Genomic DNA, 54,130 nt, shown 5'->3' on the forward strand with positions numbered 1-54,130 from the left:
ATCTCCTAGATTGATAACATTGATTATGTAAAATCTGGTCGTGGTTTACGCTGTTAATTGGCCTCGCTTGGCTTCGAGCTGGGTCGAGTGAGCCAGCGCGGCGAGAGCTTCATCACTTCGCAAGCATCGGAAATAGTCAATTCTTTTAGGCAGTTCAGTTGTGAGACCTACGGCGCAATCGCGATGCTGGACAGGTCCATCGCAGTATTGATCGGCACCCCGGCTTCCTTTCGCTCTGAATAGCGATCGACCAGTTGCACAGTATGCGCGCGCAGCAGCACCGTGAACCGCACCAGCTCCTCCATCACATCGACGATCCGGTCATAGTAGCTCGATGGCTTCATCCGTCCGTCGTCATCGAACTCATTGAACGCCTTGGCGACGCTCGACTGGTTCGGGATCGTCACCATCCGCATCCAGCGACCCAGCACGCGCAGCGTGTTGACGCTGTTGAACGACTGCGATCCGGCCGACACCTGCATGACCGCGAGCGTCCGCCCCTGCGTCGGGCGCATCCCGCCCATCGACAGCGGCAGATGGTCGATCTGCAATTTCATGATGCCGGTGATCTGCCCGTGACGTTCCGGGCTGCACCACACCTGACCCTCCGACCATAGAGACAGCTCGCGCAGCTCATGGACGGCCGGATGGTCGTCGCCGGCATGTTGGTCGGGCAGCGGCAGGGCCGATGGATCGAAGATGCGCGTCTCGCAGCCGAAGAACCGGAGCAGGCGCGCCGCTTCCTCGACACACAGCCGGGAGAAGGACCGTTCGCGCAGCGAACCATAGAGCAGAAGGATACGCGGCGCGGAATCGAGCGGGCCAAGCCCCAGCGCCGGCCGCTGGATGGCATAGGCGGGATCGAGTGCCGGCAGGGTATCGGGATCGGCAAGCGTGCGGAGCGGCATCAGAGAGCTTTCACGAGATAGGCGGCCGACGCCGGGCATAGCGCGGTAAACTCGCGCGATGCGGCGACGGCCGGGGGAGCAGCGCCGCGATCTGCGTCGGCATAGCCAAGCGCCCGGAAGAATGGCGCGGCCGTCGTCGTCAGCAGATGGAGGCGACGCACCCCGAAGTCGCGCGCCTGTCGTTCGAGGGTGGCGACCAACGCCCGCCCCAGGCCATGCCCGCGGCGATCGGCAAGGATGACGATCGAGCGGAGCAGGCGGTCAGCCCCTTCCCCCTCCAGGCCGCCATAGCCGACGAGGCTATCGGCCTCGAACCGGAAGAACAGGCGGCCAGGGTCGGCGAGGTCGGCGCTCGGTAGGCTCGCAGCGTTGAGGAACCATGCCAACCCGGCCAGCTCGGCGGGTTCGAGTGTCGTGATGGTCAGTCCCATCACGCGAGGCTGATCCGGATCGCGAGCGCCGCGAGCGTGATGAGCAACACCGGCACGGTGAGCGTGACGCCAACACGGAAGTAATAGCCCCATCCGATCCGCACGCCCTTCTGTCCAAGGACGTGGAGCCACAGCAGCGTCGCGAGCGAACCGATCGGCGTCAGCTTGGGGCCGAGATCGCAGCCGATCACGTTGGCGTAGATCATCGCTTCCCTGATCGCGCCCGTGGCGTGGGTGGCGTCGATCGAGAGCGCGCCTACCAGCACGGTCGGCATGTTGTTCATCACCGACGACAGGACGGCCGCGATCACGCCCGTACCCAGCGCCGCGCCCCACACGCCCCCTTGCGCCGTGCGATCGAGCAGCGCCGCCAGATGATCGGTCAGGCCGGCGTTCCGCAGGCCGTAGACGACGAGATACATGCCGAGCGAGAAGATCACGACCTGCCAGGGTGCGCCGCGCAGCACCTTGGCCGTTGAGATCACCTGGCCCCGCCCCGCGATCACCAGCAGCAGGATCGCGCCGGCAGCGGCCACGGCGCTGACCGGCACGCCGAGCGGTTCGAGCAGGAAGAAGCCGGCGAGCAGCAGCGCGAGAACGATCCATCCGGCGCGGAAGGTCGCGGCATCGCGGATCGCGTCGCGCGGCGCGCGCAGCGCTCCCACGTCATAGTCGGTCGGTATGTCGCGCCGGAAGAACAGCAGCAGCGCGCCCAGCGTCGCGGCGATCGACACGAGGTCGACCGGTACCATCACGGCCGCGTATTCGCCGAACCCGATCTTGAAGAAATCGGCCGACACGATGTTGACGAGGTTCGACACGACCAGCGGCAGGCTGGCGGTGTCGGCGATGAACCCGGCGGCCATGACGAACGCCAGCGTCGCCTTGTCCTTGAAGCCGAGCGCCCGCAGCATGGCGATGACGATCGGCGTCAGGATCAGCGCCGCGCCGTCGTTGGCGAACAGCGCGGATACCGCCGCGCCGAGCAGCACGATCAGGACGAACAGCCGACGACCATGCCCCCGGCCCCAGCGGGCGACGTGGAGCGCGGCCCATTCGAAGAACCCGGCTTCATCGAGCAGCAGGCTGATGACGATGATCGCGACGAACGCAGCGGTCGCATTCCAGACGATGCCCCACACCACCGGCACGTCGGACAGCGTGACCACCCCCGCGAGCAGCGCCACGACGGCCCCGCCCATCGCGCTCCACCCGATGCCGAGTCCCTTGGGTTGCCAGATGACGAGCGCGATCGTCGCGACGAAGATCAGGACGGCAAGGAGCATCAGGCGACGCGCTGGCCCGAAGCATCGACCACCTTCTCCCCGTCTTCCTTCGCGAACGCGCCGAGCTGATCGCTTGGCAGCAGATCAAGCACGGCATCGGACGGCCGACAGAGCTTCACGCCGAGCGGCGAGACAACCAGCGGCCGGTTGATGAGGATCGGATGCGCCATCATCGCATCCACCAGCGCGTCGTCGGACAGCGACGTGTCGCCCAGGCCCAAATCGGCATAGGGCGTCCCCTTCTCGCGCAGCAGCTCACGCGGCCTCATGCCGGCGCGGTCGATCAACTCGACTAGCAGCGCGCGTGCGGGTGGGGTTTTCAGATATTCGACCACATGCGGCTCGATGCCGGCATTGCGGATCATCGCCAGCGTGTTGCGCGACGTGCCGCACTCGGGGTTGTGATAGATGACGATATCGACGGCCACGGGATGTCCTTTCAGCAGCAGGGGGCGAGTTCGGCGACGAGCGGCGCGCACAGCTCCGCATTGCCGGCGCAGCAATCCTTGACGAGGAACAGCGTCAGCGCGCGCAGGCCGTCCAGATCGGCACGGTAGATGATCGAGCGGCTATGCCGTTCGGAGCGGACCAGACCCGCACGGGCGAGGATTCCGAGATGCGCCGACATGGTGTTCTGCGGCACGTCGAGCTGGCGGGCGATATCGCCTGCGGCCATGCCGTCCGGTTCGTGCCGCACCAGCAGGCGGAACACGTCGAGGCGGGTGCCCTGTGCGAGTGCGCCCAGCGCAGTGATAGCCGAGTCGTTTTCCATATATCCAGCATAGCGGATATATGGCGTTGGTCTAGTGTGCGTTGCCTCTCAACATTGCGGGAGACCTGCGCTGATGGCCTATAACCGCAGGCCGAGGCGTGGACCAAGGCATACCAGGCCGAGATAGAGCAGGATGGTAAGGAGGCACCCCGCGCCCAGCGCTAGCCAGAATGGTACGTTGCGCCCGAGCAACGCGGGGATCAGCAGGAACATCGGTAACGATGGCAGCACGAACCAGAAAGTCGCCCCGGCGTGAGACGCCATCAGCACCCGATCTTGGGTGTCGCGCCACAGCCAGATCATTCCCAGCACAGAGACTAACGGCAACGATGCGACAAGTGCGCCGACGCCGGGACTGCGCTTGGCGATCTCCGAAACCGCCGCGATAATCGCACCGGAGATCATTGCCTTGATGACGACATAGAGCATACCGGTTGTGACTTTCGATCGCCGAGATGGCTAGCGATGAAGGTGCTGGTCATCCTCACAGGCTTGCGATGGCGCTTCGGTCTGGATCGTCGAATGTTCGATCCCGAACCTCTCGTCGAGTGTTCTGGTCACTGCAACCCTGACGCTATCGGGATCGACGCCCTCGCCGAGCGTCACATGGGCGGTGCAATTGATCTCGTCCGAAGCCATCGACCAGACGTGCAGGTCATGAACGCCGGCGACACCCGGAATGGCGGCGATCGTTGAACGGATCTCCGGCAGCTTCAACCCGCCGGGGACACCTTCCAGCAGCACGTTGATCGTTCCCTTGAGCAGAACCCAGGTGCGCGGCAGCACCCACAGGCCGATGCCGATGGCGATGACTGGATCGACCCACGTCCAGCCCGTGAACCGTATCGCGAGGGCACCAAGGATGACGCCGACCGAGCCGATCATGTCGGCCCATACTTCCAGGTAGGCGCCTTTGACGTTGAAGCTTTCGTCCTTGCCGGCGGTCAGCAGACGCATCGATACGAAGTTCACGACGAGGCCAATGACCGCGACGATCAACATGCCGGTCGACTGAATCGACTGCGGCTCGCGGAAGCGCTGGATCGCCTCGTAAAGGATATACATGGCGACGACGAACAGCAGGATCGCATTGAAGGTCGCGGCGAGGATTTCCAGTCGTTTGTAGCCGAACGTCCGCTTGTCGTCGGCAGCCTTCTTGCCGAGATGGATCGCCATCAACGCGATGACCAGACCGGCGACGTCGGTCATCATATGGGCTGCGTCGGACAGCAGCGCGAGGCTGTTGAACACGAAGGCGCCGACCACCTCTGCCACGAGATAGGTCGCCGTCAGGGCAAGCGCCCATCTGAGCATCTTGGCGTTGGCGCCGGCCGTATGGTCGTGGCTGTGCCCGGCTTCGCCGTGATCGTGTGCCATTATCGCGTCCCCTTCTTTGTGGCTTGCCGTTCGGCGAGCCAGGCCTGCATCTTCACGATTTCGGCCTGTTGGGTCCGGATCACCTCCTCCGCCATCGCGCGCACCTTCGGATCGGTGCCGTTGGCAAGCTCGGCGCGAGCCATATCGACCGCACCTTCATGGTGCGGGATCATGCCCCGAAGGAAGTCGGTATCAGGATCGCCGGTCGACGGCATCGCCATGCCGGCCGTGCCGTGCGCTCGATCCGTGGATGGCATCGGTCGCACCGGACTCGTTCGATCCGAACTGGCCCGCCGGCTTGCCGCCGGAACACGCAGACAGGGCAATCGCAGCGGCCAGAAAGGACCATCGCGCCGTGGTGATCGACATTTTCTTCTCCTTACGGGATGGATCGCGGCGCACATCGACACCGCTCAAGGTCAGGCCGGTCACATCGCGATCTCCTCGATGAGCAGCAGTGCGAGAAAGCCGACGAAGAACATCGCGCTGATGAGCGGAGAGTCCGGTTTCTCGTGCGCCTCGACCAGCAGCTCCTCGGTGACGAGGTAGAGCAGCGCCATCAGGCCGAAACTCAGGAATCCCGTGATCCACACCGGCGACAGCAGCGCCACGGGCTGCACGACGAGTGCGCCGATCGGCACCAGCAGCGCAAGCGCGCAGGTTAGGCCGATCGCCTTCATCTTGCGATACCGGCTCGTCAGATCATTGGTGAGCGTCAGGGCCAGGAACAGCACTTCGAGCGTCAGCGCGACCGCCAGCAACGTGCCCGCCTTCTCGCCGGCGATGAAGGCCAGACCCAGAACCAGGCCGTCAATAGCAAGATCGAGCCCGATCGCGGCGAGCAGCGCCACGGGGCCGTCAAACCGGCCTTCCGCCGCCTTGAGGCCCAGCATTACCGCGACGCCGATCGCACCGCCGATCAGCGTCGCAGCCGGCGATCCCCCGTGCATCACCAGCGGCAGGATTTCGGTCGCCGCCGCGGCAAATACGACGCCGGCTGCAAGGTGCTGCATGGCGGCGACCAGCCTCTCGCCGGGTGTGCGCCACCCGGCGAGAAGCGCGCCGATCATGATCGCGATCATGGGGATCAGTGCGAACTTGAGCGCCGCCATCGTCAGTCCCCCCTGCCAGACGCGATCATGCGGGTTGCGGCAGCGGCGCGCCGTCGTCCGCCCTATCCGCGTCGTCGACCTTGACCGCTTGCTGCCCGAACCGGGCGTAAAGCGTCGGCAGCACGAACAGCGTCAGCAGCGTCGCCGAGATCAGGCCGCCGATGACGACGGTCGCGAGCGGCTTCTGCACTTCCGCGCCGGCTCCGCTGGCGAATGCCATCGGTACGAAGCCGAGACTGGCGACCAGCGCGGTCATGACGACCGGGCGCAATCGCTGGAGCGCGCCCGTCCGCGCCGCTTCGGCCCGGTCCATGCCCGACCGGATCAGCTCCTGCACCGAACTAACCATGACGAGGCCGTTGAGGACCGCGATACCCGACAATGCGATGAATCCCACCGCGGCCGAGATCGAGAAGTCCATGCCGCGAACGAACAGCAGCAGCACGCCTCCCACCAGCGCGAAGGGCACGCCGGTGAAGACGATCGCCGCATCGCGTACCGATCCCAAGGCCCCGTAGAGGAGCAGCAGGATCAGCACGAAGCACGCCGGCACCACGAGTTTGAGCCGCTGGCTGGCGGATTCGAGATTCTCGAACTGGCCGCCCCATTCGAGATAGCTGCCCGCCGGCAGGCGCACGCCGGCGACCGCCGCCTGCGCATCCGCGACCACGCTGCCGACGTCGCGTCCGCGGACGTTCGCCTGGACGACGACGCGGCGCTTGCCGTTCTCGCGGCTGATCTGGTTCGGCCCGTCGACGACGCCGATATCGGCGACGCTGGACAGCGGCACATAGCCACCGCCGGCGACCGGCACCTGCACCTGTTCGAGCAGCCCCAGGTCGGCGCGCTCGGCGTCCGACAGGCGGATGACCACCGGAAAGCGCCGGTCTCCCTCGAAGATCATGCCGGACTCGCGACCGCCGAGCGTGGCGGTGATGGTGTCCTGCACATCCTGCGCGGTGACGCCGACCCGTGCCATCGCGTCGCGGTTGACGCGAATGTCGAGCATGGGAAGTCCCGTCGTCTGTTCGACCTTCACGTCAGCCGCTCCTTGCGTCCGGCGAAGGATGCCGGCGATCTGTTCGGCGGTGCGGTTCATGGAGGCGAAGTCGTCGCCGAACACCTTCACCGCGATGTCGCCGCGCACGCCGGCGATCAGCTCGTTGAACCGCATCTGGATTGGCTGCGTGATCTCATAGGCGTTGCCCGGGAACTGCGCGAGCTTCGTCTCCAGCCGCTCGACCAGCGCGGCCTTCTCCAGTTTGGGGTCGGGCCATTCCGCATGCGGCTTCAGGATGACGAACATGTCGGTCGCGTTGGGCGGCATCGGGTCCGAAGCCAGCTCGGCCGTGCCCGTCTTGGAGAAGACGAACCGCACCTCGGGTTGCTTCGAGACCATGCGCTCGATCGGCACCTGCATCGCCTGGCTCTGCTGCACCGATGTCGCCGGAATGCGCAGCGCCTGGATGAGCAGGTCGCCCTCGTCGAGCTGGGGGAGGAACACCTGTCCCAGCGTCGTGAAGGCAAGCGCCGCGGCGACGAGGCTGACGACGCCGGCGCCGATGGTGATCGACGGTCGCTTCATCGCCTTCTCAAGGCCCGGTTCGTAGCGCTGCTTCAGCCACGAGATGATCCGCCCGTCCTCCTCGTTCACCCTCCGCGACAGCCAGATGGCGATCGCCGCAGGCACGAAGGTCAGCGACAGGACGAACGCGAACAGCAGCGCGATGATGACGGTGAGCGCCATCGGCACGAACGTCTTGCCCTCGACGCCGGTCAGCGTCAGCAAGGGCACATAGACGAGGATGATGATTGCCTGCCCGTACACGGACGGACGGATCATCTCGCGCGCCGCGGTCGCGACCGCCTCCAACCGCTCCTTGACGCTCAGCAGGCGACCTTCGTGATGCTGTTGCTCGGCGAGACGCCGCAACGCATTCTCGACGATGATGACGGCACCATCGACGATCAGCCCGAAGTCCAGCGCGCCGAGCGACATGAGGTTCGCCGAAACCCCCAGCCGTAACATTCCGAACCCGGTCAGCATCATCGTGACCGGGATGACCGCCGCGGCGATCAGCGCGGCGCGGAAGTTGCCGAGCAACAGGAACAGCACGACGATGACGAGCAGTGCGCCTTCGCCGAGATTCTTCGCCACCGTCTTGATGGTGGAATTGACCAGGGCTGTGCGATCGAGGACCGGCTGCACCACTACGTCGGGTGGCAGCGAGGCGTTGATCGACTTCAACCGATCGGCGACCGCGGTCGCGACGTTGCGGCTGTTCTGTCCGATCCGCATCACCGCGGTGCCGACGACGACCTCCGTGCCGTTCTCCGACGCCGATCCCATGCGGATCGCCTGACCCGTCTTAGGGTCAGGACTCATTGGTCATAGCCAGAAGATGACGGTGGCCGCGAGGGCGACGGCAGAGAAGAAGACGGTTGGGCAGCGGTCGTAGCGAGTTGCGACGCGGCGCCAATCCTTCAGACGGCCGAACATGATCTCGATGCGGCTGCGGCGCCGGTAGCGGCGCTTGTCGTATCTGACCGGCTCGTTGCGCGATCTGCGGCCCGGGATGCAGGGCTGGATGCCTTTGGCTTCCAGGGCGTCTCTGAACCAATCGGCATCATAACCACGGTCGCCAAGCAGCCACTGTGCTTTCGGCAGATCGTCGAGCAAGGCTGCCGCGCCGGTGTAGTCGCTGACCTGCCCGGCGGTCATGAAGAAGCTCAAGGGCCGCCCGTCCGCATCGCTGACGGCGTGCAGTTTGGTGTTCATGCCGCCTTTCGTGCGGCCGATCAGACGGCCGAGATCCCCTTTTTTACCCGCAGACTCGATGCCGTGCGGTGTGCCTTCAGGTAGGTCGCGTCGATCATGACGGTCTTCGGCACGGCCTCCGCTGCCGCGAGACCTTCCATCATTCGCAGGAAAATACCCCTCTCGCTCCACCGCTTCCAGCGATTGTAGAGCGTCTTGTGCGGCCCATAGTCCTTCGGTGCATCACACCAGCGTAGCCCGTTGCGATTGACGAAAATGATGCCGCTGAGCACCCGCCGATCATCGACCCGAGGCTTGCCATGGCTCTTGGGAAAGAACGGTTGCAGACGCGCCATCTGCTCATCCGTCAGCCAGTACAGGTCGCTCATCCACTCTCTCCTCACGGAGCCTGAATCAGATCGCGCCTCCCACATCAATGGGTCCTGACCCTAGGGACGATCAAGCAGTAAGCGAGGCCTGCCGCCGGCCCGTGCTCTACTGCGCTGGCGTGTGCCACGCCGCTCCGCGGAACCCCGTCGCCGGGTTTCCGCCCGTGCGGGTGACGATCAGACTAGGCCACAAAGGGCCGCCCTCGCGGGCAGGCGTTGCTCATGCGGGGAACCGCTCCAATGCTTGAGCGCGGTTCTCCCGCCGCCGTCCTGATCGGCCGTTGGGGCATGGCGCTGTCCCTTGTCGTCGGCGCCGTCCTGGCCGGTCGCCTCATCCGTGCTTTCCCCTACCTGCTCCCCAACCGCCTTCCCGGCCTGGTCCTCTACGAGCTGGGGCCAGCGCTGATCCTCGGGGTGGCGATCGGGGCCGCCATCGCCATCACGCACGACTTGCGCCCCGGCATCCGGGCGCGGCTCGCGCTGTTCGCGCTCGCCGCGCTGGTCGCCGGCGCCGTCACGCTGGCCGTCGAGTTTGACGCAGCCTTGCAAGGACGTTGGCTATGAGGAAGCAGCAACGGTTCGTCGCCATCGAAGGGCCGGTCTCGTATATCATCGGTTTTCACGACACGACCGACGTAAGCGTGACCCAACACACGACCCACCGCGCAGACCCCGCCGTGCCCATTTCGCATCCCGGTGATACGATCCACCGGACCGGCCTGACCCGCGCGGAGACGCATACCTTCGTGAATACCTCCCGCGAGTTCGCGATGCTGTTCGAGGTCAACGGCCACACGCTCAAGCTGTGCGCGAGCGACTATATCGCCTTGGCCGTCGGCGACCGCGTTCGTGCCGTATGCGAGCCCATTCCGGACTGCCCCATGCTGGTCCGCGACTGGCATAATCAGACGCGGGGCATCCGCTTGCGCGACCTTCCCACCCCGCTCGCCAGCGTCGCGACGGAGATCTGCTTCAGCCTGATCCTGCTCGTCATCGGCTTGGGAGCGGTCTTCCTGTCGGGCGATGACGGGGACGCGCGCACCTTCACGCTGATCGGATGCGGCCTCGTCGCCTTTGCCGCGCTATGCGCCCTATCGGCCAATCGTGGCGCAGCGCGCACCGCCCGAACCCACGCCGAACTGGATCGCCTTACACGACGATGAGGTGTGCCACGTGGCACACCTATCTGCGCGGTGCGCCGCAACCTACTTCTTGGCAGGCGCCGGAGGCGGCGGCGGCGGTGGTGGGGCGACCGGAGCCCGTGGCGCCGGAACAACGCCCGTTTGAGGCTGCGACACGCCCCCCGGCGGCAACGGCGCGCGTGGCGGCGGCGCTATCCCCCTCGATCCGCCCGATCGGGATGGCGGCGGTGCTGGCGGAGGGGCTGGCTTCTCGCTCATTGATACTGACCACGTTCGCTGTGACAAAAGAGAACAAACATAGAAGAGCGGCGGGAAATGACCATAGCGCGAACCCGTTGAGACGTTCGGACCAAGCCGCTACCGGCGGGATATCGTCGTAGAGGGCAGCTCGCCGCGCATCGACCGCCTTACGCGCCGTCGCGAAGCTCACCGTCAGGGCAAGAAGCCCCAAAACATCGATCGCCCATCCGGCAACCAAGGCATACGGCCACACCGCCTTGGCAAGCGGAACCGCGCTTCCTACAAATGACACAGAAGCGGCAAATAGCGCCGTGTGTGCAAGTGCAACAAAGCTGTCGCGTGCAGCTTCGTTTTGAGCATGGGCGGTATCCAGAGCTTGCAGCTCATGCTTAAAGTCGTCGGGCGTTCGCTGATTCATTATCGAAATAGAACCATAATGGAGGATGTTGGAAATGGCTGATAAGAAAGTGCTCTTCATCGCGTTCGCCATCGAGGATGAACGGCAGCGTGACTTCCTCAAAGGGCAGTCGCTCCATCCGCGGCAGCCATTCGAGTTTATCGATATGTCGGTGAAGGAGCCATACGACAAAGACTGGAAGGATCGTGTCCGCACGCGGATCAAGCGCTCGCATGGTGTGATCGTTCTGGTCAGCAAGAACTCGGCAGCCTCGACGGGCCAGAAGTGGGAAATCCAGTGCGCCCAGGAAGAGGGCAAGCCGATCCAAGGCATCTACGCCTATAAGGATGATCGCGCCTCGATCGCGGGCGTCAGCACCGTTGCCTGGAGCGACGCCAACATCACCAACTTCATCGATTCACTCTGAGCCGGAGGCGACGGTGCGCAAGGCCCTGATCGTCGGTATCGACCATTACGAGAAAATCGGGAACCTCAGCGGGTGCGTGAACGACGCGCACTCGGTGAAGGCCATGCTCGAGCGCCACGCCGACGGCACCGTCAACTTCGCTACACCTAAGCTCCTGACCGGCACCGGTCCCGGCGATCTGGTCGATCGCGAGGAGCTGAAGGCGGCTGTCCGCGAACTCTATGCCGACGACGCGGACATCGCCCTGTTCTACTTCGCCGGGCATGGCTTCATCGAGGACACCGGCGGCTACCTCTGCACCAGCGACAGCCGCAGCGGCGACGATGGCCTGCCGCTTTCAGACATCATGACGCTCGCTGCCAATTCCGGGGCGAAGAACAAGATCATCATCCTCGATAGCTGCCATAGTGGCGCTGCCGGGGAACGTCCCACCCATCCCGCTGCGGAAATCCGCGACGGCATGACCATCCTCACAGCGTCCACCGCCGAGCAATATGCGATGGAGGTCGAAGGGGGCGGTGCCGGCGTGTTCACCAGCCTGTTCGTCGACGCGCTCGGCGGCGCCGCCGCCAACCTGCTGGGCGACGTCACGCCGGGCAGCGTCTATGCTCATATCGACCAGTCGCTTGGGCCGTGGAAGCAGCGCCCGGTGTTCAAGACGAATGTCAAAACCTTCGTGTCGCTGCGCAAGGCGGCACCCCCGATCGCGCTGACCGATCTTCAGGCGCTGGCGAAGCATTTTCCGACCGCCACTTACCAATTCCCTCTCGATCCGGCATTTGAGCCCGAGCGGTCGGAGGAGCAGAAGAACGACCCCTCCATTCCACCGCCGGACCCGGAGAAAACCGCGATATTCGCGGTGCTCCAACGGTATGTGAGGGTCAACCTCGTGCGCCCCGTCGATGCACCGCATATGTGGCACGCAGCGATGGGCAGCAAAGCCTGCGAGCTGACTGTATTGGGCGAGCATTATCGAAGTCTGGTGGAAAGCGGGCTGATCTAACATGGCAAAGCCTCTCGCCGCTGACGCCCGTAAGACCTTGGTCGAACGCCTCGCCGCGATCGAACATGAGCGCTGGTCGCATTGGCAGCGCTACATGCACGGCAAGGCGACCAAACAGGAGGACGGCTCGTTGCTGATCCCCGCCGATCTTGTCGAACGCTGGGAAAAGCAGATTGCGACCGACTATGCCGATCTTCCCGCCGATGAGCAGGAGAGCGACAAGGAGCAGGTGGAGCGATACCTGCCCATCATTGAGGACGCCTTTCGCTCAGGGGAGTAATCAGCGTCCGTTCTTGACAACACCAGGCTCATCGCTCATATCTGTTGACGGACGCGGCTCACGGGCTGCCCCAATTCCGAGGCCCACGCTTAGCGTGGGCTTTCGCGATTCTGGGGACCTGCATGCTGTATTTCGCTTATCTCGACGAGTTTGGCCACATCGGCCCGTATGTCGCGCGCGACGATCCCGCCTACAATGACAGTCCCGTTTTCGGGCTCGGGGGCATGATCCTCCCCTACTCATCCGTGCGGCAATTCTCGACCTGGTTCTACCAGCTCAAATGCAACATGCTGGCTTGGGAGATCGGGCAAAGCGGCCAGCATCCCGCGACATGGGAGAAGAAGGGCTCGGCCCTCTTCACCAGCATGAACGTCGAGAAATACCGGCAGGTTCGCACGGCGGCCAATCGCATCCTCAACAAGATCCGCGCAAGCGGCGGGCATGTCTTCTACGTTGGCCTCGAGAAGAACCGCCCCGTCGCGGAGTTTAAGGCGCAGGCGCTTTACCTCACGGTCCTGGGCGAGGCGATGAAGCGCCTCAACCAATATGCCGATCAGAACGACGCCGATATGGTCATCGTCATGGACGAGCATCAGGATCGCGACGCCATCCTGACTCGCGCGAGCCAAGCCATGTATGGTGGCCCCTCCCCCCGGCGTCGCATCATCGAGCCGCCCTTCCAAGTCGAGAGCGAACGCTACCAGACATGCCAGTGCGCCGACTGGCTATGTGGTCTGGTCGGCCGCGTCGGCGCCTATCAGGCGCGCCCCGACGAATGGGCTGACATGGCTTGGTCGCAGACCTACTTTCAGGACCGGCTCGACGCGGCATCGGTGCGAAGCTCGATCCGCCTGCAAACGGCCGCTACCGAGGTCGAAACGGTGGAAGCCCTACCCGCCGTCGTCGATACAGGTCTCGCACAGCCTGCACCGGGCAACGACGACACGCCGGCCTGACTCCGGCGGGTCAATCCGCCGGCATATCACTCGGCCGGGTCGGACGCATCGTTCCAGCGATGAAGAGGGGTGTGCCACGTGGCACAGCTACGCCAGCAAGGAACTGGTTCCCGAGCTGGGGCCGCGTTCGTCAGCTCGACGATCCAGCCACCCGTGTACGTGGGATCTATACGCCGCTTCGCAAAGCCATTCCCGTAAGGAGGACAAATGCCCGCAGGCCCTGGAACATCTTCCTCACCGCGTGAACTCGTCACCAAGGCGTTTGACTCCGCCTTCGTGATCGCCACCATATTAGCGGCCATCTATTTTGCCGGGTGGACCTACAGACAGGCCTATTTCGGCCGTTTTGCCATCGATCCGACCAATCTTGGCGGTTCGAACATTGCAGTTGCGGTGGAGGGCCTCGGTGCCATTATCACCACAACCGGCGCGTGGCTTACAGCGATCCTGCCGCTGCTGATCGTGACGGCGCTTACTTTGATTGCCGGCAAGCTCTTCGACCGCGCCAGGGCTGCATCGCATAGGCCGCCGTTTTTTGATCCTCTGACATTGTTTATGGCTCGGGTGGGGTGCGGGACCATTGTCATCCTCATTGTGGTCGCCGCTGGCCATGTTGCAGGTACGATCCGAGCGAAAGACCGCATAGGTAACATCACCCGAGGGGAGGTGTGGATTTACCATCTCGAAGGAAAGCAGGTGTCAGGTATCACGCTGGGGCAATCCAACGACATGACATGGGTTCTCACCAAAGAGGGTGTGCGGCCCCTCAAAACGGCAGAGATCCAGCTTATAGATGGCGCTCTATTCAACAGGGTTGCTACAGAACGCTAACGTCTAGGATCAGCGTGAAGCCGGGTGCGACCCTGCAAGCACCGCTCCTTTCGCTCTCTGCGCCGACCAAGCCGCCGTACCGCCGTCTCGGCCCTATTGGGTGACGATCCTCGCGTGAAAGGTGTGCCACGTGGCACACCTGATCGAAGCGCCTAGGGCGCGGCGTAAGCCCGTTCGCGCCGCTGCCCTCCCCCGGAGGCCATCCAGCGCCGGGGAACACCAAGGGCGGCTGCCCTTTCGTTCCCGAACGACAATCGACCGCCCGTGTAATCCGCCAAGCGTGGCACTCGACGCCCTGCAGGGCGTCGGCCACGCTAGGGCGGCTCGCCCGCGCCAGCGGTAGATTCTCGCCCTCCCTCCCCATCCCGTTCCTCGCCGGAAAGGCAGAGCCGGTTGCTGTTGCGACCGGCTTTCAGCCTCAGAGGAAAGGAAGACAATCATGGGACGGATCACCGACAACCGGGCCGACATCTATCAGGAAATCACCGATCAGATGATCGCCATGATCGAGGCGGGCACCCGGCCTTGGTCGAAATCGTGGAACGGCAGCACCGCACCCACCATCCCGCTGCGCTCGACGGGGGTTCCCTATCGCGGCATCAACGTCCTGACCCTTTGGGTTGCCGCCATGACGAAGGGCTATGCTTCCCCGCATTGGCTGACCTTCAAGCAGGCGCTCGCGCTCGGCGGCTGCGTCCGCAAGGGCGAGAAGGGCTCAACCGTCGTCTATGCCAACAAGATCGAGGTGAACGCCGACAGCAAGGCACAGGAGGGCGCAGAGCGAGGCGAGGATGGCAAGCGTCAGGTGGCGTTCCTCAAGCGCTACACCGTCTTCAATGCCGAGCAGATCGACGGCATCGAGGCGAAATATCCTGCCCCCTTGCCCGTCATCACCGCGACCAATCCCGACCAGCGCGACGCCGAACTGGACACGCTCTTTGCCCGCGTGCCCGTCACCCTCAAGCACTTCGGTTCCCAGCCCTATTATCAGCCGAGCGGCGATCATGTCGTCATGCCGCAGTTTGCCGACTTCCACACCAGCGACGACTATTATTCGACCCTAGCGCACGAGCTTTGCCATGCGACGGGGCACGTTGACCGCCTTGCCCGCCCCTCCCTCATTTCCACGAAGCGCGAGGACTATGCTCGCGAGGAACTGGTCGCCGAGCTTGGGGCCGCGTTCGTCAGCGCCACCATCGGCATCAAGCTCCACGATCGCGAGGACCACGCCGCCTATCTGGCGAACTGGCTTCAAGCGCTCCGCAACGACAAGAAGTGCATCTTCACCGCCGCACGGCTCGCGCAGGACGCGTCCGACTGGCTGTTGAGCCGCATGGCGGTCGAGACAGCGCCCGAACTGGAGGCGGCGGCGTGACCGCCGCCGACGATCCCGGCCCCGACGGGGGCCGGGGCGTGGCGGCGCGCATTGTCTTTGACCCGAGCGTCGCCACGGTGAGCGAGGAGGAGTTTAACGAGCTGGTCGCGATCATGCGCGATGGCCCAAATGCGAAGCCGCTGACCCCCGAAGCGCAATGGCGGCGCGACTATCACAAGGCGATGTTCCACCGCCGCCTTGTCGGCGTACAACCCGACCTGTTCGGCGGGAAGCCGGTAACGCATATGTACAAGGCCGCCCCCGGGCCAGTCAGCGACTGGAAACCGGAACCGGTCGAGGAGAAGCTGTCCCGGATCGCGCGCGATCCCCAAGCGACGTTCGGCATCGGCCGACCGGCTCTTTCGCCGGAGGAACTGGCCGTCGTCATCGACGGCGCAGCCAATTGGCTGCGGATCGCGCAGCGGGTCCGGATTGCGGGCGCTTTCGCATCCTATGACGGGCGCGCGGAACGCCGCATCGGTCGGAAAGGCGTGATCTGGCGCTTGTGCAGCCCGGTGTTTGCAGGCCACACCTATGTTTATCTCGATCCGACCGGCGCCGAGCGGGTAGAGAAGATCGTGATGGTGGAGCTGCGCGACGTCGAGCCGATCGATGATGCGCTGTTGGTCCCCGTCCCCTTCCACGCTTGAAGGAGCAGAAGCGAATAGTCATGAGCCCACCCCAACGCCGCCCCGCAATCCGGGCTGTCAGCTTCGAGGACGTTGGCGAGGCCATTGCCCGCCTGATCGTCGTCGCCGGGTCCGATACCGGCCAAGCCTCGCGTGCGGCCGACTTCCTGTTGGCATGGTGGGACGGCAGTGCATGGGGCCATTTTCCGGTCCTTCACCTCTGCAATTGCGATCCCGGCATCTCGGAAGACATGCTCATCGTCATGGCGCATCTGGCGGCCGAGCCGTCCGTCTATCCCGATGCTTGGGGCTACCGCGACGCGATGGCGGCGCTGGTCGAGCAGTGGCGGCCCGCATGACCCCGCTGCGCACCGCCATCGACATCATGACGGGCTTGCCCATCGATCGCGATACACGCCGCGCGCGGCTACTCGCCGCGCGCCGCAAGCCGGTCGGAAGCATCCCCCGGCGCGGCATCCTGTCCGGCCATTGGGATCGTGGCAATGTCGTCGGCGCGTTCCGGGGAGGACGCGGCAGCTTTATCGCGGACTAGCTGCGAAATCGCGCGCCGCTTCCCCGCCAAGCGAGCAAGCGGCGCGCTGGTTTGAGGTCAGGCGGTGAGGTGCTGGTAGAGGATCGTGCCGCCGATGAGGATGAGCGTCAGCCCGCCCAGCATCTCTGCATAGCGGCCGATATACCGTCCCGCGTGCTTGCCGAGCATGACGCCGATCGTGGCGACGACCGTGGTGATCCCGCCAATGATGAGGCACGCGGTCAGGATATTGACCTGCATGACCGCGAGACTGACACCCACCGCCGTTGCATCGATGCTGGTGGCGAGCGCGGTAACGACCAGTCGCCACACGCCGGTCTGAGCGCGCTGACCCGCGTCCACGTCGCTTTTCGTCGCTGCATGGATCATATGCCCGCCGACGCCGAAAAGCAGGAAGAAGGCTATCCAATGATCGACTGCCGCGATCCAAGTGCTCAGCGCCAGGCCGATCGCCCAGCCAATCGCCGGCGTGATCGCCTCGAAGAAGCCGAACACGGCGCCGACACGTAAGGCATCGCGCCAACGATTGCGCTGATTGGTCGCACCCTTCCCCACCGCCGCAGCGAAGGCGTCGACCGACAAGCTGGCGCCAAGAGCGCCGAGCGTTAGCAAACCCGTCATTGATATACGTCCAAGGGCCGTCAACCGAACGACGCAATCCACCTCCGGCCACGAGAGAGGTAGCGCATCGTTGGTCTCGCCGGGCAGATCAAAATCTGCTGCCATCGCCACGAACCGGAAGGTTCAAGGATGTTGACGATGGCCCCGCAACAGCGGGTAGCTACTCCCCAAGAGTGAGACGCCCGTATCCCCTGGGGGGCATATGTACAAGCCGAATCCGATCAACCCTGTCCGATTAGGCGATCACCAGTATTTGGATATCGCCCGGAACTGCTCCACCGCCACCTTTGTCCCCTCGCCCTCTTCGGCGTGAACCAAGCAGTGATCGATATGATCGTTGATGAGCGCGCGCTTGGCGCTGGCGATCGCGTTCTCCACCGCCTGAAGCTGCTGCGCGATATCGACGCACGGCCGTTGCTCTTCGATCATCCCGACGATGCTTTTCAGGTGCCCGGTCGCACGGTTGAGCCGCTTGATGATCGCGGGATGATTGGAATGATCGTAATGGGCCATGTCACCCTATAAGACAAACGGACGAACTTTGTCGAGCAACCCCCCGGGGGGATAGACTCTATCCCCATGGGGGGATATGGACCTGCCCGAACTTCACGTCCGATCGGTCGCGACCGCCGGGCTTGCCGGGACGCACCATGACCTCTTTCGCCGAACTCGTTCAACAGGGCAGCTCCAATCTCTGGCTGTTCATCCCGACCGCGCTGCTGCTCGGTGCGCTGCACGGGCTGGAGCCCGGCCATTCCAAGACCATGATGGCTGCGTTTATTATCGCAGTGCGTGGCACTGTTGGCCAAGCCGTCCTGCTCGGCCTGTGCGCGGCGCTTTCGCACACCGCGATCGTGTGGGGCATCGCGCTTGGCGGGCAATATCTCGGGCGCGGCATCAACACCGAAACGACCGAGCCTTACCTCCTGCTCGGCTCGGCCGTCATCGTTCTTGGCATCGGTCTATGGATGATTTGGCGCACGCGTGCCGATCAGAAGGCCGAAGCCGCGCACGATCACCACCACCATCACGGCGAGGACGAGATCCGCACGATCGACACCGGCCACGGCATGATGCGTCTGGAGATTTTCGAGGATGGCGTGCCGCCGCGCTGGCGGGCGAGCTTTGCCAAGGGTGGCTGGAAAGCGGCGGATGTTATCCTCACAACGGATCGCGGCGAAGGCCGTTCGCAGACATTCCGCTTCGTCGATCGGGGCGATTACATCGAAAGCGTCGAGGAGATCCCGGAACCGCACGCCTTCAACGCGCGCGTCTCGCTGGGCCACGGCGGCCACAGCCATGACTACGACCTCACATTCGCCGAACACGGGCACGATCACGGCCACGGGCATGATGGACTGAAGGTCACGGGCGACGATGCCTACATGAACGCGCATGAGCGCGCCCACGCCGCCGATATCAGCCGCCGGTTCGCCGATCGTCAGGTAACGACCGGCCAGATCGCGCTGTTCGGCCTGACGGGCGGGCTGATCCCCTGCCCCGCAGCCGTCACCGTCCTCCTGCTCTGCCTCCAGCTCAAGCGTCTCGCGCTCGGTGTCGTGCTGGTGAGCGCGTTCAGCGTCGGCCTTGCCGTGACGATGGTCAGCGCCGGCGTCATCGCATCGCTCAGCGTCACGCACATCCGCAAGCGCTGGTCAGGGTTCGGCGACTTCGCGCGCAAGGCGCCTTATGCGTCGGCGGGCCTGATGCTCGTGATCGCGGGCTACATGGCCTATTCCGGCTTGCAAGGCCTCAGTCGGATCGGCGCGATCTGATGCGATCGCCTTGCGTCGATCTATGTGGTTTCGATGCCCGCACCGGATGGTGCCGGGGGTGTGGCCGCACGCGCGACGAGGTCCGGCGTTGGCGTAACCTGCGACCTGGTGATGCACGCCGCGTCATGAGCGACCTGCCACACCGCTTGGCAAAGCTGACCGACCGTTCCGCAAAGGGGGGCACGTCCTGATGTCGTGTCTCGCCGCCAAGGCGCTGGTATAATGTCGAGCAGGCTGAAATAGCGTGAACGCTCGAATTGACCGGCAAGTGATTTCCTTGCCCCGTTTTTTGCGTCGGCTTACGCTGCAAATGATGGCGGTGCAGCGTTCCTCTGTTGCGATCCTAGGAGTCGTGTTGGCGCTGGCCGCTGTCCTCGGGCTTGTCGCAGTATCGGGATGGCATAGCGCCATGGTTCACGATCACGGCCCGGTTCAAGTCGCCATGGTCGATACCCATTCTGATGACGATCACGACCATGCGGTTATGATCGATCATGACGATCAGGCTCCGGCAAAGCAGGCCGACGGCGACGGGCCAGCTCACCTTCTTGCCCACGCCGCAGGCCACTGGGTTGCTTTCGATGGCGCGAGGGCTGCGCCGGTTGCGGCCATCGTCGCCGCTCGCGTGTGGTCGATATTAACTCCATCGCTCCCCAGCGGGATCGACCCATCTAAGCTTCTGCGTCCGCCTCGCGGTTGAGTCTCGCCGACGCCGCGCGCGTCGACTGACTACCCTAGAGGATCATGCACTATGAACGGCAGTTTTCGCCGGTCGCGCACCGTTGCGCTGACCGGCGCCTTTGCGGCGCTATCGCCCGTAGGTGCGGCGTGGTCGCAGACCGCACCCCCCTTTGCACAGCTTCTAAATCAGACGCGTGATGTGCCGCGCGTCCTGGCGCTAGAAGCAGACGTCGCCCGAGCACGCGGCTTGGCATTACAAGCGCGCGCCCGACCGAACCCCTCGATCAATGTCTATGCAGAGAATTTCGTGGGCGACCACGATCGCAATGCGCGCAATCAACAACAGACGACTTTCCAGGTCGATCAGCCTGTCGAACTGGGCGGCAAGCGATCCGCTCGGATCGCCGCCGGTGAAGCCGGGATCGTTGCGGCAAAGGCGCGCGATCGTGACGGCCGTCTCGTCTTTGCGACTGAGCTGGCGCGCGCTTATGCTGGTGCCGAAATCGCCGATCGTCGCATCACCATCGCCGAAGAAGAGGTTAAACAGGCGACCGATGTCTTGAGGGTTGCCCGCGCTTTGGTCGGCGCCGGCAAGGAAGCCCGTCTCCGGCAAGTGCAGGCCGAAACCGAACTGAACACGCTTCAGGCCGACCTCGAAAACGCGCGCGCTTTCAAGACGGTCGCGCTGGCACGTCTTTCGGCGCTCGCCGGTATGACCACCCCCTTCACCGGTCTTTCGGAGTCACTCCTCGATCGGCTCGATGCCAAGCCGGCTTTCGGTCCCATTGACGCGATGCAGGCGACGACGGTGCGGGTCGCGGAAGCCGAACAAGACGCCGCTGCGCGGGCGGTGACGGTGCAACAGCGCCTCGCCATTCCGAACGTCACTGCGCAGCTTGGAGTGCGTCAACTCCGCGTCGCGAGCGGCCCTGCCCTAGTCGCCGGCATATCGGTCCCGCTCCCCTTCTTCGATCGCAACCAGGGCAACATCGCGGCGGCACGCGCTGAGCTGCAAGGAGCAGAAGCGCGCGCCGCCGCGGCCCGGCTCGAAGCCGAGGCCGGGACACGCGCCGGTCTAGCGCTGGTCGAGGCAGCCGACGCTCGTGCCGCTGCCGCGCAGCGGACTTTGACAACCGCCGAAGAAGGCTACCGCCTCGCCCGCATCGCTTACGAGGCAGGTAAAAGCCCGCTGATCGAACTGCTCGCCGCACGTCAAAATCTCGGAGTCGCCCGCGGCCTCATCCTCGATGCCGCCGCAGCGCGCCTCGACGCCCGCGCCAATCTCGCCCGTCTGCAGGGCCTCACCATCACCGGAGAAGCGGTGCAATGACCGATAAAACTCGCCTCTACACCGGCGCCGCCATTGGCCTGGTCGCTGCCGCCGCGCTTGGATTCGGCGCTGCGCGCCTCACCCAATCGCCCGCCCCTGCCCCTGCTCCTACGGAGGCCGCAGCGCCAGCCAAGCCGTCGAACACGGTCGCGATGACGCAGCAGGCACTTTCGGCATCGCAGATCACTGTAGCCCCGGCGGCCTCCGGCGAGCTGGACGCCGCGATCCTTGCCTCCGCTACGGTCGAGGCGACGCCCGACGCCGAGGCGGTGCTGACCGCGCGCGCACCGGGCACGGTCAGCCGTATCATGGTCCGCATCGGCGATCTTGTGCGAGCCGGCCAGACGCTCGCTCTGGTCGAGAGCCGCGATGCTTCGCAGATCGCAGCCGATCGCTCGGCCGCGTCCGCGCGCGTCACTCTCGCCGCTCGCCAGCTCGAACGCGAACGCGGTTTGCTTGCCCAGGGCGTCACCCCCCGCGCTGACTATGAAGCCGCACAAGCCAATCTGGCGGTCGCCCAGGCCGATGCCCGGCGCGCTAGCGCCGCCGCAGGCGCTGCCCGCGTATCAGGTGACGGCCGATCGGTTGCGGTCGTCAGCCCCGTCTCGGGGCGCGTCACCAATGCTGGTGCCAATCTCGGCCAGTTCGTCGCGGCTGAAACCGAGCTGTTCCGCGTCGCCGACCCGCGCCGGCTTCAGATCACGGCTAGCGTTCCCCCCGCCGATGCAGGCCGGGTCCGAGAAGGTGACAGGGTGGAGTTGACCACCACCGATGGCCGCAAGATCGAGGGCCGCGTACGTTCGTCGACCGGCGTCGTCGATCCGCAATCGCGGACCGCGACCGTCGTCATCACGCCGACCTCTGGCGGCAGCACACTCGCCCCGGGCCAGCTTGTGCAGGCTCGTATCCTCGCCAGCGGCGGGGCCGCCAAGAGTGGCGTGATGGTGCCGCAAGACGCGGTGCAGACGCTTGGCAGCGATACCGTAGTGTTCGTCCGCACCGGCCAAGGCTTCCGCGCACAGCCGGTTCAGGTCGGCAGCCGATCAGGCGGGATGGTGGCGATCACCGGCGGCCTCGCCGCCGGCACGCAGATCGCCACCACCAACGCTTTTCTCCTCAAAGCGGAGATCGAGAAGGAGTCGGCGGAATGATCGGCCGCATCCTCTCCCTTTCGGTCCGGATGCGATGGCTTGTCGCCGTCCTGACCCTCGTCGTCATTGGCTTTGGTTTATGGCAGATCACCAAGCTGCCGATTGACGCTGTGCCCGACGTCACCAACCGACAGGTCCAGATCAGCACATTCGCCCCGACGCTTGGGCCGGTCGACATCGAAAAGCAGGTGACGTTCCCGGTGGAAACGGCGCTGGCCGGAATCCCAGGGCTTGAGATGACCCGCTCCATCTCGCGCAACGGCTTCAGCCAGGTAACGGCGGTCTTCACCGACCGCACCGACATTTACTTCGCGCGCCAGCAGGTGACGGAACGGCTCGCACAATCGCGCGACAGCCTGCCTTCCAACGCGCAGCCGATCCTAGCACCGCTCAGCACCGGGCTCGGCGAGATTTTCTTCTATTCGGTCGCCTTCCGTCACCCCGACGGCAAGGGCTTGAAGACGGTCGATGGGAAGCCGGGCTGGCAGTCGGACGGCAGCTATCTCACGCCCGAGGGCGAACGCCTGACCACCGAGCTGGCGAAGGCGGCATATCTCCGCACGGTGCAGGATTGGATCATCCGCCCACAGATGCGCGCCGTGCGCGGCGTCGCCGGGGTTGATTCCAACGGCGGCTATGTGAAGCAATATCTGATCGAGCCAAACCTGAACGCGCTCGTTAGCTATGGGCTGTCGGTGACGGAGTTGGCGGACGCGATGGAGCGGGCCAATCTCTCTGCCGGCTCCAATTACGTCCGCCGTGCCGGCGAGAGCTTCCTTGTCCGCGCCGATGCTCGCCTCAAATCGATCGATGACATTCAGGAAGCCGTCGTGGCAACCCGGAACGGCGTTCCCATCCGCGTCAAGGACGTGGGCCAGGTCGTGATCGGCGGTGCGGTCCGCACCGGATCCGGCAGTCGCATGGGATCGGAAGCGGTCATCTCGACCGTGCTGATGCTGGTGGGCGACAACAGCCGCATCGTCGCGACCGATGCCGCCGAGAAGCTGACGCAGATCAACAAGGCGCTGCCGCCCGACGTGTTCGCCGAGCCGGTCTACAACCGGTCCAAGCTGGTCAACGCGACGATCGCGACGGTCGAAAAGAACCTCACAGAAGGCGCGCTGCTCGTCATCGTCGTGCTGTTCCTGCTGCTCGGCAACATCCGCGCCGCGCTCATCACCGCTGCGGTCATCCCGATCACTATGCTGATGACGGCCGCCGGCATGAACGGGCTGGGCGTATCGGGCAACCTGATGAGCCTTGGAGCGCTCGACTTCGGGCTGATCGTCGACGGCGCCGTCATCATCGTCGAGAATGCGCTTCGCCGCCTCGCCGAGCGCCAGGAGCATGAAGGCCGGCTTCTCACCCGCGACGAGCGGATGGAGGAAACGACACTCGCGGCCAAGGAGATGGTGCGGCCGACCGTTTATGGTCAGCTCATCATCTTCCTCGTCTTCGTGCCGCTGCTCACCTTCCAGGGCGTTGAGGGCAAGACGTTCGCGCCGATGGCGATCACGTTGATGGTGGCGCTCGCCTCCGCTTTCGTCCTGTCGCTGACCTTCGTTCCCGCGATGATCGCGATCGTCGTCAAGGGCCGGGTCAGCGAGACGGAAGTGAAGCCGATCCGCTGGTTCAAGGAACGCTACGCCCCCGTGCTGGGCAGGGGCGTAGCTCGGCCGATGCCCTTCATTCTGGGCGGTGTCGGCGTGTTCGTCGCGGCAGTGCTGAGCTTTGGCTTGCTCGGCGAGGAGTTCATGCCGCAGCTCGACGAGAAGGACATAACCGTCACCAACTTCCGCGTGCCATCGGCGTCGATCGATCAGTCGACACAGATGCAGCTTCAGATCGAGAATGCATTGAAGACGCTGCCGGAGGTGGCGCTGGTCTTCTCTAAGAACGGCAACGCCGATCTCGGCACCGATCCGATGCCGCCCAATGCGTCGGATACCTATGTGATTCCAAAGCCAGAGGACGAGTGGCCGGCGGAGGTTAAGAGCAAGGAGGACATCCTTCGCCGCATCGAGGAGCGGATGAAACCGCTGATCGGCAACCGAACAGAGATTCAGCAACCGATCCAGATGCGCTTCAACGAGCTGATCGCCGGCGTTCGCGCCGACGTCGCGATCAAACTCTACGGCGATGACCTCGACGCGATGAGCGAACAGGCGCGGCGCATCGCTTCCGTCATGCGCACCATCCCGGGCGCTGGTGACGTGAGTGCCGAACAGACGTCCGGCGCGCCGACCTTCGACGTGCAGATCGATCGGCAAGCGGCGGGCCGTTATGGCCTGTCGGTTGAGGAGGTGGCGAACACGGTCTCGGCTGCGCTTGGCGGGCGCGAGGCCGGGTTGTTGTTCGAGGGAGACCGGCGGTTCGACGTCGTGGTCCGCCTCCCCGATGCGCAACGGGATGACCTTGAGACACTGGGGTCGATCCCGGTGATGCTGCCCACTGCCGAGGGTCAGGTGGCGCGCTCGATCCCGCTCAGCCAGGTCGCCCGGTTCAACTACACGCAGGGGTTGAACCAGGTTAGTCGCGAGAATGGCAAGCGGATGGTGGTCGTGCAGATCAACGTCCGCGGGCGCGATCTTGGCGGGTTCGTCGACGAAGCACAGGCGAGGATCGGCCAGATGCAGCTTCCCGCCGGCATGTATACTGAGTGGGGCGGCACCTTCGAGAGCCTGCAATCGGCTCGGTTGCGCCTGCTGATCGTCGTGCCGATCTGCTTTATCGCGATCTATGCCCTGCTCTACATGGCGCTCGGCAGCTTCGTGTCGGCGGCGATCGTGTTCTCGGCGGTGCCGATGGCGCTCGCAGGGGGCGTGTTTGCGCTGCTGCTGCGCGGTATCCCCTTCTCGATCACCGCAGCGGTCGGGTTCATAGCCCTATCGGGCGTTGCCGTCCTCAACGGCCTCGTGATGATGAGTGCGATCGGAAAGTATCGCGAAGACGGTGCGGCCGACGACGATGCGATCGTGGGCGGCGCAATGGAGCGCGTCCGTCCGGTGCTGATGACCGCGCTGGTCGCGTCTCTTGGCTTCGTGCCGATGGCGCTTGCGACCGGCACAGGAGCAGAAGTGCAACGCCCACTCGCAACGGTCGTCATCGGGGGGCTTATAACATCGACAATCCTGACCCTTCTTGTCCTGCCAGCCATCACAGCGTTGTCCATGCGATTGAGAGGCTCAAAGGCACAAGGTTCGACTGTCGGCACCACAAAGGCCCAGATTTGAGTCTACATGCGCACGTTCTGGTATCGTTGACCGGCATCAAGTTCAGTGTCGGTTCAAGTAGAAGCCCTAATATCAAATACGCCGTCGTTCGATCCTATCGTCCGATGGTAGGAGAGTAGACATGCGTAAGACATTTTGGATTGCAGCGGGGCTGCTGGCTTCGTTGGTCCCTGGTACTGCGATGGCGCAGCACCATGGTGGCCGTCATTCCACAGGTCATGGTAGCTACGGCGGACATGGACGTGTGGTCGTGTCAAATCACGGCTATGGCTATGCGCAGCCCTATTATGGTGGCGGCTATTATGCCGACTCTCCGCGATACCAGTCTCGCCACTACGTGCGCGATCGGCACTATGATCGTCATTCCCGTCCGAGGCATTACCGCCGCCATCATTGACGGCGGTAAGGCTTCGGGCCGCTACTTGCGGGTTTCGCGCCGGGCAAGCCACGCCCGCATCTCGGCGATCTCGCGCCGCTGCGTCGCCACTACTTCGGCTGCAAGCCGGCGAACAGCGGGATCGCGCCCGTACCTCAATTCTATCTCGGCCATCGCGATCGCGCCTTCATGATGGGGGATCATCGCGCGCATGAAGTCGGCGTCGGCATCACCAGTGAAGGCCACGTCCATAGCGCCATGCATCTTGGCGTTCGCGGCCCGGTAGGCTCTGGTTGCGGGCGTGTCGGCCCGCTTTCCCGCATCAGCTCCCCGGGTCACGCTCGTACCGTGTTGAGCGTGCTGTGCGCTCGCAGCAGGTGGCGTCAGTCCAGCGGCCGTTGCGACCATCAGCGCGAGCGTGCCGTTAATTCCGATCATCACGTTCCTTCTCCAGTGTAGCATCATGTCCGCGCTGGCGTCCGGCTCTGGCCGGAGGTTGCCGGCGCGCAGCCGCATCGAGCTCGGCCACGGCCTGGGCCGCGGCCTCGCAGTCGCTGCCGGTTTCCTGGCCCCGCTCGCAGCGGGTGACAACCAGCCTCGCCTCTTCCGCGTGGAAACGGAAATAGCCAGCATCCCGTGGTTTAATCAGTCCGCATCCAGTCAGAGCGATGGTCGCGACAGCGGCAATGAGCGCGCGTTCCTTGAGGTTTGTCATTCTGTTCACCCGCTCGTTGTTCATGGAAATCACAAAGCGATGCCAAAGCGCCGGAGTGCGAGAACCATCGCGATATAGAGCAGGACGGTCAGGCAGCATCCGGCGGCCAAGGCTGGCCAAAAGCCAATTCCGTGACGCAAAAGGACTGGTATCAGTAGGAATAGCGGCAGCGAGGGGAGTACGAACCAGAAGGTCGCCTGCGCATGGGCCGCCATGTTCATCGCATCAGGCCGGTCGTGCCACAGCCATATCATGCCAAGGACCGAGACGACCGGTAGCGACGCAATCAGCGCTCCGAACCCGGGATAGCGCTTCGCCACTTCCGACGCTGCCGCGATTAGTATGCCCGAGACGATGGCCTTGACTGCAAGATAGTACATAGGATGCTTCGCTTACCTTGTGGCGGTGGATCTTGATGATGCGGCCCAGCGCCACTTCCCCCCGTTGCGACGCCATGCGCGAAACCCGATGCGGTAAAGCCTCCCGATCCACTTGATGAGAATGAACGTGGTTCCTCGCGGGACCAGGCCAAGGGCACTGGCGTAGCGCGTGACGAAGACCAGCATCGAAGCTGCCGTAAGCCAAAGTCCGGCGGGAAAAACGGGAGACGAGCCATTGACATTCATCAATGGCGATCCCCGGATCGCCCGAAGGTCGCGACCCGCCAGAGATACCAAATGACGGCCAGCAAGAGCACGGCGTTGCTGACCGGTTCGATGACGCTCGCCACCTGATTATAGCGTTCGCCCAGCTCGTAGCCGGCTAGCACGAGGATCACGGTCCATATTGCCGAGCCGGCAAGCGTGGAAAGCAGGAACGGACCGAGGGGCATTCCGCTGACCCCTGCTGGCACCGAAATCAACGTCCGGACTCCCGGGACCATTCGTCCGAACAGAACCGCCCAACGGCCATAGCGGTCGAACCAGCGATCGACATGATCGATCTCGTCCGCCGTCAACGTCAGCCATCGACCGTGGCGAGAAGCAAAGCGCTTCAACCGATCGATGCCGATCCAGCGCCCGACATAGTACCATAGGATCGCTCCTGCGGCCGATCCGAGGGTGCCAGCGATAACGACCACCCACAGCGAGCCGCGCCCCTGCGCGGCCGTGTAGCCCGCAAGGGGCAGGATCACTTCCGATGGAATCGGCGGAAAGACGTTCTCGGCCAGCATCAGCAGGAAGACGCCAAAGCCGCCGAGTGCCGATAGGATCGATGTTATGATGTCGAACACAAGACAGCCTCGTCAGATGATCCAATAGAAGATGGCGCAGAACACGAGGATGAGGGCGAGGACCGATCCTACGATCGCGTTTTCCAGTCGCGGGCACTCGACGTTCCTGATCCGCGCGGCGACCTGCCAAGCGGGGCGGATCGGACACCGCCACGACCCAGCGACAATTCGATCCAATTCCGCGTCCGACAGCCCGAAGAATGCTTTGGCTTCACGGCGCGATCGACCCGCCAGCCCCATCACACGCAGCACCACATCGTCCCATGCGACATCGATCGCGCTCGGCCGATCGATCATCGGGCCGCGCGCGTCACCGCCTGCCCAAGAGGGAGGCAGCAGGCCGATGATCTGGTGAGGATTGCGCTCCAACAGCGTCGCCCAGCGCAGCAAGCGGTGTTGGCGGCCCCGCGCCGGGATAGTCCGCGCCGGCGCCCAACGTCGGGTGAGGGCTTGCACTGGATGTGTCCATCGGCTCGCCTGAGAGGTCGTCATGGACTTGCCGGAGTACAGGCGTCGCCATTGGTAGCGCGCTTGAGCGGACGAGAACAGCGCAGGGTCAGGAAGGTGGTGCAGCTCAGGATGAAGGCGATATCGTATAGGCCGTAGCCGACGGCCGCCCCGAGCGCGCCAGTCGCCCACAGGCTGGCCGCTGTTGCCGTACCCGAGGCTTTGCTACCCTTCTTCAGGATCGCGCCGCCCCCAATGAAACCGACGCCTGAAATCAGACCTTCGAGCAACCTGGCCTGCGCCGGGGACGTGCGGCCGAGGATCGCGATGCCTACCAGCACGAAGCCGCAACTGGCGATGGCAACCAACGGGAATGTGCGGATGCCTGCGCTACGGGCGTCCTTCTCGCGATCCCAGCCAACCGGAAGGGCAAGCGCGTAGGCGACGGCGAGACTGATGATATGGGTGGTTATCTCCCACCATGAGCTTTGAAACATGCCGGCCTGCCTGTTCTACGCGATCGCTCCAAATCGGAGGTTAAAAACGAATGTTGGGCCGAGCGCCTTGAAGGCGCTCGTGATTAAGGCGAGGATCGTGAACATCTGCGAACCTACCGGTGCAGACATGCGATGATGGCGGCCACGACGGCGGCGGTTTCCGCAACGTCGCGCACCCTGACCGTGTCGAGGCCGATCTCGACGGCGGGATAGTCATTTCCACCGGGGAAGATCGCATCGCCGATGAACAACATGCCGTCGAGCGGCACGCCGCTTTCGGCGCTCAGGCGCTTCAGGCCGTAGCCTTTGTCGACCCCTGCCCTCGTCACGTCGATCGATGTCGTACCGCCAAGATTGATCGAGAGGCCCGGCAGCACTGCGCGCAAGGTCGCCTGCAATGCAGTGCGTTTTTTCCGATCCCGGTCCCATCCCTCCTTTTCCTTCAGCGGCGCCGCCTGCCCCAGCCCCGAAAAGGTAATCTGGCTGCCGCGATCCTCGATCCGCTCGCCCCATATGCGTTCATCGGCGAGGCCGGCATCGGCCAGCGCCCGGTCGAAGGCCGCGCGGATCTTCGCCTTCTCCGCATCGTCGAACAGCTCGGCATAGACCACGCACCAAGCCCCATCGATGAAGCGATAGAGCTTGGTGCCGGTGGTCGGCATCAACCAGAGGCGGTCGAGCGCTGCGTCCGCAGGCAAGCGCGACGCGACCTGCTTTTCGAATTGTGGCCAGTCCCCGCCCGAGATCACCGCCACATCGGTAACGGCGAGCAACCGGGCGATGATCGCGGCCATATCCTCCGATAACGGGCGTTTGCTCTCCGCGAGCGTGCCGTCGAGGTCGAAAGCGACCAGCCACTTCATGCCGCGTTCCCCGCCGGGTCGCGGTAGGCGAGCAGCCGGAGCGCGTTGATGACGACGAGCAGTGTCGATCCCTCATGGACCGCCACCGCTGGCCCGATGCCGAGGCCGAGGATGGTGGCAGGCACGAGGAAGGCGACGACGCCCAGGCTGACGAACACGTTCTGACGGATGATGCCGCGCGTATGACGGCTCAGGCCGACCGCGAACGGCAAGTGCGCCAGGTCGTCGGCCATCAGCGCTACGTCGGCCGTCTCGAGCGCTACGTCCGACCCCGCCGCGCCCATTGCGATGCCGACCGTGGCGCTCGCCATCGCGGGCGCGTCGTTCACGCCGTCGCCGACCATCGCGACCTTGTCCTCGCCGGCAAGCTTCTTGATTGCGGCCACCTTGTCTTCGGGCATGAGGTCGCCCCACGCCTCATCGATTCCGACATCGTTGGCGATCGCTTCGGCGACCTTCTGGTGATCGCCGGAGATCATTATCATCCGCGACACACCCATCTCGTGCAGCCGGCGCAGCGCGGTCTTGGCCGCTTCGCGGGGCGTGTCCATCAGGCCGATCGCGCCTAGGTCGCGGTCTCCCTTGCGGACGACCATCGTCGTGCGGCCGTTCTCGCGCAGCTTCGCGATCGCGTCCTGCGCCCCCTGCCCCAGCGCCGGTATGCCCTCGCCCCCAAACATCTCGGCCTTGCCGATCCACACCGTCTCGCCATCCACGCTCGCGGTGACGCCACGACCGGTCAGGCTCTTGAGGTCGCCAGCGGTGGGCAACGGGCGCCCATTCAGGCGTTCGCGGCCGTCGTTGACGATCGCTTGGGCCAGCGGGTGATCGCTCAGCGCCTCGACAGCGACGGCCAGCGACAGCAGCTCGCCTTCGTCGGTGCCGTCGACGGGCACGACATCGGTGATGCGCGGGCGCCCTTCGGTCAGCGTGCCGGTCTTGTCGAAGGCGATCGCCTTCAACGAGCCGAGGTTTTCGAGCGGCGCACCGCCCTTCACCAGCACACCGCCACGTGCCGCGCGCGCGACGCCGGACAGGACCGCGCTCGGCGTCGCGATCGCGAGCGCGCAAGGGCTCGCTGCGACCAGTACCGCCATCGCGCGATAGAAGCTGTCGCGGAACGGCTCGTCGATGACCACCCAGGCGAACAGCAGCAGCACCGACAGGATCAGGACGGCGGGCACGAAGATGCGCTCGAACCGATCGGTGAAGCGCTGCGTCGGCGACTTCTGCGTCTCCGCCTCGCTCACCATCTTCACCACCTTGGCGAGCGCGGACTCGTTGGATCGGCGCGTCACCTCGATCTCGATCGCGCCGCCGCCATTGATCGTGCCGGCAAAGACGCGGCTCTCCGCCTCGACCGCATCGGGCTTGGCGCGGGCGGCTGCCGCGTCCGCGACCGGCACCTTGTCGACCGGGATGCTCTCGCCGGTCACCGGGGCTTGGTTGATCGCGCTCGTGCCCGTGATGACGAAACCATCGGCGGGAAGGCGTTCGTTTGGTCGGACGATAGCAATATCCCCGACAACCATCTCCTCGACCGGGATTTCGCTGGTCTGCCCGTCACGTCGCACGGTCGCGGTTTCGGGCGCGAGCTTCGCCAGCGCCTCGATCGCCTTCTTGGCGCGTCCCATCGCGTAATGCTCAAGCGCATGGCCAAGGCTGAACAGGAACAGCAGCAGCGCGCCTTCGGCCCATGCGCCCAGCGCAGCGGCGCCGGCGGCAGCAACCAACATCAGCGTGTCGATCTCGAACTTCTTCAGCCGAAGATTGTCGATTGCCTCGCGCAGCGTGAAGAACCCGCCGAAGAAATAGGCTGCGATGTAGCAGGCGGTCGGCAGCCAGTCCGGTGCACCGGTGGCCAGCTTCTCGATCGCGTAGCCAATTCCCAGCAGCGCGCCGCAAGCGAGCGCAAAGATCAACTCGGTGTTGGGACCAAGAAAATCGGCATGGCTATGGTCGTGACCGTCGCCAGGACCGTGTTTCTCCTCGCCCGCCCCGTGCCCACCGGGACCATGGTCATGGCCGGCATGGTCGTCGGCGGCGACCCGCTTGCCCACCCGGACCTTCAACTTGCGAAGCGCCGAACGCACCTCCTCTTCGGTGGTCTCGCGGCGGTCATATTCAACCCGGACAGACCCACTGGTACTGGCACTCGCCTGCACCACGCCCGGCAGCGCGCATAGCGCGTCACTGACGGTGCGCGCCCGACGCTCGTGGCTGATCCCCGTCACCTGCCAGATCGCATGGCCGTAGCGTTCGGTGATTTCGGCGCCCGCGGCGCGCACCATCTCGCGCAAGCGCGGCAGCGGCAGCTTGGCAGCGTCGAAATGGATGCACAGGGCCGCCGGCGTGTCGCCGTCGAGGCAGATCACATGCGCCCGCTCGACGCCTTCGCGCTTTGACAGGGTTGATACGAGACGGTCCAGGCAAGCGTCGGCCGCGTCAGGAAGGTCCGGCAACAATACTGGAATATCGAGTTCGAGCTTGTCGTTCATGACGACCTCCTTTCGCTTTTCTTGGTTTCGGCGCGCGCGTCGCGCAGGATTTCGACACCGCCCTTGATGGCGATGATGGCGGTAGCGAAGCCGACCAGAAGGTCCGGCCAGTTGGTGCCCAGCCACAGCACCAGCACGCCCGCGATCAGGATGCCGCCATTGGAAATGAAGTCATTGAAGCTGAAGGTGGTGGCGGCCCGTAGGTTAACGTCCGGATCCTTGAGCCGCTGGAGCAGCCGCAGGCAGAGGTAGTTTACGACGCCGGCGATCGCCGACATGACCATCATGGTCGGTCCGATCGGCTCGCTCCCCTGCACATAGCGTCGCCCGACATCGATCAGGATGCCGCCCGCAAAGATCAGCAGCATTACCCCCGATGCGATCGCGGCGCGCGTCTTCCACGTCTTACCGTGGGTCAGCGCGACGAGGCTGAGAGCGTAAACGGCGGTGTCGGACAGATTGTCGACGCCGTTGGCGATGAGCGCACTTGAATCGGCGAACGCGCCGGATACGAAAAAGCCCGCTGCGATTGCTGCGTTCAGCAGCAGCACGATCCAGAGCGTGCGACGCTCCTGCGTGCCCGCGTTGTCGTTGCTCGCATTCATCCCATGATCTCCTCGAGCGTCAGGAGGGCGAGGAACCCTACGAAGAACATCGAGCTGATGAGCGGGGTGTCAGGCTTCTCGTGCGCCTCAACCAGCAGCTCTTCCGTGACGAGGTAGAGCAGCGCCATCAGCCCAAAGCTCAGGAAGCCAGCGACCATTACCGGCGAGAGCGTGGCGACAGGAACGGCAGCGAGCGCGCCGATCGGCAGCAGCAGCGCCAAGGCCGAGACGATCACGATGATGCGCAGGCGCGAGCGATAGGTTTCCGCCAGCTCGTTGGTCAGTGTCAGACCCAGGAAGAGCACTTCGAGTGTCAGCGCGATCGTCAGCAGAAATCCCGCCTTCTCGCCCGCGACGAACGCAAGGCCGAGCACCAGGCCATCGACCAGGATGTCGATGCCGATCGCGGCGAGCAGCGCCATCGGCCCCTTGAAGCGGGCCTCGAAAGCCTTGAGACCCAGCATCGTTACGACGCCCGCCGCCCCGCCGATCAACGTCGCGCTGGGCGAAGCCTCATGCTTGACCTGCGGCAGGATTTCAGTCGCTGCCGCCGCGAACACGACGCCGGCAGCAAGATGCTGTAGCCCCGCCACGAGGCCAGGATTTAACTTTGTGCGGCTCGCGATGATCGCGCCGATTACGACCGCCAGCACAGGCGCAAGCGTGTAAAGCAGTGCCTGCATATCCTATGATCCCTCCGGGGTTCGGTGACAGACGTGGATTTTCCCGCGCCGCATGAAGGCGATCGCCCCGCCCGCCACGACCGCCCGTGACTGGTTGCCGCGAAATTCATCACCGGTTCGCTGGGCGCGCAGGATCTCGGTCCTGCCCTTCGGCAGCCAGGTGACGGCCATCTTCAGGCCGTCGTCGATGAAGTCGACATCGGCGCGGGTGCCGTCGTCGCAATACATGATGCGCTGCGCGATCAGCCTTGGCGTCACACGCTTGTCATGAGCCGGTTCGACAGGTTCGCTCGGAGCCGGGTTGCACGCCCCTACAATCACGCCGGTGACGAGAACGGCGCCAACGCGCGCGATCGTGAGCCCGGGCAGATGCAGCAAGGCGCGCATGCCCATCACCACAGCACCCCGTGATCAGGTGTCAGCGGCTCGGGGGCCGGAAGTCCCGCGGTTTGGAGAAGGTCGATCTCGATCGTGCGGCACATGGCCGTGAGCGGGACATCGTGGACGCTATTGGCGAACGGATCGGTCAGATCCTCGCCGATGCTCAGCACCGCGAGGAAGACGAGTCCGATCAGCGTCGATCCGATCGGCGTGGCAAGGCCCAGGGATTCGACCAGCGCGATCGGGAGCAGCACGCAGAACACACGCGTGAAGAGGTTCGGGAAGAACCGAAAGCCATTGGGCAGCGGCGTGTTCTTGATCCGCTCCATGCCGCCCTGCGCATTGGCGATGTCGATCAGGACGCGCTCCACAGTTGCCTGCTGGATCTCGGTGATCCGACCTTCCGCGAGCGCGTCAGCGTAAATGCCCGATATGTCCTCCAAGAGCGCATTGGCAGGGTTCAGGCGAGTGACCGCCATATCGGCGACCTCCGTTCCGGCGACCCGGGCAATTTCTTCATAGGGCGACTGTCGGCGAAGCTGGCAGCGCATCGAGTGCGCAAAGGCGATCTGCCTCAGGATGATGTGGTGCCGTATCTCACTGCCCTCGGGTTCCCCCTTGGTCAGGCTGCGCGTGATCCGGGCCAGACTGCGCGAGGAATTGATGAGCGCGCCCCAAAGAGTTCGCGCTTCCCACCAGCGTGCATAAGCGGCGTTGGTCCGAAACCCCATGAAGAGCGCGATGGCAGTGCCGAACAGCGCCGTCGGCAAAGGCGGTTCCTTGATCGGGGTCATCATGTGGAATGCCGTCACCGCCACGTCCCACACGAACAGGATCGTGAGGGGCTTCCAAACCTCGACAATAATCTGCGTAAATCGTGGCCTTGTGCCGACAATCATACCAATACCGCCTTAGTTATCTCCGCGATCGTCATCCGATCGGCATGTTCATGATGTCTCGATATGCAGACAGCAGCTTGTTCCGGACTTGCAGCGTCGCCTCGAACGTAATGGATGCACGGCTCTGGATGAGCGCGACGGTCGCAATGTCGGTGGTTTCGCCCCGTTCATATGCTTCGGTGACGACATCCTCCTGCTCCTGGGTCTCGTTGACCTTCGCCACCACGGCATTGAGGGTGTCGGCAAAGGTTGAGGCTGGAGCGGTCGGCGTCACGCCGGGCGGTGCCGTCGGCTGCGCCTCGCGCAAGGCGCGGCTTCGCGCGATCACTTCGGCGCGAATGGCCATCACATTCGAGATCGACGTGTCAGACATCGTTTCTCTCCCGTTGCAGTGCGACGTGTCGGAAGACAGGACGGTTCATCGGGTGCCCTCCCGTTCGCAGGTCCGCGTGCGGCCTTCGCCTTCCACGATGGTGAGCTGCGACCCCTTGAAGGTCGCGGTGGCTGTCTCGCCGACATATTGGAGGCCCTGCGCTGGCGCGGTCAGCGTCATGGGCACGGCGCTGCTGGAGCGCCGCAAATCGATCTGCAGGCCGTTGTCCTTGTAGTCGACGAACAGCGGTTCCCCGTCGGAACAGCGATAGGGATGGCGCCCCATTTCCCCGGTCGCCACGGCGCTGTCGGACGAATGGATTTGCTGCTCCGTTGGCGGGGCTGGCGGCTTGCTTTCCGTGCAAGCCGCCAGCCCGATAACGAGGATGAGGGCGGGCAGAACCCGCTTCAACGGCGTCATCGCGCCTTCCTCCTGTACCGGGAGGGGACGCGCTGACGATTGATCCCACGGGCAGGCTGACCCACCCGCCAGCGCAGATAGGTTGCGAGGCGATCGTCAGCCTCGATCATCAGGGACCGCAGGCGACGCAACATCATCGCCGCGAACGGCAAAGACAGCGCCCCGCGCAGCGTGCAGCTATGTGTTAGCCTGGTGCCACCGTCGTCCCCTGCCAGCTCGTACCGCTCTTCGAGCGTGAACAGATAAGGGATGCCGCAGGACCAAGCGAAGGCGTGCGGCTTATCGAATCGATCAATCCGTGCTGGCGTCCGAATTGGTCGGGTGATGCCCTGGATCGCGAAGGTACATTCCGTCTCGCCAAGCTGGCACGGGTTGTCGAGGAATACGAGCGGACTCCAAGCCCGACGATGATCCGGATCGGTGATCGCCGACCAGATCCGCAGTGGCCCGCCGTGAAGCATTGAGCTGGTTATGGTGCGAGGCATATCCCCATCTCCCAGAGATGAGCGGGGCGATCGCGGATCGCCCCGCTCACCCTTCAGGCCAAGTCGTTCACGAAGGTCTGACCGTGGTCGTCCCCTTCATGCTCCTCATTGTAGTGCTCGGGCTTCTCGATCACTTTCTGCCCGAACCGGGCGTAGAGCGTCGGCAGCACGAACAGCGTCAGCAGCGTTGCCGAGATCAGGCCGCCGATGACGACGGTCGCCAATGGCTTCTGCACCTCCGCGCCCGCGCCTTCGCCAAGCGCCATCGGCACGAAGCCGAGGCTGGCGACGAGCGCGGTCATGACGACGGGCCGCAGACGCTGCATTGCGCCGACATGGGCCGCCTCTTCGCGCGATAGCCCCGACCGGATCAGGTCCTGGATCGAGCTGACCATCACGAGGCCGTTGAGGACCGCGATGCCCGACAAGGCGATGAAGCCAACCGCCGCCGAGATCGAGAAGTCCATGCCCCGCAGGAACAGCAGCAGAACGCCGCCCACCAGCGCGAAGGGCACGCCGGTGAAGACGATCGCGGCATCGCGGACCGATCCCAATGCCCCGTAGAGGAGCAACAGGATCAGGATGAAGCAGGCCGGAATGACCAGCTTCAGACGTTCGCTTGCCGATTGCAGGTTCTCGAACTGGCCGCCCCATTCGAGATAGGCACCAGCGGGCAGCCGAACCTGGCTACCGATCGCCGCCTGCGCGTCCGCAACGACACTGCCGACGTCGCGACCGCGCACATTGGCTTGCACCACCACGCGACGCTTCCCGTTCTCGCGGCTGATCTGGTTGGGACCATCGACCACCTTGATGTCGGCGACGCTCGAAAGCGGCACATAGCCACCCCCCGCCAACGGCACCTGCACCTGTTCGAGAAGGCCGATGTCCGCCCGTTGCGCTTCAGAGAGCCGTATCACGACCGGAAAGCGCCGATCGCCCTCGAAGATCTGGCCCGAGGTGCGCCCGCCGATTGTCGCGGTGACGATGTCCTGCACATCTTGGGCAGTGACGCCCAGACGCGCCATTGCGTCGCGATTGACGCGAATGTCGAGCATGGGCAGGCCCGTCGTTTGCTCGACCTTCACGTCCGCTGCGCCCTGCGTCTTGCGCAGCACCGCAGCAACCTGCTCGGCCGTCCGGTTCATTTGTGTGAAGTCGTCGCCGAATACCTTCACCGCGATATCGCCGCGAACGCCGGCGATCAGCTCGTTGAAGCGCATCTGGATGGGCTGGGTGATCTCATAGGCATTGCCCGGGAACTTCGCGAGATTACCCTCGATCCGACTTACCAGCTCCTCCTTGGGAAGGTCGGGGTTCGGCCAGTCCTTCCGCGGCTTCAGGATGACGAACATGTCGGTCGCGTTCGGCGGCATCGGGTCGGCCGCCAGCTCGGCGGTGCCCGTCTTTGAATAGACGAACGCCACCTCCGGTTGCTTCGACATCATCCTCTCGATCGGCACCTGCATCGCCTGACTCTGCTGGACCGACGTTGCCGGGATGCGGAGCGACTGGATGAGCAGATCGCCTTCATCGAGCTGCGGCAGGAACACCGAGCCGAGCGTGGTGAAGGCAAGCGCCGCCACCACAAGGCTGCCGACACCCGCCCCGATCGTCAGGGTCGGGCGCTTCATCGCCCGGTCGAGACCGGGTTCGTAGCGCTTCTTCAGCCATGTGATGATGCGGCCGTCCTTCTCCTCCACCTTTTTGGACAGCCAGATCGCGATCATGGCGGGGACGAAGGTGAGCGACAGGATGAAGGCGAAGCCGAGCGCGATGATGACGGTGAGCGCCATCGGCACGAACGTCTTGCCCTCCACGCCGGTCAGCGTGAGTAGCGGCACGTAGACGAGGATGATGATCGCCTGTCCGTAGACCGAGGGCCGGATCATCTCGCGCGCGGCGGCTGCCACGGTCGCGAGCCTTTCCTTGACGCTCAGCAATCGGCCTTCATGATGCTGTTGCTCGGCAAGCCTTCGCAGCGCGTTTTCAACGATGATGACGGCGCCGTCGACGATCAGACCGAAGTCCAAAGCCCCAAGGCTCATCAGATTGGCCGAGACCCCAGCGCGCAGCATACCAAAGCCTGTCAGCATCATGGTGATCGGGATGACCAACGCCGCGATCAGGGCCGCACGGAAGTTGCCGAGCAGCAGGAAGAGCACGACGATGACCAGCACCGCGCCTTCGGACAGGTTTTTCGCGACCGTCTTGATCGTCGAATTGACCAGCTCGGTGCGGTTCAGCACCGGCTGAATTACGACGTCAGGAGGCAGCGAAGCGTTGATCGTCTTCAGTTTCTCAGCGACCGCGGTCGACACGATGCGGCTGTTCTCGCCGATCCGCATGATCGCCGTGCCGACGACGACTTCGGTACCGTTCTCCGATGCCGAACCCATGCGGATCGCCTGACCCGTCTTCACAGTCGCAACTTGTTCTACCGTGATCGGCACGCCGTTACGTGTCGCGATCACGGTCCTGGCCAACTCGCTGGCATTGCGAACGAGCGCATCCGAGCGAACAGCCAGACCTTCGCCATTGCGATTGACGAAGCCACCGCCGACGCTGGTGTTATTGCGCTCCAGCGCATTTCCCAGGTCCGTCAGCGTGATGCCGAGCGAGGCCAGCTTCTGCACGTCGGGCACGACGAGGAACTGCTTGGCGTAACCGCCAATCGAGTCGACACCGGCGAGGCCCGGTGTGGTCTTCAGAAGCGGCGTCACGATCCAGTCCTGCGCGGTGCGCAGGTAGGTCGCCTTGTCCTCTTCGGTCGTCAGTCGCTCGCCCTCTGGCGTGATGTAGCTGCCATCGGGCTGTTGGCCCGGTTCACCGGGCTTGTGCTTGTCGTCCTCGCGATGATCGAGACGAACGGTGTACATGTACACCTCGCCCAGGCCTGTCGCGATCGGACCCATTTCAGGGTTCACGCCGTCGGGCAGATTCTCTTGCACGCCCCGCAGACGCTCGCCCACCTGCTGGCGGGCGAAATAGATGTCCGTCGCGTCCGAAAAGACCGCCGTGATCTGCGCGAAGCCGTTGCGGCTCAACGAGCGCGTATATTCCAGGCCGGGGGTGCCGGCGAGCGCGGTTTCGATTGGAAACGACACCTGCTTCTCGACCAGCTCGGGCGAGAGGGCAGGCGCGCGGACGTTGATCTGGACCTGATTGTTGGTGATGTCCGGCACCGCGTCGATCGGTAGCCGGTAGAGGGAAAAGGCGCCGATGGCGGCGACGATGACGGTGAGGAGCAGGACTAGCCAGCGCTTCTCGACCGCCCAGGTTACGATACGGGCGATCATGGCTTAATCCTCGTGGCTCGCTTCGCCCTTGCCGATCTCGGCCTTGAGCGTGAAACTTCCGGTGGTGGCGATCTGTTCGTTGCCGGTCAGGCCCGACCGGACGATCACCGTGTCGCCCGACGCATCGCCGAGCTGGACCGGGGTCGCCTTGAAGCCGGTGGGCGTGCGCACGAACACGACCGACTTGCCCTCGAAACTCTGGACCGCCGTCGTCGGCACGCGGACCGCCCCGCTCCCGCCGCTGCCCGTGAGCTGCACGGCTGCCGTCACAGGCTCGCCGACCCGCCATTCGCCACCGCGATTGTCGAGGGTGGCGAGCGCAGGCACGAGCCGCGTCTGCGGATCAAGCGCCGGCGACACGAAGGTCACGCGGGCGGTCGCCTGACGGCCTGCCGCCTTCACCAGCACCGTATTGCCGGGACGCACCCGGCCCGCATCCTCGGGCTTGAGATTAAGCGCGATCGACACCTGGCTCAGGTTGGCGATGCGATAGAGTTCGGCATCCGCCGCGACCGTTTGTCCCAGCGTCACGGGGCGCGCAATGATCTGGCCCGAGATCGGCGCGGCAATGCCGAGCCGGTTGAGCCCGCCGCCGCCGACACCCGCCGCCGAAACCATGCTCTGCGCCTGCGTCAGGGCGATCCGCGCCTCCGTCGCCGCTGTGCGGGCGGCGATCAGATCCTGTTCAGGGGAGACTCTCTGCGCGAACAGCCGCTGTTCGCGCGCGAGGTTCGAATTAGCGAGCTGAAGCCGCGCCCGCGCCGCCTCGACCTCGCCCTTGATCTGCGCCGCCTCGCGGCTTTCGATGACCGCAATGGTCTGGCCGCGTCCGACCGATTGGCCGAGGTTACGGGTGAGCGCGACCACGCGTCCCGCAATTGCGGCCGAGACGACCTGCGTTCCCTGTGGGTCGCCCTCGATGATCGCGGGCAGCTCGATCGTCCCGGCCCCGCCGATGATCGGCCGTCCGACCTGGACGCCCGCTGTGGCGATCTGGTCGGCACCCAATGTGACGACGCCTTCACCGGCATGACCGCCTTCAGCACCGCCCTTTTCCGTGCCCGCTGCCGTCTCATTGGCAGCTGCGCCTTCGGCAGTTGCCTCGTTTCCGCCATCCTTGCCGCCGCAGGCAGCCAAGAGCAGGGCGAGCGACGCCGCGCCCGCGAGATAAAAGCTCTTCATCACTGATTCCCCCCATTGGGCGCACGAGCGGTCAGTCGCTCCACTTGCGCGCGGGCATTCTGGTAATTGGCAAGCGCGTCGATCGCGGCGACCCGCGTTTCGGCGAGCGTGCGTTCAGCATCGAGCAATTCGAGCTGGCCGAACTTGCCCTCGCGATAGCCGATCCGCGCGATGCGGGCGGCCTCCTGTGCAGCCGCCAGCGCCGGCCCCGACGCCGCACGAGCCGTCGTTGCGGCATTGGCCGCCTGCGCCTGCGCGTCCGTGATCGCCTGTTCGATGTCGAGCGCGGTCACGCGGCGCTGCGCATCCGCCTGGGTCCGCTGCGCGGTCGCCTGCGCAATCGCGGCGCGACCATTGTTGAACACCGGGATCGGGATCGACACGCTGAACACCGCCGCCATGTCGTTGGTCGCTTCCAGGCGGCGGATCGACGGCCCGACGTTCAGGTCAGGCACGCGATTGGCGCGCGCGAGCCGCACGCCGGCTTCGGCAATGGAGAAATCCGCGTTGGCTGCCGCCAGCGCGAGTGTGCCGGTCGTGTTGACCGGTGCCAACGGCCCATAGACGTTCACATCGGGAAGGCGATCGAGCAGCGTGTCATCGAGCAGGCCGTCGATCGGCCGTCCGATCCGACGCGCCAGATTGGCGCGGGCCGCCTCGGCCAAGCGAAGCTGCCGCTCCACATTGGCGTCGGCATTGATACGCGCGACATCCGCGCGCTGTTGCTCGAGTGGCGATGCCCGCCCTGCCTGCACGCGAACGCTCGCGGCCCGCAGCGCATCGCTGGCGATCCGGGCCTGATCGCGGGCTGTCATTACCCGGCGATCGGCCGCGACCGCTTCGACATAGAGCTGCGTTACCTGAAGCCGGACATCCGCCGCGATGATCGCGGCCTGGATCTCGGCCCGGGACAATTGCGCATTGGCGACCGCGACGCGGGCGCCGCGCTTGCCGCCTAGCTCGATCGGGATCGCAAAGCCGACCGTGGTTTCCGCGCTGCGGACCCCCCGATACGGCCCGGAGCCGATGACATTCTCGACTTGGCCTTGAACCACCGGATTGGGCCGCAAGCCGGCGACTGTGCGACCTGCACGGGCCGCGTCGATTCCAGCTGTCGCCGCTTCCGCAGCAGGGGCCGAACCGCCCGCTGCACTGACCGCTTGGTCAAGCGTGTAGACCGGCGCATCCTGCGCAACAGGCGCGGACGGTCCGACCTGCGCCTGCGCCATCGTGGCGCAAGACGCTGCGGCCAGCATGGCCGCGAGGATACGATTCATGAAAATAGGACTCCTGACGATGATCGACAGGGGCGCGCCAACGCACGCCCAAATCGGACGTCAGGCTTGGGGGGGCCTCAAATGGACCATGCCGGTGCGGCCGTCGAGCGACGCAGAGGCGGAGATTGTCGGCTTGGGCACTGTGAGGACGGGGGTATATTCCATCGTCGTGCGCGCAGGCGCGCCGACGTCGTGTCCGTGACAATAATTGTGATGATGCGGGACATTCTTGTCCGAGTCCGATGGCACCTGATCGATGTCACCGGCGGTATGGACCGTGAACTCAACGCCCGCGATGCTTCCCCCCGCCAGATCGGCGGCATGGGCCATGCCGGAGAAGCTGGTCAGGACCAGCATCAGGCATGTCAGGAAAGGCAAAAAGGCTCGCACTAGCTTGCCTCTATCACGGAAGGGTTTTCATGTCATTGCACTAATTCGAACCAAGGGTCACTGAGCCGGAACCCGAGCGGGATCGGTCGCGCCCGTTCCAGGCGAACCCGACCGCAATGGCGACCGCCATCAGGAGTTGCGCCAGCACCGATTGCCAAGTGGGAAACACGCCGAGCATCGACAGCCGTGGCACGTCCGCGAGCGGTGCGATGTTGATAAGGCCGGCTTCCTGGAGCGCGGCGACGCCTTTACCCGCCAGCACGACGGTCAGGACCGCCATGAGCCAGGAGCTATAGCGGAAGAACTGCGCGATCGGCAGCTTGCGACTGTAGCGAAGCATGGCCCAAGCGATCAGGCTGAGCAGTCCAATCGCCGACCCGGCCCCCGCGAGAAGCATCCCGTTGTCACCTTGCGCCGAAAGCGCGGCATAGAACAGGATCGTCTCGAAGACCTCGCGATAAACTACGACGAACGCCAGCCCGAACAGGAACCAGCCCGACCCGCCCGAGAGCGCCCGCGACATCTTCTCGCGAATATAGCGCTGCCACTGATCGGCCTGCGCCTTGCCGTGCATCCAAATCCCGACCGAGAGCAGCACGACCGCGGCGAACAGCGAGCCAAACCCTTCCGTCAGCTCCCGGCTCGCACCGCTGATCCCGATCGCATAGGTGGCGACCGCCCAGGTGATCCCGCCCGCGATGATCGCGCTGACCCAGCCGCCATGCACGTACCGCAGCGCCTCGCCGCGCTCGGCTTTACGCAGGAACGCGATCATGGCGACAACGATGAGCAGGGCTTCGAGCCCTTCACGCAGCAGGATCGTGAACGCGCCCAGGAACGTGGACGCTTCGGTGGCGGCATCAGGCGCGAGCGCCGCTTCCGCATCGTCGAAAAGGCCGCCCAGTACTGCGACCTTCTCCGCGAGATCATCGGGCGACGCGCCCCGGTCGATCGAGGCGCGGAACTCCCCCATCGCGCCCTCGATTCGACCCATCAGCGTCGCGTCGCGCGCGGTGAGTGTTGGCTCGATCGGCTCGAACCCATCGAGATAGGCCGACAGCGCCAGCTCTTTCGCCATGCGCGCATCGCCGCGCCGCGCAGCCGCCACGCTTTCGGCGAGTTTGGCGCGGGCGACCGCGAGCGAGCCGGGAGCCTGTTGTATCACCTGTTCGGGATGACGACGCAGGAACGCGAGCACGGCGTCAGCCTTGGCGTCGCCGATCGCCGCGCCGAGCGCGGCCGGGGTGAGCGCGACCAGGGTTTTCAGGTCCGGAATGCGCCGGCGAAGGGTCGGGTCGGATTTCCAAAGCCGCTCGCCTTCGCGCGCCTGCGCATCCGTGAAGGCGAAGCTCCCGGCTCGGAATGCTAACGCCCAGCGCTGATCGTTGGGCAGATCGGCGAAGCTCTGCATCGCGGTCCCGTCGATGCCTTGCGTCACCACCTGATAGAGCGCGAACACGCTGCGCTGGCGCGCGCGCTCGGCATCGGTGAAAGCAATCGGGGGCGTAGCGAGCTTGGCGGCGTCAGGGCCACGGCCGTTGCCCGTCATCCCGTGGCAGGACGCGCAGGATTGTCGGAACAGTGCATCGCTGGAGACGAGGTTCGGAGCCTTATCGGGCGCGAGCGGCACCGGGTAGGCGCGCAGCAGATCGGCCGCGAGCCCGTGCGCCAGTGTTGCCACCTGTTCAGTCGATCCCTTTTCCGCGATTACCGCTTGGAGGTTGGCGGCCCGCTGAATGAGGGCTTGGCGCTCCGGCTTCGCCGGCAGGCCTTGAAGCCGTGTCGAGACCGACGCGGCAAACTCATTCATTTCGGCGTATTCCGACGCGCTCTTGATCCGACCGTTCGCGACCGCGCCTCCATAATCGACGGCCATATAGTCGAGCAGCCGCCATGCGGTTTGCACGTCGCCGGGTTCGGCGAATGCCGCAGCAGGGATCAGCAGCGCAGCGAGCGCGGCGAGCAGCCGCAGCGAGAGCATTGCCCGGATCAAGGTGAGCAGACGCACTACCGCTCTCCCAGTTCGCGCCGAGCGCCAGTGACGATTTCATAAGCGGAGTGGAGGAACAGGAGGGCGATGAGGCCGGCGACGGCGAGGTCCGGCCAGGCGCTTCCTGTCCACGCCACCAGACCGGCCGCGGCGATCACCGCGACATTGGCGAGCGCGTCGTTGCGGCTGAACAGCCAGATCGCGCGAACATTGGCGTCCCCTTCCCGGAAACGCGCAAGCACCAAGGCGGACACGACATTGATCGCGAGCGCGACAACGCCGATTGTGCCCATCAGTTCGGCATCCGGCGCGGTTGCGTTCAGGGCGCGCCAAATCGCGAAACCGATTACGCCCACGCCAAGCGCACCGAGAAACAACCCCTGCGTCAGCGCGACCTTTGCCCTCGCCCGTGCGGACCAGGCAAGCGCGAGAAGACCGATAAGGCTGATCGACCCGTCCCCGAGAAAATCGAGGGAATCCGCTTTCAGCGCTTGGCTATCGGCGATGAACCCGCCGAACAGCTCGGCGACTCCGAAGCCGAGGTTGAGCACCACGACGGTCAGCAGCGCACGGCGATAGGCCGGATCGGTTTGCGCGCGCGCGGGCTCCCCGTGGCACCCGCAGCTTTCGGTAGAAGCATTCATGCGGCCTTCCTTACCACCTCCAGTCGCTGTAGAAGCAAGCGAAATGTGCGACACGTTCGCATAAGCAAGGATGGCATGATGAAGCCGGTGATGATTGGGCAGCTCGCCAGCGAGACCTCGACGAAGGTGACGACGATCCGCTTTTATGAGTCGATCGGGTTGCTCCGATCCGCCCCTCGCACGGCGTCGGGTCGCAGAACCTACGATGCCAGTGACATTGAGCGTTTGCACTTCATCCGCAACGGTCGCCGGCTTGGCTTCTCCGTCGACGAGATCCGTTCGTTGATGGGGCTGGCGCAGAACCCGGACCAGGATTGTGGTGCCGCCTCAGCTATCGCTGCTCAGCACCTCAAGGATGTGGAGGAGAGACTGGCGCAACTCGCGGTGTTGCGGGATGAGTTGGCAATGCTCAGCCAGAGCTGCACCAAGGCGCGCATGGCCGATTGTCGGATCATGAAGGCGATCGGCAAAGGCCACCCTCAAGCCGATCAATAATAATCGGCCAGCCTGAGCTCGCGCACATCACCCGAGGCCATCGTCAGCTTTACGAGGGTGCCAGCAGGCCGGGAGCGCACTTGCCAGAGCTCCCCACGCGTATAGTTCGCATCGATCGAATGGCCGTTCACCGCCACGATCCGGTCGCCGACCGCCCAGCCAGCCTTTTCCGCGGGACTGTTCGCCGCCACATGAACAACGGTGAGCGCCGTTGGTGAGGCTGCGAGGCCAAGGCCGCTACGGTCCTTCAGCATCGGCAGGCGACGACGAGGACCGAGTGGCCGGAGCCACACGAATCCGGCGGTCACGTCGAACACCACGTCGAATTGAGCGATCAGCGGTAGGCCGACATTGCCAACCGTGCTGGTGGAGAGCCAAGCTCTCATCCCGAGTGTGGGGACGTTCGAGACGCCAAGCCCTTCGATGTTGATGTTCTGGATCGTGAAAGCATCGTTGATACGCACACCATCGACGCCGCCGATCGCCGCGGTCGAGACGAGCTTCCCGTTCAACAGCCCTTGATCGCGGGCATAGGCCGACGAGAGCATCAGCGCGGCCGAGCTGCCAAGATCGATCATCAAGGGCACGGGAGACAGGCCCTCGACGGAGGCCCGGATGAACAGCTCCTGCTTGGCACCGCGTCCGAGCGCGACAGCGCGCCAGTCGGGGCCGGCGAGAAACGTGCCTGACTTGACGACCGCCATACGCCTGTTCGCGAAATCGAGCGCGATGCAGCTGCCCGTGAACATATCGGCACCGAGGAGAACGTCGATCGGTCGTCCGAAGGCCGCCGACACTGAACTCAGATCACCAACAACGGCAAAGGGTAAGCGACGGGTTTCGCGGGCGAGCTGTACGTCGATGTCGCGGACCAGCAGCACCGGGGCCTTGGCGCTCAGCCCGCTAATCATGCGCCGCTCACCATTGTTCAAGCCGAGCTTCGCCGCGAGCGCCGTGCTCATGATCGACGCGCCGCTGCCACTGTCGAGCACCGCCCGCGCCGGCACTCCGCGCACTTGTGCCGAAACAAGGAGGGTATCACCCGTGCCGACTTCCAGCGGCTCCCATTCGAGGTGAGCCGCGCCGAAGTTCCACGAGGCCGCAGACCGGGAAGTCTGTCGCGCGAGCGTTGGAGAACCGAGCACCAAGCCGGTTCCACAGGCCACCAACCGCGCCACTAATGAGCGTCGAGACATACCGATTGCTTCAACACGGGCCGTCAAAAAGCCACCTCCAGCCCCCCGTCCGCAGGAGAGCAAATTGCGGTTACATGCTCTAGCAACTGGAGGAGCAAGGGTTTTTGAAGCGCCCGAAATGCTATCCTGTTCAAATGCCCTCTCGAAAATGAGCAGTTGAGGCAGGTCAGGAACCGGTCGAATAAGACCGAAGTAGGCAATTTCGCTTGCGCGACCTTGGCGAGCAGGACCCCAGTTCACGAAGAAACGTGAAGCTATCGCCTCACCCGCAGCAGCCCGCCACAGTCCCGTTTGCTTTCGCTTCCTGGATCGGAGGGCATGGGACATCGCCAAATGAGCAGAACACGCAGCAGTCGCCAGCCAGGGGCCGCAGCACCACCGCGCAATGCCGGCAATCATAGAAGAATTGGCAGGCGTTGGTGGGCATCCTTTCGGTGGCCACCCCGCCGCATTTGGGACAGGTCAGGGTTGAGGTGAGCTGCATCAGGAAAGCGCGTTCATCAGCGGCGCTTCTAGGAGGTCCCAGGCGAACGCGATAAGCGTCAGAACCGTTCCAATCGCGAGCAGGATAGGTGTCGCGCGCGAGGGCAGCGGCATTGTGCAGGACCGGTCCCCAGCACAGGACCTCCGCCGCTGCGCGTAGGCCCACCACCCAGCAGCCAAGCCGATGAGGGAGGTCGCCGTTAGCGGCCACCGTAGTGGTATCAGCGCGGCGAAGTTGCTGGACAGGCCCGCCCCCAGGCCGAGCGCCGCGAGTGCGAGGGGCAGGACGCAGCATGACGCCGCAGCTAGAACAGCGGCTAAGCTCGCAAGCGCGCCGAGGGCGGATAGCCCCGTGTCGGCGCGACGTCGTGACGTTGGTGCGCCTAGGGGTTCACGCGGGATGGTCTCTTGGTTCATCTATCGCCTCTAGCGGGTTAGCCCGTTATGCATCCTGTAGTGACTACAGGAGCAAGCAATATATGCGCGTTGAGGAAAGCATCACGATCGGCGAGCTGTCTCGCCGGACTGGCGTGAATATCGAGACGATCCGGTACTTCGAGCGCGTTGGTGTTCTCGCAACGCCACCCCGCACAAGCGGCGGGCGGCGGGTATATGGGACCGGTCACGTCCGCGCACTTGGGTTCGTCCGTCGCGCGCGCGAACTCGGCTTCTCCCCGGCCGAGGTGCGCGCGATCCTGTCTCTTGGCGGTTCTGCGCAGGCGTCATGCAGTGAGGTCCGCGAGATCGCGGCTCACCATCTAGAGCGTGTGCGCGCTAAGATGGAGGATCTGGCGCAACTAGAAAGCCTGCTGGCTGCGACCATCGACCGTTGCGAAGGCGACGGGGCGGCGAGGTGCGCCGTGATCGACTTGCTGAACCAACATTCGACTGCGTAGATGTCGCATCGCACCCCGTACTCGCGCAAACGGTCGATAACGGAGCCGATCACCATCACCACGGCACGCGGCCCTAGCCACCTATGTGGACGTTGCGCATCACGAAGCCGCTTTTCGGAAGCGCTGGCAGCCTGGCGAAATCGATGCTCAGGTCTTGGTCCGGTACGTCATAGCGCATCGCGTTGACGAGGAGGTGTGCCGCCACCTTCATGATCGCGAGGACGATCCATTCGCCGGGACAGCGATGGCCGAGATAGTGATCGCCGCCGCCCTGGAGAATGAAGTTGAAGGAGTCTTCGTCCCAAGCCCTGAAACGCTCAGGGCGAAACTCCTGGGGGTCGGCCCAGGTCGCTGCGTCGTGATTGCTCCCATAAAGGTCTAGCACCACTTGACGCCCTTCCGGAAAGGCCATCCCCTCCCACTCGAAATCTTGGCTCGCGCGCGCCACCACAGCGGGAAAGAAGGGATAGAATCGGCGGACCTCTTGGACGAAGAGCTCGGCATAGTCCGGCTGCTGAACCAAGGCCGCCCTGATCCCTGAACAGGTTTGCAGCGCGTGGGCGACGAAGGTGATGTACACTGCGATCGCGACGGTCGGGCGAAGGACATTTACCAGTTCGACCGCTGCGACGTGCGGCGAAAGAAGATCGTCGTGCCGGTCGCGATGCCAGGCTATCGCGTAAGCCGCGGTCCCCGAGCCCGAGCCGATGCTCCCGGCCCGAATGCCTTCAATGATCCGCTTCGCCCATGCGTCGACGCGACGACGGGCCAGCCGTGACCAAAGATGCCTTGGGCTCGCCGAGCCGGCGGCGTCGAACAGCGCCCGCAGCTCGCCCGCGCGGTTGCCGGCTTCATCGTCCGGAAGAGGAACTCCCGCCCAAGCGCATACCGCTCGCGTCAGCGGCTCATGCAACTCGTCATAGAAGACGATCTCTCCTTTGCGCGTCCAGCCCGGCACCGCCCTGCGCCACTCGGCCTCGAACAATTGCGCCAGCGCCCGCACGCGCTCTGGTGTCATCAGGCCCATGAACATCTGCTTGCGGTGCCGATGGGTCTCGCCGTCCAGACCCTGAACGCCGCCTTGGCCCAGCAGTGTCTTCTGAATAGCGACCGGCATGGCACCTTCGCGCTCGAAGCGGGTCGTATCGTAGAAGATTTCGGCGGCCTTGGCCCCCTTAAGGCAGTTGGTCTTTTTCAGCAGGAAACGGGATTCAAAAGCGTTTGCGCCTAGGCGCTGGCACTGCCTGGAGATGAACCGATAGGGATCGGCGAGGAGAGAAAGGGTTTCGTCCGGGCCTTTCGTGTGTGGTGTCTTAGGCATGACCGGTCCGGTGATTGTTGGGTCTCCTTTGATTAACTCGGAGGAATATCACGGGTTGCAGGCTCACGACAGGTGACGAACGAGGACGATCAGGGCGGAGCAGGCGCGGCCGAGGCGTTCGAGGCCATGCGCGGCGAGCTGGCGCTGCGCCGTGGAGGGCTTGGCGGCCGAGCGCGGCGATCGACATACCCGACCATACCGAGACGCTTGGCGTGCTCCAGCAGAACGTGAACACGGCAGGCGAGAACGTCGCGCGCATCGGCCAATTCCTGAAAGCGGCCCCGGCGCTGGCGATGACGCCGGAGCAGATGGCGCAGCGCATCGCCGCGGCGGGCAGCGCCGCCCGGCGCGAGGATCAGGCGGCGCTCGCCAAGGCGGGCGAGGACAAGGCCCGCATCATGGCCGATCTTCGCGCCATCGCCGGGTCCGCATGGACACGCGCCGACCAGAAGAATCGGCAGCTATGGTTTGCCCTGGGTGGGGTGGCGGCCGGCATCCTCGCATGGGCGATCGTGCCGGGCCTGGTCGCGCGCGAGATCGCACCGGCGAGCTGGCAATGGCCCGAGCGCATGGCGGCGCGGACGCTCGACTTGCCCCGCTGGGAAGCCGGGCAGCGTATGATCCAGAGCGCCAGTCCCACCGCGTTCCGCGCCATCGTCGGGGCCGACAGGATCGTGACGGCCAACCGCGCGGCGATCGAGGGGTGCGGCAAAGCCGCAGCGCGAAACGCGTGAAACGGTGCGACGCACGATCACGCTCAAGTGGAGTAAAAGTTAGCCGCGCAAGTTATTCAGCCAAGCGTTCGATGATCGGACAATCAGGCCGATCATCGCCATGACAGGCTTGGGCGAGCCCGGTAAGCGAGCGGCGCATGGCGTCCAAGACGCGGACCTTGCGGCCCAGTTCGGCAGCGCGGGCTTCCGCCAGCGTCTTCACTTCCGCGCTCGACCGATCGCGATCCGACCACAGCCCCAGCAGCGTGCGGATTTCCTCGATCGGGAACCCCAGGTCGCGCGCGTTGGCGATAAATCGCAGCCGATGAACGTCAGCGTCGGCGTAGTCCCGGTAGTTCCCGCGCCGTGGCGGCGCGGGCACCAAACCAATCTTTTCATAGTGGCGGATCATGCGTTGGGAGACGCCGCTGGCGTCCGACGCCGCTCCGATGTTCACAGCTTTACCGCGTTGAGCCGCAGTGCGTTCAGGACCACGGTGAAGGACGAGAGCGCCATCGCTGCACCGGCCAGCATCGGCGACAGCAGGATACCGGCAACCGGGTAAAGCACGCCGGCCGCAACCGGCACGCCGATTCCGTTGAACAAGAACGAGAAGAACAGGTTTTGGCGGATATTTCGCATCGTCGCGCGAGCGAGCTTGCGGGCGCGCACGATCGCCGAGAGATCGCCGCGCGTGAGCGTCATGCCGGCGCTTTCGATCGCCACGTCTGTTCCCGTTCCCATCGCCAAGCCGACATCCGCGGCGGCGAGCGCCGGGGCGTCGTTGATCCCATCGCCCGCCATTGCGACCCTTGCGCCGCTCGCTTTCAGCTCGCCGATGATACGCGCCTTGTCTTCCGGCAGCAGATCGGCGCGCACGTCATCAAGACCGCCCACGGCGCGCGCGACAGCATCGGCCGTCCCACGATTGTCGCCGGTGAGCATGACGACCCGCAGGCCCTCCTTGCGAAGCGCGGCAATAGCGTCGCGCGCCGATGCGCGCACCGGATCGGCGACTGCGAGCAGACCGGCGAGCGCCCCGTCGATCGCGACGAGGATGATGCCCGCGCCTTCGCCACGGTGACGATCGGCCGCGGCGTCGACCGGCTTGAGATCAGCGCCGATCCGGCTCATTTGCACCGCATTGCCAATCACGACCGAGCGGCCGCCCACCGTGGCGCTGACACCCAGCCCGGTTTGCGAGGCAAAGTCCGCGACTGTGCCGAGCTGCAATCCTCGTTCTTTGGCGGCAACGACGATTGCGTGCGCGAGCGGATGTTCGGATTGGCCTTCGACGGCCGCGGCAAGCGCGAGCATGTCGTTCTCTCCGACCGCGCTGACCGTCTCGACCGCGATCAGCTTGGGCTTGCCTTCCGTGAGCGTACCCGTCTTGTCGATGACAAGGGTATCGACCTTTTCCAGCCCCTGTAAGGCTTCCGCGTTCTTCACCAGCACGCCGGCCTGAGCGCCGCGTCCCGTGCCGACCATGATCGACATGGGCGTGGCGAGCCCGAGCGCGCACGGGCAGGCGATCACCAGCACTGCGATGGCGTTAAGCAGGGCATGGCCCATGCGCGGCTCAGGGCCGACCAGCGACCAAGTGATGAAGGTCGCAATCGAGATCAGCACGACGAGCGGCACGAACCATCCTGAAACCCGATCGGCGACCGCCTGTATCGGGGCGCGGCTTCGCTGCGCTTCCGCGACCATGCGGACGATACGCGCGAGCATCGTGTCCGAACCAACCGCGCGGGCTTCCATCACCAGGCTGCCCGTCCCGTTGACGGTGCCCCCGGTAACGATCGCCTCGACTTCCTTGAGGACCGGCGCGGGTTCGCCGGTGAGCATGGCTTCGTCGACCGACGAACGACCCTCGACCACGACGCCATCGACCGGGATGGCTTCACCGGGGCGGACCCGCAGCCGGTCACCGGTTGCCACGTCGGCAAGCCCGACTTCTTCTTCAGAACCGTCAGGCTGCAAGCGTCGCGCCGTCTTGGGGGCGAGATCCATGAGAGCGCGGATCGCGCGCCCTGTCGCCGCCCTAGCGCGCAGTTCGAGCACTTGCCCGAGCAGCACCAGTGTCACCACGACGCCGGCCGCCTCGTAATAGACGGGAACCATGCTCCCATGCGTGCGGAAGGTCGCTGGGAAGATGCCCGGCGCGAGCGTCGCGACCACGCTATAGAGGAAGGCGGCACCTACGCCGATCGCGATCAGTGTGAACATATTGAGATGGCGGGTACGAAGCGATGTCCACCCCCGCTCGAAAAACGGCCAGCCCGCCCACAGCACGATCGGCGCGGTGAGTGCGAGCTGGACCCAAGGCGAGGCCGCAGGGCTAACCACATGCAGGCCTAACATTTCCGCGAACATCGAGACGACGAGCAGCGGGATCGTGAGCGCGCCCGCCACCCACAGTCGGCGCGTGAAGTCGACCAGCTCAGGGTTGGGAGTATCGTCGAGCGACGGTTCTTCGGGTTCGAGCGCCATGCCGCAGATTGGGCAAGTTCCCGGCCCTTCCTGGCGAATTTGCGGGTGCATCGGGCACGTCCACATCGCCCCCGGCGTCGCCATCGGCTCCGGTTTCGGCTTATCGCTCAGATAGGCGTCAGGATTGGCGACAAACTTGCTCCGGCACCCTGCGCTACAGAAATGATAGGCATGACCAGCGTGCTCGGCATGGTGTGTCGTTTTTGCGGGATCGACCGTCATGCCGCACACCGCGTCGATCACTGCTGCTGCGGCATCGTTGTCCTTACTGCCCGAGCAGCAGCCGCCCGCTTCGGTGTGATGATGTTCGTGCTCGATCTTTGCGGGAGCGGCCGAGCCGCCCCCGCAACAGGATGAGGGCGTGGAGACCGATTCAGGCGCAGGCTTCGAACAGCCGCAACGCCCGGCTTGGGAATGGTAATGAGGGTCGTTCATGGCAAGACTCCTTCGACCCGAGAGCATGTAGGGTATGACACCGTGTTAGGGTCAAGGCCCTGTCGGCACCGCTGGCCTGTATGTTGAATCTACGCGCGGGAGCGGCGTTGCCCTCATATTGCGGGGGCCAGCTCTACACCCTCGACGCCATAAGGGCCGCAGCTTAGGTCTATTACTAGCTCGCCAAACGCGGGCCGGGGGCAATCGGGGACATATGGCAGCGCAGATCGACAGTCTTTCTACTGGCACCGACCATGACGGCCTGGTGCGCCGCTTAATTGCCCGCTGGCGTGACGATCAGGGCGCGACCTATCGGAGCTGGTTTCTTTGGGACGAGCGGTTGAAGAACTTCCGATCAATCCGGCGCGGCATCACCCAGGTTGTCGGCGAGATCGAGCGCGGCACGTTCGGCGTCGCCTACCGCGGATCGTCGCTCGAAACCGTCGTCCATTCCGTCGCCGAGCAGCGGCAAATCTTCAAGGGCGCGGACCATGCGTTCCTCTGGAAGCCGAAGCTCCGCATCCCCGACATTTACGAGAGCCCCGACAATCAGCGCGCGTTCGGCCGCTTGCTCGACGCCTGTTCCTGTTGCGACACGGCCGAGGAGATCATCAGCCATATCCACGCGATCGACCGTTTGAAGATCAAGGGGCTGGGTCCGGCGGTCGCCAACCTCCTCTACTTCCTTCACCCGACGCTGGTGCCGCCCTTCAACACCGCAATCGTTAAGGGCTACAACGCGCTGACGGGGGCGAATGTGAAGCTCGGGAGCTGGGAGCATTTTCTGGCGATGCGGACCGGCATCCTCGATCTCAACGACCGCTTCCGCGAGCTGCTATCGAATGATTTAGGCGCGATCGGCGGTCTGTTGTTCGACATCGGCTCCGATCGCTATCCGGCTCCGCCCCTCGACGTGAGCGGCGCGACGCTGGCGAGCTGGGGGCAGCGGCTTGAGGCGGCGCGCGAGGAAGCGCGCACGCTCAGCAAGGCCGCTCAGCGCGAGGGCGAGAACGAGCGCACCCATACCGAAATCCAGGCATGGCTTCGCGATCTAGGGTTGGCGCTCGGCTATGACGTATGGATCGCCGCGAACGACCGCAGCCGCGCCTTCGACGGATCACCCTTGGGCGCAGGATGCCTTGAGCGCCTGCCCGACACGATCGCGACGTCGAAGGGCGCTGAC

63 protein-coding genes, 1 pseudogene and 1 riboswitch (1 of these 65 cut by a window edge) are annotated in these 54,130 nt (G+C 64.6%); of the genes and pseudogenes, 21 read left to right on the forward strand and 43 right to left on the reverse strand.

Annotated elements, in window-relative coordinates; genetic code table 11:
* Positions 1-167 precede the first annotated feature (167 nt).
* The 12 genes and pseudogenes from arsH to AC1GI4_RS17190 form a co-directional block, all read right to left on the reverse strand.
* Positions 168-908, reverse strand: coding sequence for an arsenical resistance protein ArsH (gene arsH, locus AC1GI4_RS17135; protein WP_018251259.1), 741 nt, complete (start codon positions 906-908; stop codon positions 168-170).
* Complete coding sequence (gene arsN2 / locus AC1GI4_RS17140) at positions 908-1,339, reverse strand: arsenic resistance N-acetyltransferase ArsN2 (protein WP_018251258.1); 432 nt, start codon at positions 1,337-1,339, stop codon at positions 908-910. The genes arsH and arsN2 overlap by 1 nt, the downstream gene beginning before the upstream one ends.
* A complete protein-coding gene (locus AC1GI4_RS17145) occupies positions 1,339-2,625 on the reverse strand; it encodes an arsenic transporter (RefSeq protein ID WP_043061442.1) in 1,287 nt (428 codons plus the stop codon). The genes arsN2 and AC1GI4_RS17145 overlap by 1 nt, the downstream gene beginning before the upstream one ends.
* Complete coding sequence (gene arsC, locus AC1GI4_RS17150) at positions 2,625-3,053, reverse strand: arsenate reductase (glutaredoxin) (RefSeq protein ID WP_018251256.1); 429 nt, start codon at positions 3,051-3,053, stop codon at positions 2,625-2,627. The genes AC1GI4_RS17145 and arsC overlap by 1 nt, the downstream gene beginning before the upstream one ends.
* An 11-nt stretch (positions 3,054-3,064) precedes the next feature.
* Positions 3,065-3,397 carry an ArsR/SmtB family transcription factor gene (locus AC1GI4_RS17155; RefSeq protein ID WP_018251255.1) on the reverse strand — a complete coding sequence of 111 codons (333 nt, stop codon included), beginning with the start codon at positions 3,395-3,397 and terminating at the stop codon, positions 3,065-3,067.
* A 78-nt stretch (positions 3,398-3,475) separates the two neighbouring features.
* Positions 3,476-3,826 (reverse strand): DUF3147 family protein, encoded by a 351-nt coding sequence (locus AC1GI4_RS17160; protein ID WP_018251254.1) that lies wholly within the window; start codon positions 3,824-3,826, stop codon positions 3,476-3,478.
* Positions 3,827-3,856: 30 nt separating this feature from the next.
* A complete protein-coding gene (locus AC1GI4_RS17165) occupies positions 3,857-4,774 on the reverse strand; it encodes a cation diffusion facilitator family transporter (protein ID WP_018251253.1) in 918 nt (305 codons plus the stop codon).
* Positions 4,774-5,031, reverse strand: coding sequence for a CopM family metallochaperone (gene copM / locus AC1GI4_RS17170; protein ID WP_231376782.1), 258 nt, complete (start codon positions 5,029-5,031; stop codon positions 4,774-4,776). The genes AC1GI4_RS17165 and copM (AC1GI4_RS17170) overlap by 1 nt, the downstream gene beginning before the upstream one ends.
* The gene (locus AC1GI4_RS17175; protein WP_018251251.1) at positions 4,967-5,206 is read right to left on the reverse strand and encodes a hypothetical protein; all 240 of its coding nucleotides are present in this window, start codon (positions 5,204-5,206) and stop codon (positions 4,967-4,969) included. Before AC1GI4_RS17175 ends, copM (AC1GI4_RS17170) begins: the two co-directional genes overlap by 65 nt.
* Positions 5,203-5,886, reverse strand: coding sequence for a ZIP family metal transporter (locus AC1GI4_RS17180; protein ID WP_018251250.1), 684 nt, complete (start codon positions 5,884-5,886; stop codon positions 5,203-5,205). The genes AC1GI4_RS17175 and AC1GI4_RS17180 overlap by 4 nt, the downstream gene beginning before the upstream one ends.
* 25 nt (positions 5,887-5,911) lie before the next feature.
* Positions 5,912-8,257: pseudogene (locus AC1GI4_RS17185) on the reverse strand (efflux RND transporter permease subunit); the annotation flags it as partial.
* An 18-nt stretch (positions 8,258-8,275) separates the two neighbouring features.
* Positions 8,276-9,033, reverse strand: a protein-coding gene (locus tag AC1GI4_RS17190; RefSeq protein ID WP_096614366.1) for an IS5 family transposase whose coding sequence is annotated in 2 segments (ribosomal slippage) — positions 8,276-8,712 and positions 8,712-9,033 — 759 coding nt in all. Because the reading frame shifts where the segments join, the coding sequence is not laid out codon by codon here.
* Positions 9,034-9,273: 240 nt separating this feature from the next.
* Between AC1GI4_RS17190 and AC1GI4_RS17195 the strand changes: the two genes are divergently transcribed.
* Positions 9,274-9,597: a hypothetical protein gene (locus AC1GI4_RS17195; RefSeq protein ID WP_170172305.1), complete on the forward strand. Its 324-nt coding sequence runs from the start codon at positions 9,274-9,276 to the stop codon at positions 9,595-9,597.
* Positions 9,594-10,196, forward strand: coding sequence for a hypothetical protein (locus AC1GI4_RS17200; RefSeq protein ID WP_018251247.1), 603 nt, complete (start codon positions 9,594-9,596; stop codon positions 10,194-10,196). Before AC1GI4_RS17195 ends, AC1GI4_RS17200 begins: the two co-directional genes overlap by 4 nt.
* Positions 10,197-10,215: 19 nt before the next feature.
* On the opposite strand, the gene AC1GI4_RS17205 is transcribed toward AC1GI4_RS17200, so the two are convergent.
* The gene (locus AC1GI4_RS17205; RefSeq protein ID WP_125972932.1) at positions 10,216-10,893 is read right to left on the reverse strand and encodes a hypothetical protein; all 678 of its coding nucleotides are present in this window, start codon (positions 10,891-10,893) and stop codon (positions 10,216-10,218) included.
* On the opposite strand from AC1GI4_RS17205, the gene AC1GI4_RS17210 reads away from it, so the two are divergent.
* The 9 genes from AC1GI4_RS17210 (at position 10,868) to AC1GI4_RS17250 (ending at position 16,866) form a co-directional block, all read left to right on the forward strand.
* Positions 10,868-11,239: a TIR domain-containing protein gene (locus AC1GI4_RS17210; protein ID WP_018251246.1), complete on the forward strand. Its 372-nt coding sequence runs from the start codon at positions 10,868-10,870 to the stop codon at positions 11,237-11,239. The genes AC1GI4_RS17205 and AC1GI4_RS17210 overlap by 26 nt on opposite strands.
* Positions 11,240-11,252: 13 nt before the next feature.
* Positions 11,253-12,242 carry a caspase family protein gene (locus AC1GI4_RS17215; RefSeq protein WP_018251245.1) on the forward strand — a complete coding sequence of 330 codons (990 nt, stop codon included), beginning with the start codon at positions 11,253-11,255 and terminating at the stop codon, positions 12,240-12,242.
* A 1-nt stretch (position 12,243) separates the two neighbouring features.
* A complete protein-coding gene (locus AC1GI4_RS17220) occupies positions 12,244-12,522 on the forward strand; it encodes a hypothetical protein (protein WP_018251244.1) in 279 nt (92 codons plus the stop codon).
* 44 nt (positions 12,523-12,566) lie between these two features.
* Entirely contained in the window at positions 12,567-13,478 is a 912-nt protein-coding gene (locus tag AC1GI4_RS17225) for a DUF3800 domain-containing protein (protein ID WP_206379129.1), read from the forward strand.
* Between the two features lie 207 nt (positions 13,479-13,685).
* Positions 13,686-14,309, forward strand: coding sequence for a hypothetical protein (locus tag AC1GI4_RS17230; RefSeq protein WP_056432825.1), 624 nt, complete (start codon positions 13,686-13,688; stop codon positions 14,307-14,309).
* Between the two features lie 439 nt (positions 14,310-14,748).
* Entirely contained in the window at positions 14,749-15,684 is a 936-nt protein-coding gene (locus AC1GI4_RS17235; protein WP_042469543.1) for an ArdC family protein, read from the forward strand.
* Positions 15,681-16,334 (forward strand): hypothetical protein, encoded by a 654-nt coding sequence (locus tag AC1GI4_RS17240; protein ID WP_018251240.1) that lies wholly within the window; start codon positions 15,681-15,683, stop codon positions 16,332-16,334. Before AC1GI4_RS17235 ends, AC1GI4_RS17240 begins: the two co-directional genes overlap by 4 nt.
* Before the next feature lie 20 nt (positions 16,335-16,354).
* Positions 16,355-16,672 carry a DUF7673 family protein gene (locus tag AC1GI4_RS17245; protein WP_018251239.1) on the forward strand — a complete coding sequence of 106 codons (318 nt, stop codon included), beginning with the start codon at positions 16,355-16,357 and terminating at the stop codon, positions 16,670-16,672.
* Positions 16,669-16,866 carry a hypothetical protein gene (locus AC1GI4_RS17250; RefSeq protein WP_018251238.1) on the forward strand — a complete coding sequence of 66 codons (198 nt, stop codon included), beginning with the start codon at positions 16,669-16,671 and terminating at the stop codon, positions 16,864-16,866. Before AC1GI4_RS17245 ends, AC1GI4_RS17250 begins: the two co-directional genes overlap by 4 nt.
* 57 nt (positions 16,867-16,923) lie before the next feature.
* Here AC1GI4_RS17250 and AC1GI4_RS17255 read toward each other — a convergent pair whose 3' ends face one another.
* Positions 16,924-17,487, reverse strand: a complete 564-nt coding sequence (locus AC1GI4_RS17255; protein WP_018251237.1) for a manganese efflux pump MntP — start codon at positions 17,485-17,487, stop codon at positions 16,924-16,926.
* Between the two features lie 4 nt (positions 17,488-17,491).
* Positions 17,492-17,662, reverse strand: a riboswitch (yybP-ykoY riboswitch).
* Positions 17,663-17,730: 68 nt separating this feature from the next.
* Positions 17,731-18,000, reverse strand: coding sequence for a metal-sensing transcriptional repressor (locus tag AC1GI4_RS17260; protein WP_007406864.1), 270 nt, complete (start codon positions 17,998-18,000; stop codon positions 17,731-17,733).
* A 137-nt stretch (positions 18,001-18,137) separates the two neighbouring features.
* On the opposite strand from AC1GI4_RS17260, the gene AC1GI4_RS17265 reads away from it, so the two are divergent.
* Both AC1GI4_RS17265 and AC1GI4_RS17270 read left to right on the forward strand, forming a co-directional pair.
* Positions 18,138-19,262 carry a nickel/cobalt efflux transporter gene (locus tag AC1GI4_RS17265; RefSeq protein WP_007406849.1) on the forward strand — a complete coding sequence of 375 codons (1,125 nt, stop codon included), beginning with the start codon at positions 18,138-18,140 and terminating at the stop codon, positions 19,260-19,262.
* Positions 19,262-19,453 (forward strand): DUF1289 domain-containing protein, encoded by a 192-nt coding sequence (locus tag AC1GI4_RS17270; protein ID WP_037569978.1) that lies wholly within the window; start codon positions 19,262-19,264, stop codon positions 19,451-19,453. The genes AC1GI4_RS17265 and AC1GI4_RS17270 overlap by 1 nt, the downstream gene beginning before the upstream one ends.
* 152 nt (positions 19,454-19,605) lie before the next feature.
* On the opposite strand, the gene AC1GI4_RS17275 is transcribed toward AC1GI4_RS17270, so the two are convergent.
* On the reverse strand, positions 19,606-19,806 hold the full coding sequence (locus tag AC1GI4_RS17275) for a hypothetical protein (protein ID WP_232252448.1): 201 nt from the start codon (positions 19,804-19,806) through the stop codon (positions 19,606-19,608).
* 207 nt (positions 19,807-20,013) lie between these two features.
* Between AC1GI4_RS17275 and AC1GI4_RS17280 the strand changes: the two genes are divergently transcribed.
* The 4 genes from AC1GI4_RS17280 to AC1GI4_RS17295 all read left to right on the forward strand — a co-directional run bounded on the left by AC1GI4_RS17280 (position 20,014) and on the right by AC1GI4_RS17295 (position 26,054).
* Positions 20,014-21,273 (forward strand): TolC family protein, encoded by a 1,260-nt coding sequence (locus AC1GI4_RS17280; RefSeq protein WP_007406848.1) that lies wholly within the window; start codon positions 20,014-20,016, stop codon positions 21,271-21,273.
* Complete coding sequence (locus AC1GI4_RS17285; protein ID WP_007406857.1) at positions 21,270-22,424, forward strand: efflux RND transporter periplasmic adaptor subunit; 1,155 nt, start codon at positions 21,270-21,272, stop codon at positions 22,422-22,424. Before AC1GI4_RS17280 ends, AC1GI4_RS17285 begins: the two co-directional genes overlap by 4 nt.
* On the forward strand, positions 22,421-25,657 hold the full coding sequence (locus AC1GI4_RS17290) for an efflux RND transporter permease subunit (protein ID WP_018251231.1): 3,237 nt from the start codon (positions 22,421-22,423) through the stop codon (positions 25,655-25,657). Before AC1GI4_RS17285 ends, AC1GI4_RS17290 begins: the two co-directional genes overlap by 4 nt.
* A gap of 121 nt (positions 25,658-25,778) precedes the next feature.
* Positions 25,779-26,054 (forward strand): hypothetical protein, encoded by a 276-nt coding sequence (locus AC1GI4_RS17295; RefSeq protein WP_143058621.1) that lies wholly within the window; start codon positions 25,779-25,781, stop codon positions 26,052-26,054.
* 21 nt (positions 26,055-26,075) lie between these two features.
* Here the strand turns inward: AC1GI4_RS17295 and copM (AC1GI4_RS17300) are convergent, their stop codons facing one another.
* The 21 genes from copM (AC1GI4_RS17300) to AC1GI4_RS17400 all read right to left on the reverse strand — a co-directional run bounded on the left by copM (AC1GI4_RS17300) (position 26,076) and on the right by AC1GI4_RS17400 (position 44,915).
* The gene (copM, locus tag AC1GI4_RS17300) at positions 26,076-26,471 is read right to left on the reverse strand and encodes a CopM family metallochaperone (protein WP_050794225.1); all 396 of its coding nucleotides are present in this window, start codon (positions 26,469-26,471) and stop codon (positions 26,076-26,078) included.
* Positions 26,458-26,772 carry a hypothetical protein gene (locus AC1GI4_RS17305; RefSeq protein WP_206379108.1) on the reverse strand — a complete coding sequence of 105 codons (315 nt, stop codon included), beginning with the start codon at positions 26,770-26,772 and terminating at the stop codon, positions 26,458-26,460. The genes copM (AC1GI4_RS17300) and AC1GI4_RS17305 overlap by 14 nt, the downstream gene beginning before the upstream one ends.
* 5 nt (positions 26,773-26,777) lie before the next feature.
* Positions 26,778-27,128: a DUF3147 family protein gene (locus tag AC1GI4_RS17310; protein ID WP_018251229.1), complete on the reverse strand. Its 351-nt coding sequence runs from the start codon at positions 27,126-27,128 to the stop codon at positions 26,778-26,780.
* A 245-nt stretch (positions 27,129-27,373) separates the two neighbouring features.
* Positions 27,374-27,982, reverse strand: coding sequence for a DedA family protein (locus AC1GI4_RS17315; RefSeq protein ID WP_007406854.1), 609 nt, complete (start codon positions 27,980-27,982; stop codon positions 27,374-27,376).
* Positions 27,983-27,994: 12 nt separating this feature from the next.
* The gene (locus AC1GI4_RS17320; RefSeq protein ID WP_007406863.1) at positions 27,995-28,372 is read right to left on the reverse strand and encodes a hypothetical protein; all 378 of its coding nucleotides are present in this window, start codon (positions 28,370-28,372) and stop codon (positions 27,995-27,997) included.
* Between the two features lie 98 nt (positions 28,373-28,470).
* A complete protein-coding gene (locus AC1GI4_RS17325) occupies positions 28,471-28,926 on the reverse strand; it encodes an MgtC/SapB family protein (RefSeq protein WP_170172186.1) in 456 nt (151 codons plus the stop codon).
* 113 nt (positions 28,927-29,039) lie between these two features.
* Positions 29,040-29,789, reverse strand: a complete 750-nt coding sequence (locus AC1GI4_RS17330) for an HAD-IIB family hydrolase (RefSeq protein WP_007406852.1) — start codon at positions 29,787-29,789, stop codon at positions 29,040-29,042.
* Positions 29,786-32,287, reverse strand: coding sequence for a heavy metal translocating P-type ATPase (locus AC1GI4_RS17335; protein WP_007406838.1), 2,502 nt, complete (start codon positions 32,285-32,287; stop codon positions 29,786-29,788). The genes AC1GI4_RS17330 and AC1GI4_RS17335 overlap by 4 nt, the downstream gene beginning before the upstream one ends.
* Positions 32,284-32,892, reverse strand: a complete 609-nt coding sequence (locus tag AC1GI4_RS17340; RefSeq protein WP_007406859.1) for a cation efflux transmembrane domain-containing protein — start codon at positions 32,890-32,892, stop codon at positions 32,284-32,286. The genes AC1GI4_RS17335 and AC1GI4_RS17340 overlap by 4 nt, the downstream gene beginning before the upstream one ends.
* Positions 32,889-33,575 carry a ZIP family metal transporter gene (locus AC1GI4_RS17345; protein WP_007406853.1) on the reverse strand — a complete coding sequence of 229 codons (687 nt, stop codon included), beginning with the start codon at positions 33,573-33,575 and terminating at the stop codon, positions 32,889-32,891. Before AC1GI4_RS17345 ends, AC1GI4_RS17340 begins: the two co-directional genes overlap by 4 nt.
* 3 nt (positions 33,576-33,578) lie before the next feature.
* A complete protein-coding gene (locus tag AC1GI4_RS17350; RefSeq protein ID WP_007406861.1) occupies positions 33,579-33,962 on the reverse strand; it encodes a hypothetical protein in 384 nt (127 codons plus the stop codon).
* Between the two features lie 5 nt (positions 33,963-33,967).
* Complete coding sequence (locus tag AC1GI4_RS17355; protein WP_007406841.1) at positions 33,968-34,855, reverse strand: bestrophin family protein; 888 nt, start codon at positions 34,853-34,855, stop codon at positions 33,968-33,970.
* Positions 34,856-34,886: 31 nt separating this feature from the next.
* Complete coding sequence (gene fliE, locus AC1GI4_RS17360) at positions 34,887-35,228, reverse strand: flagellar hook-basal body complex protein FliE (RefSeq protein WP_007406845.1); 342 nt, start codon at positions 35,226-35,228, stop codon at positions 34,887-34,889.
* 45 nt (positions 35,229-35,273) lie between these two features.
* Entirely contained in the window at positions 35,274-35,648 is a 375-nt protein-coding gene (locus tag AC1GI4_RS17365; protein WP_007406844.1) for a hypothetical protein, read from the reverse strand.
* Positions 35,645-36,133 (reverse strand): SRPBCC family protein, encoded by a 489-nt coding sequence (locus tag AC1GI4_RS17370; protein ID WP_043060768.1) that lies wholly within the window; start codon positions 36,131-36,133, stop codon positions 35,645-35,647. The genes AC1GI4_RS17365 and AC1GI4_RS17370 overlap by 4 nt, the downstream gene beginning before the upstream one ends.
* A 53-nt stretch (positions 36,134-36,186) precedes the next feature.
* Positions 36,187-39,432: an efflux RND transporter permease subunit gene (locus AC1GI4_RS17375; protein WP_007406862.1), complete on the reverse strand. Its 3,246-nt coding sequence runs from the start codon at positions 39,430-39,432 to the stop codon at positions 36,187-36,189.
* A 3-nt stretch (positions 39,433-39,435) separates the two neighbouring features.
* Entirely contained in the window at positions 39,436-40,614 is a 1,179-nt protein-coding gene (locus AC1GI4_RS17380) for an efflux RND transporter periplasmic adaptor subunit (protein ID WP_004212877.1), read from the reverse strand.
* The gene (locus AC1GI4_RS17385) at positions 40,614-41,891 is read right to left on the reverse strand and encodes a TolC family protein (RefSeq protein ID WP_013039111.1); all 1,278 of its coding nucleotides are present in this window, start codon (positions 41,889-41,891) and stop codon (positions 40,614-40,616) included. The genes AC1GI4_RS17380 and AC1GI4_RS17385 overlap by 1 nt, the downstream gene beginning before the upstream one ends.
* 60 nt (positions 41,892-41,951) lie before the next feature.
* Entirely contained in the window at positions 41,952-42,248 is a 297-nt protein-coding gene (locus AC1GI4_RS17390) for a hypothetical protein (protein WP_007406840.1), read from the reverse strand.
* Positions 42,249-42,321: 73 nt separating this feature from the next.
* Positions 42,322-44,289 carry a cytochrome c/FTR1 family iron permease gene (locus AC1GI4_RS17395; RefSeq protein ID WP_018251218.1) on the reverse strand — a complete coding sequence of 656 codons (1,968 nt, stop codon included), beginning with the start codon at positions 44,287-44,289 and terminating at the stop codon, positions 42,322-42,324.
* Positions 44,289-44,915, reverse strand: a complete 627-nt coding sequence (locus AC1GI4_RS17400) for a cation efflux transmembrane domain-containing protein (RefSeq protein WP_004212870.1) — start codon at positions 44,913-44,915, stop codon at positions 44,289-44,291. Before AC1GI4_RS17400 ends, AC1GI4_RS17395 begins: the two co-directional genes overlap by 1 nt.
* Before the next feature lie 78 nt (positions 44,916-44,993).
* On the opposite strand from AC1GI4_RS17400, the gene AC1GI4_RS17405 reads away from it, so the two are divergent.
* Positions 44,994-45,410 carry a MerR family transcriptional regulator gene (locus AC1GI4_RS17405; protein WP_004212867.1) on the forward strand — a complete coding sequence of 139 codons (417 nt, stop codon included), beginning with the start codon at positions 44,994-44,996 and terminating at the stop codon, positions 45,408-45,410.
* On the opposite strand, the gene AC1GI4_RS17410 is transcribed toward AC1GI4_RS17405, so the two are convergent.
* The 3 genes from AC1GI4_RS17410 to AC1GI4_RS17420 all read right to left on the reverse strand — a co-directional run bounded on the left by AC1GI4_RS17410 (position 45,404) and on the right by AC1GI4_RS17420 (position 47,506).
* Positions 45,404-46,606 carry an aspartyl protease family protein gene (locus tag AC1GI4_RS17410; protein WP_081614886.1) on the reverse strand — a complete coding sequence of 401 codons (1,203 nt, stop codon included), beginning with the start codon at positions 46,604-46,606 and terminating at the stop codon, positions 45,404-45,406. The two genes, AC1GI4_RS17405 and AC1GI4_RS17410, sit on opposite strands and share 7 nt — an antisense overlap.
* A gap of 262 nt (positions 46,607-46,868) precedes the next feature.
* Entirely contained in the window at positions 46,869-47,090 is a 222-nt protein-coding gene (locus AC1GI4_RS17415; RefSeq protein WP_081609171.1) for a GDCCVxC domain-containing (seleno)protein, read from the reverse strand.
* Positions 47,090-47,506 (reverse strand): mercuric transporter MerT family protein, encoded by a 417-nt coding sequence (locus AC1GI4_RS17420; RefSeq protein WP_017980799.1) that lies wholly within the window; start codon positions 47,504-47,506, stop codon positions 47,090-47,092. The genes AC1GI4_RS17415 and AC1GI4_RS17420 overlap by 1 nt, the downstream gene beginning before the upstream one ends.
* 62 nt (positions 47,507-47,568) lie before the next feature.
* On the opposite strand from AC1GI4_RS17420, the gene AC1GI4_RS17425 reads away from it, so the two are divergent.
* Complete coding sequence (locus AC1GI4_RS17425; RefSeq protein WP_017980798.1) at positions 47,569-47,985, forward strand: MerR family transcriptional regulator; 417 nt, start codon at positions 47,569-47,571, stop codon at positions 47,983-47,985.
* A gap of 73 nt (positions 47,986-48,058) precedes the next feature.
* On the opposite strand, the gene AC1GI4_RS17430 is transcribed toward AC1GI4_RS17425, so the two are convergent.
* Positions 48,059-49,306, reverse strand: coding sequence for a cytochrome P450 (locus AC1GI4_RS17430; protein WP_479630447.1), 1,248 nt, complete (start codon positions 49,304-49,306; stop codon positions 48,059-48,061).
* Between the two features lie 212 nt (positions 49,307-49,518).
* Between AC1GI4_RS17430 and AC1GI4_RS17435 the strand changes: the two genes are divergently transcribed.
* Positions 49,519-50,040, forward strand: a complete 522-nt coding sequence (locus AC1GI4_RS17435) for a DUF6118 family protein (protein WP_017980796.1) — start codon at positions 49,519-49,521, stop codon at positions 50,038-50,040.
* 52 nt (positions 50,041-50,092) lie between these two features.
* Here AC1GI4_RS17435 and cueR read toward each other — a convergent pair whose 3' ends face one another.
* The gene (gene cueR / locus AC1GI4_RS17440) at positions 50,093-50,476 is read right to left on the reverse strand and encodes a Cu(I)-responsive transcriptional regulator (protein WP_017980795.1); all 384 of its coding nucleotides are present in this window, start codon (positions 50,474-50,476) and stop codon (positions 50,093-50,095) included.
* Positions 50,473-52,830 carry a heavy metal translocating P-type ATPase gene (locus AC1GI4_RS17445; RefSeq protein WP_371262954.1) on the reverse strand — a complete coding sequence of 786 codons (2,358 nt, stop codon included), beginning with the start codon at positions 52,828-52,830 and terminating at the stop codon, positions 50,473-50,475. Before AC1GI4_RS17445 ends, cueR begins: the two co-directional genes overlap by 4 nt.
* Positions 52,831-53,161: 331 nt before the next feature.
* Here AC1GI4_RS17445 and AC1GI4_RS17450 point away from each other — a divergent pair, with 331 nt between their 5' ends.
* A protein-coding gene (locus tag AC1GI4_RS17450; protein WP_017980793.1) for a hypothetical protein crosses the window boundary here: on the forward strand, positions 53,162-54,130 show its 5' portion. 345 nt of this gene lie beyond the right edge of the window; the window shows 969 of its 1,314 coding nt (coding positions 1-969); it begins with the start codon at positions 53,162-53,164; the stop codon falls past the right edge of the window.

It is taken from the genome of Sphingomonas sp. 77B (assembly GCF_056497825.1).

Coding starts and splice junctions, on each gene's coding strand:
- AC1GI4_RS17200 (WP_018251247.1), top strand. CDS start 9,594: ATGAGGAAGCAGCAACGGTTCGTCGCCATCGAAGGGCCGGTCTCGTAT.
- AC1GI4_RS17285 (WP_007406857.1), top strand. CDS start 21,270: ATGACCGATAAAACTCGCCTCTACACCGGCGCCGCCATTGGCCTGGTC.
- AC1GI4_RS17270 (WP_037569978.1), top strand. CDS start 19,262: ATGCGATCGCCTTGCGTCGATCTATGTGGTTTCGATGCCCGCACCGGA.
- copM (WP_231376782.1), bottom strand. CDS start 5,031: ATGCCATCCACGGATCGAGCGCACGGCACGGCCGGCATGGCGATGCCG.
- AC1GI4_RS17330 (WP_007406852.1), bottom strand. CDS start 29,789: ATGAAGTGGCTGGTCGCTTTCGACCTCGACGGCACGCTCGCGGAGAGC.
- AC1GI4_RS17205 (WP_125972932.1), bottom strand. CDS start 10,893: ATGAAGAGCACTTTCTTATCAGCCATTTCCAACATCCTCCATTATGGT.
- fliE (WP_007406845.1), bottom strand. CDS start 35,228: ATGTCTGACACGTCGATCTCGAATGTGATGGCCATTCGCGCCGAAGTG.
- AC1GI4_RS17165 (WP_018251253.1), bottom strand. CDS start 4,774: ATGGCACACGATCACGGCGAAGCCGGGCACAGCCACGACCATACGGCC.
- AC1GI4_RS17350 (WP_007406861.1), bottom strand. CDS start 33,962: ATGCGCGCCTTGCTGCATCTGCCCGGGCTCACGATCGCGCGCGTTGGC.
- AC1GI4_RS17365 (WP_007406844.1), bottom strand. CDS start 35,648: ATGACGCCGTTGAAGCGGGTTCTGCCCGCCCTCATCCTCGTTATCGGG.
- arsH (WP_018251259.1), bottom strand. CDS start 908: ATGCCGCTCCGCACGCTTGCCGATCCCGATACCCTGCCGGCACTCGAT.
- AC1GI4_RS17265 (WP_007406849.1), top strand. CDS start 18,138: ATGACCTCTTTCGCCGAACTCGTTCAACAGGGCAGCTCCAATCTCTGG.
- AC1GI4_RS17425 (WP_017980798.1), top strand. CDS start 47,569: ATGCGCGTTGAGGAAAGCATCACGATCGGCGAGCTGTCTCGCCGGACT.
- AC1GI4_RS17415 (WP_081609171.1), bottom strand. CDS start 47,090: ATGCAGCTCACCTCAACCCTGACCTGTCCCAAATGCGGCGGGGTGGCC.
- AC1GI4_RS17245 (WP_018251239.1), top strand. CDS start 16,355: ATGAGCCCACCCCAACGCCGCCCCGCAATCCGGGCTGTCAGCTTCGAG.
- AC1GI4_RS17335 (WP_007406838.1), bottom strand. CDS start 32,287: ATGAACGACAAGCTCGAACTCGATATTCCAGTATTGTTGCCGGACCTT.
- AC1GI4_RS17380 (WP_004212877.1), bottom strand. CDS start 40,614: ATGAAGAGCTTTTATCTCGCGGGCGCGGCGTCGCTCGCCCTGCTCTTG.
- AC1GI4_RS17340 (WP_007406859.1), bottom strand. CDS start 32,892: ATGAATGCGAGCAACGACAACGCGGGCACGCAGGAGCGTCGCACGCTC.
- AC1GI4_RS17405 (WP_004212867.1), top strand. CDS start 44,994: ATGAAGCCGGTGATGATTGGGCAGCTCGCCAGCGAGACCTCGACGAAG.
- AC1GI4_RS17375 (WP_007406862.1), bottom strand. CDS start 39,432: ATGATCGCCCGTATCGTAACCTGGGCGGTCGAGAAGCGCTGGCTAGTC.
- AC1GI4_RS17180 (WP_018251250.1), bottom strand. CDS start 5,886: ATGGCGGCGCTCAAGTTCGCACTGATCCCCATGATCGCGATCATGATC.
- AC1GI4_RS17210 (WP_018251246.1), top strand. CDS start 10,868: ATGGCTGATAAGAAAGTGCTCTTCATCGCGTTCGCCATCGAGGATGAA.
- AC1GI4_RS17145 (WP_043061442.1), bottom strand. CDS start 2,625: ATGCTCCTTGCCGTCCTGATCTTCGTCGCGACGATCGCGCTCGTCATC.
- AC1GI4_RS17280 (WP_007406848.1), top strand. CDS start 20,014: ATGAACGGCAGTTTTCGCCGGTCGCGCACCGTTGCGCTGACCGGCGCC.
- AC1GI4_RS17385 (WP_013039111.1), bottom strand. CDS start 41,891: ATGAATCGTATCCTCGCGGCCATGCTGGCCGCAGCGTCTTGCGCCACG.
- AC1GI4_RS17370 (WP_043060768.1), bottom strand. CDS start 36,133: ATGCCTCGCACCATAACCAGCTCAATGCTTCACGGCGGGCCACTGCGG.
- AC1GI4_RS17230 (WP_056432825.1), top strand. CDS start 13,686: ATGCCCGCAGGCCCTGGAACATCTTCCTCACCGCGTGAACTCGTCACC.
- AC1GI4_RS17410 (WP_081614886.1), bottom strand. CDS start 46,606: ATGTCTCGACGCTCATTAGTGGCGCGGTTGGTGGCCTGTGGAACCGGC.
- AC1GI4_RS17430 (WP_479630447.1), bottom strand. CDS start 49,306: ATGCCTAAGACACCACACACGAAAGGCCCGGACGAAACCCTTTCTCTC.
- AC1GI4_RS17260 (WP_007406864.1), bottom strand. CDS start 18,000: ATGGCCCATTACGATCATTCCAATCATCCCGCGATCATCAAGCGGCTC.
- AC1GI4_RS17390 (WP_007406840.1), bottom strand. CDS start 42,248: ATGCTGGTCCTGACCAGCTTCTCCGGCATGGCCCATGCCGCCGATCTG.
- AC1GI4_RS17420 (WP_017980799.1), bottom strand. CDS start 47,506: ATGAACCAAGAGACCATCCCGCGTGAACCCCTAGGCGCACCAACGTCA.
- AC1GI4_RS17295 (WP_143058621.1), top strand. CDS start 25,779: ATGCGTAAGACATTTTGGATTGCAGCGGGGCTGCTGGCTTCGTTGGTC.
- AC1GI4_RS17400 (WP_004212870.1), bottom strand. CDS start 44,915: ATGAATGCTTCTACCGAAAGCTGCGGGTGCCACGGGGAGCCCGCGCGC.
- AC1GI4_RS17355 (WP_007406841.1), bottom strand. CDS start 34,855: ATGATTGTCGGCACAAGGCCACGATTTACGCAGATTATTGTCGAGGTT.
- AC1GI4_RS17255 (WP_018251237.1), bottom strand. CDS start 17,487: ATGACGGGTTTGCTAACGCTCGGCGCTCTTGGCGCCAGCTTGTCGGTC.
- AC1GI4_RS17220 (WP_018251244.1), top strand. CDS start 12,244: ATGGCAAAGCCTCTCGCCGCTGACGCCCGTAAGACCTTGGTCGAACGC.
- copM (WP_050794225.1), bottom strand. CDS start 26,471: ATGATCGGAATTAACGGCACGCTCGCGCTGATGGTCGCAACGGCCGCT.
- AC1GI4_RS17290 (WP_018251231.1), top strand. CDS start 22,421: ATGATCGGCCGCATCCTCTCCCTTTCGGTCCGGATGCGATGGCTTGTC.
- AC1GI4_RS17250 (WP_018251238.1), top strand. CDS start 16,669: ATGACCCCGCTGCGCACCGCCATCGACATCATGACGGGCTTGCCCATC.
- arsN2 (WP_018251258.1), bottom strand. CDS start 1,339: ATGGGACTGACCATCACGACACTCGAACCCGCCGAGCTGGCCGGGTTG.
- AC1GI4_RS17235 (WP_042469543.1), top strand. CDS start 14,749: ATGGGACGGATCACCGACAACCGGGCCGACATCTATCAGGAAATCACC.
- AC1GI4_RS17195 (WP_170172305.1), top strand. CDS start 9,274: ATGCTTGAGCGCGGTTCTCCCGCCGCCGTCCTGATCGGCCGTTGGGGC.
- AC1GI4_RS17155 (WP_018251255.1), bottom strand. CDS start 3,397: ATGGAAAACGACTCGGCTATCACTGCGCTGGGCGCACTCGCACAGGGC.
- AC1GI4_RS17325 (WP_170172186.1), bottom strand. CDS start 28,926: ATGTTTCAAAGCTCATGGTGGGAGATAACCACCCATATCATCAGTCTC.
- AC1GI4_RS17310 (WP_018251229.1), bottom strand. CDS start 27,128: ATGTACTATCTTGCAGTCAAGGCCATCGTCTCGGGCATACTAATCGCG.
- AC1GI4_RS17160 (WP_018251254.1), bottom strand. CDS start 3,826: ATGCTCTATGTCGTCATCAAGGCAATGATCTCCGGTGCGATTATCGCG.
- AC1GI4_RS17305 (WP_206379108.1), bottom strand. CDS start 26,772: ATGAACAACGAGCGGGTGAACAGAATGACAAACCTCAAGGAACGCGCG.
- AC1GI4_RS17345 (WP_007406853.1), bottom strand. CDS start 33,575: ATGCAGGCACTGCTTTACACGCTTGCGCCTGTGCTGGCGGTCGTAATC.